This is a genomic window from Azospirillum canadense, assembly GCF_025961225.1.
In the GTDB taxonomy this organism is placed as follows: domain Bacteria; phylum Pseudomonadota; class Alphaproteobacteria; order Azospirillales; family Azospirillaceae; genus Azospirillum; species Azospirillum canadense.
In genome coordinates this window covers 264,428-320,487 of record NZ_JAOQNG010000004.1, presented here as the reverse complement: position 1 = coordinate 320,487, position 56,060 = coordinate 264,428, and the positions used below count along the sequence as shown (strand labels likewise).

Below are 56,060 nucleotides of genomic sequence, written 5' to 3'. Positions count from 1 at the left end.
TGCGCGTCGCCTGCGTGGACGTCGGCGGCTGGGACACGCACGAGCACCAGCCCGGCCGCTTCGCGAACGCCGTTGGTCAGCTGTCCCGCGCGCTGGCGGCCTTCCACGCCGACACGGTCCGATACCACGGCCGCGTGACCCTGGCGGTGATGAGCGAGTTCGGCCGCCGCCTGCGCACCAACCGGAGCCAGGGCACCGATCACGGCCACGGCGGCGCCATGCTGGTGCTGGGCGGCCGGGTCGCCGGCGGGCGGATGTTCGGCCGCTGGCCGGGCCTCGCCAGCCACCAGCTCGACCGCGGGGTGGATCTGGCGGTCACCACCGACTACCGCGCGGTGCTGGCCGAACTGGTCGGCCCAGCCGCCGCGGCGCGCGCCTTTCCCGGCTTCCGCACGCCACCGCCGCTGGGGCTGCAGACCGGCTGACCCTGCGCTTACAGGTATTTCTTGAGTTCGCCGTCGTCGAGCGTCCTCATGCGCTTCAGCGTGTCGTTGATGTTTTCCTTCACCTGGGTCTTGATGCTCTTCATCGCGGCATCCCAGTTGTCGGCGTTGATTCCGGCGAGAAGCGCGTTCCGGCTCTTGTCGGTGATGTTCAGCATGTTGGGCGCGTTCAGGTCGACATACTTGTCGTAGAGCGCCTGCACGGCGCCCGCGGACTTCGCCTTCGTGGCCTCCCAATAGAACTCGATGTTCTCGGCGCTCAGTTCTTTCTTTGCGTATTTGTGGAGCGCGGTCAGCAGCTTCTTGTCGCGGAACACGTCATCGACGTGAAGCTCGCGGAACGGGTTGTCCCCTTTTCCCTGGTGGCTCTTCAGGAATTCGGCGAACAGCTTCCGGTCTTCCTTCTCACCTTCCGTAAAGGCCTTGTGGACGGAGTAGCTCACCTTCGGAAGCCCGTCGAGGTAGACGATTTCCTTCTTCAGCGTCTTGGCCGCGTCCTTGTCCGCCTTGATGGTCTTGACCACGATCCGGGAATGGTCCGTTACCATGTCGAGCATGGTGACGGATTTTTTGACCGTCTCCATCTGCTCGTCGTAACTCTTCACAAAATCGACGTCGTGCTTTCCGCCGCGCTTGTAGGCGTCGGTCATCAGTGCGCTCCATTTCAGGGAGCCGATCGTCTTTTCGAGCTTCTCGATCAACTTCAGCAGAGGGTCCGCCTTCTTCGCCTTGTCGATGTTACCGATCAGCTTTTCGGCGTAGCGGGCCGTCAGCTCGTCGGGAATATTCACGATTTTCATGGCGGAGATCTTCCCTCTGTCAACATTGGATTGACCGAGACAAGCATTCATGCCGCCGACATTCAAACGCCGACCACACCAGATTGGATGCGACCTCCGCCCACAACCGGCGATTTTGATCCATTCCCTGCCGCCCGACTGCGGGAAAGTGTGCCCAGGGCTTGGCTTTTGCGCGGCGCGACGACACTTCATGCCATCGACGCCGCAGGCACCGCCCGGCGTGACCGACTTTGTCCTGAGGAGCATGGGCCTGACGAGCACTGGCCCGAGGAGCATTAATATGACCGATCTCTCCGCCTTCCCCATCACGGCGCGCTGGCCGGCCAAGCATCCGGACCGGCTGCAGCTCTATTCGGCGCCGACCCCGAACGGGGTGAAGGTGTCCATCATGCTGGAGGAAATCGGGCTGCCGTACGAGCCGCACTTCGTCGCCATCATGAAGAATGAGACCTGGACGCCGGACTTCCTGTCGCTCAACCCGAACGGCAAGATCCCGGCGATCATCGACCCGGACGGGCCGGGCGGCAAGCCGCTGGCGCTGTTCGAATCCGGCGCCATCCTGCTGTATCTGGCCGAGAAGACCGGCAAGCTTCTGCCCGCCGACCCGGCCCGCCGGTACGAGACGATCCAGTGGGTGTTCTTCCAGATGGGCGCCGTCGGGCCGATGTTCGGCCAGCTGGGCTTCTTCCACAAGTTCGCCGGCCGGGAGATCGAGGACAAGCGCCCGCTGGAGCGCTACCGCGCGGAATCGCAGCGCCTGCTCGGCGTGCTGGAACAGCGGCTGGACGGGCGCGACTGGATCATGGGCGACGACTACAGCATCGCCGACATCTCGATGCTGGGCTGGGTGCGCAACCTCGTCGGCTTCTACGGGGCCGGCGAGCTGGTCGCCTTCGACAGCCTGAAACGTGTGCCGCAATGGCTGGAACGGGGGCTGGCGCGGCCGGCGGTGCAGCGCGGCCTGACCATCCCCGCGTCCGGGGCGTAAGCGTACGGGCCTTTCGGCGCCGCCGTTACAGCAGGGCGGCGCCGCCGAGCGCCGCGGCGAGGACCAGGGCGCAGGCGAGCCAAGCCGAAACGACGTCCTGGGTGTCCGTGATGTGTTTGCGATAGGTCTGCATGGTGTCGTGTCCGTTCAGTTCGGGCGGGCAAACGGGCAGCGCGCGGCGCCGGCCGGCCCGGTCGGTTGGGTTGAAAAGTCAGGTGGTGCCCCGGAAATCCCGCGCTTCGCTCACCGGTCGCAGATCGACTGGGCGACGGTGGCCAAGCTGTCGCGGAACCACCGCTGGGCTTGGTCCTTGTCGCTGCGCGAATGCCAGATCGCCTGGATGGTCAGCGGCTGCACGGTGAAGGGCGGCTCATAGGTGACGAGGCCGTACCGCGCCGACAGCCGCCGGGCGAGCCGCCGCGGCATGGCCGCGATCATGTCGCTCTGGATCAGCACCATCGGCAGGGTCAGGAAATGCGGCAGCGTCACGGCGATGCGCCGTTGCAGCCCGCTTTCCGACAGAACCCGTTCGAGGTCGACCCGGTTCGACATGAAGGCCCGCCAGCCCAGCCCGCGGTCCACGAAATACTCGTCCTCCTGCCCCCCCTGGTACTGCACCACCGCCGCGTGCTGGTGGGCGGCCAGCCCCTCCAGCGTCAGCGGCCCGTCGCCCAGCGGGTGCCCGGCGCGGGCCACATACACCTCCGTCTCGTCCATGAGGTCGAGCGTGGAGTAGCGGCGCGGAATGGCCGAGAACACCGTGATGGCCACGTCGATGTGGCCCATGTCCAACTGCTCCGCCAAGTCGTGGCGGGCGGCCGGAACGATGTTCAGGTCCACGCCGGGCGCCGTTTCCTGCATCAGCCGCAAGAGCGGCGGCACCAGCGCCGCGGTGACGTAGTCGCTGGTCGCCAGCGTGAAGGTGCGCTTCGCCGCGGACGGATCGAAATCGTCCGGGATCAGCGCCGCCTCAAGCTGGGCGAGCGCGGTGCGGACCGGACCGACGATCTCCAGCGCCCGCGGCGTCGGCGTCATGCCCTCCGGCGTGCGGACGAACAGCTCGTCCTGGAGGGCATGGCGCAGGCGGTTCAGGGCGTGGCTCACCGCCGACTGGCTGAGCCCGATCCGCTGGCCGGCGCGCTGGACGCTGCGCTCTTCCATCACCGCGTCGAAGACGCGCAGCAGGTTGAGGTCGAAGGCGTTCAGCGACATGACCGGCATGGGATCCGAACCGCTCCGGGTGCAGGTTGGCAGCCATTCTTTACGGACGGCAATCCTCCTCCAACTGTGCATCCGGTGCGCGATGTAAAGGATATCAAGGCAGGGTTACGGTGGAAGCGGTCGGGGAAGGGCGCGGTGCGCGGGGGATGGAAGGCACCGCACCCTCCCCGGGACCGGCGACCGCGGGCGGGGGATCCGCGGCCGCGCGGGGCGGGTTTAGCGCGCCACCATCTGCGACGAAGACGCCACGGCACTGTCGGGGGCGCTGCGCAGGCCCAGCTCGCCGCGGGCGAAGTTCAGGTAGGCCTGCGCCTGGGTGGTCTGGCCCTGGCGGTGCAGGCTGTCGGCGACACTCAGATAGCGCTGGACGATCAGACGCTCCTCGCGGCCCAGGCCGGCCGGAGCGTTGTTCTGAACAGTCGCGTTGGCTTCGTTCAGCTGGGCGGCAAAGCCGGCATCGCCGACCTGCTGCGCAAAGGAAAGGGAAGCGGAAGAGGCAAGGGCAGCCGCCGCAACGACGACGGCGGACAGGGTACGCGTAATCATGACGATCCTCGTTTCTTCAGTTCGATACCGGTGTCCTTGCAGAGGATGCACCGAGATCGCCGCGGTCCGGTCGCGACCTCCCTAGCATTGTTGGGGGCGCGTTGTTGAAGGACGGTTGGGAGGACTTATGCCAGCCCGCCGTCCCGCCGCGGTGTCGAGGCTTGATTTAGATGACCGTCATCATTCCGGCCAATGAAACGTCGCCAACATCGAAATGCACGCCGTGCATAGTGCCGCTCAAGGGCCGCCAAGCCCGCGGTTCATAAGGCATCCCGCAGCCAGGATGGACCGGCACAGGGCAGCTATGCGGCCGCCGAACGGTCCGGATGGTTGATTTCCGGCGCTTGCTGCCCCGTTCCAACCAGCTTGGCGCGCAACCGTTCCAGCGCCTGCCGACAGTCTGCGACAGCTTTCTGCTTCACGGGGCCGAAGCCGCGGATTTCCATGGGCAGTGCCGCCATCTCCACGGCCACCGCGTGCCCGGCAGAATTCAGGCCGGCGGCGAGGTCGGCGACCAGCGCCTCATACTCGGCGACCAAGCCCCGCTCCATCCGGCGTTCCGCGCTGTGGCCGAAGGGGTCGAAGACGGTGCCGCGCAGCCGGCGCATCCGCGCGAGCGTCTTCAGCACGGGCAGGATCCAGGGCCCGAAGGCCAGCTTCTTCGGCTCCCCCCAGCCGTTCAGGCGCCGCGCCAGCAGCGGCGGGGCCATGTGGAAGACCGGTGTCCAATCGCCCTCGAACGTTTCCTCCAGCGTCTTGCGGAAGGCGCCATCCGTGTGCAGGCGCGCGACCTCGTATTCGTCCTTGTAGGCCATCAGCTTGAAGCCGGCCCGCGCCACCGCCTCCGCGAAAGCCGTGGAACCGGTGCCGAGCCGGGCCTCCGCCGCGCGGGCGCGGGCGACCAGCGCGCGGTAACGGGCGGCGTAGGCCTTGTCCTGGTAGTCGGTCAGGAAGGCGGCGCGCCGCTCCACGATCTCGTCGAGCGTTTGGGCCTTGGCCGGTTCCGGCGCCAGGAATGCCTGGACCGCGGCGGAATCGTGGGCGAGCAGCCGCCCGTAGGCGAAGGCCCGCTGGTTGGCCGCGACGGCGACGCCGTTCAGCTCGATCGCCCGCTCCAGCGCCGCGCGGCCGACGGGAAGCAGCCCCTTCTGCGCGGCGTAGCCGAGCAGGAGGATGTTGGTCAGGATCGCGTCTCCCATCAGCGCCGTCGCCACCCGGTCGGCGTCCACGGCCTCGACGAGGTCCGGCCCGACCGTGCGGCGCAGCCGGCCCAGCAGCCCGCCGCCGTCCGGCAGCGCGTCGCGGTTGCGCGTGAAGGCCCCGGTCGGCACCACATGGCTGTTGGCGACGACCCGCGTCCGCCCTGGCGCCATGGTGCGCAGCGCGTCCGGCGCCGCCGCCACCACCATGTCGCAGACCAGCACCAGCTGCGCCCGGCCCGGATCGACGCGCGCCTGGGTCAGCCGGTCCGCGTCGCCGGTCACCCGCAGGTGGCTGTAGACCGCACCGCCCTTCTGCGCGAAGCCCATGAAGTCCAGGACGGAGGCCGCCTTGCCCTCCAGATGCGCGGCCATGGCGAGCACGGCGCCGACCGTCACCACGCCGGTGCCGCCGACCCCGGTCACCAGGATTTCCGCCACATCGCTGGGCATGGCCACCGGCGGCTCCGGCAGGCGGGCCAGCGCGTCGGCGAAGCGCTCCTCCACCGCGGCGGCGTCGCGCTTGCGCAGCTGCCCGCCCATGACCGACACGAAGCTGGGGCAGAAGCCCTCCACGCAGGAGAAGTCCTTGTTGCAACTGGACTGGTCGATCCGGCGCTTGACGCCGAACTCCGTCTCCAGCGGCTGGACCGACAGGCAGTTCGACTTTTTGGAGCAGTCGCCGCAGCCCTCGCAGACCAGCTCGTTGATGACCACGCGGCGGGCCGGGTCGGGATAGGTGCCGCGCTTGCGCCGGCGGCGCTTCTCCGCAGCACAGGTCTGCTCGTAGATCAGCGCGGTGACGCCGGGCATCTCGCGCAACGCGCGCTGCACGGCGTCCAGTTCGTCGCGGTGGTGCACCGTGACCCCGGCGGCGAGCGTGCGGGCATCGGCGAACTTCTCCGGCGCGTCGCTGACCAGGGCGATGCGCTGCACGCCCTCGGCGCGGAGCTGGTGGGTGATGGCCTCGACGGAAATTGGGCCATCCACCGGCTGCCCGCCGGTCATCGCCACCGCGTCGTTGAACAGGATCTTGTAGGTGATGTTCACGCCGGCGGCGACCGCCTGCCGGATGGCGTGGGAGCCGGAGTGGAAATAGGTCCCCTCGCCCAGGTTCTGGAAGACGTGGCCGCGTTTGGAGAAGGGCGCCTGCCCGACCCAGTTCGCCCCCTCCCCGCCCATGGGGGTCAGGGATTCCGTCTTGCGGTCCATCCAGGAGGCCATGAAATGGCAGCCGATGCCGGCGAAGGCCTTGCTGCCGTCCGGCACGCGGGTGGAGGTGTTGTGCGGGCAGCCGGAGCAGAAATAAGGCGTGCGCACGTCCGGCCCCGCCTCCACCCGGGCCGCGGGCGCCAGTTGGTCGAGCAGGTGGGTGAAGTCCGTCCCCGGCACCCGGCGCTGGATGCGCCCGGCCAGCGCCAGCGCGACGATCCAGGGCCGCAGCTCCCCCGTTCCCGGCAGCAGCATCGCGCCGGTCTCGTCGGTCTTGCCGACGACGCGGGCGGGGCGGGTTGCGGCGTGGAACAGCAGCTCCTTCACCTGCCCCTCGACGATCGGCGCCTTTTCCTCGACGACCAGCACCTCCTCCGCACCGCGGAGCGCGTCGAGAAGGCCGGTGCGCTCCACCGGCCAGGACAGGCCGACCTTGTAGACGCCGAGGCCAAGGCGGGCGGCCTCCGCCTCCCCGATGCCGAGAACAGCCAGGGCTTCCATCAGGTCCAGATGGGCCTTGCCCGTGGTAACGATGCGCAGCCAGCCGTCCCGCGCGCCGAACACCCAGCGGTCCAGCGGGTTTGCGCGCGCGAAGGCGCGTACGGCCTCCACCTTCGCGGCCAGCCGCTGCTCGATCTGGAGGCTTGGGAAGTCCGGCCAGCGGTAATGCAAGCCGCCGGGGGGCGGGGTGAAGCCTTCGGGCACGCGGTAGGCGGCGCGCGGCGGCGGCAGGTCCACCGTGGCGGCGCTTTCCACCGTCTCCGAAATCGCCTTGAAGGCGACCCAGGCCCCGGAAAAGCGCGACAGCGCGTAGCCGTAGAGGCCGTAGTCGATGTACTCCCGCACGCTCGCCGGGTTCAGGATCGGCATGGACCAGGCGACCAGCGACCCGTCGCTCTGGTGCGGCATGGAGGAGGACACGCAGCCGTGGTCGTCGCCGACCACGACCAACACACCACCGTGCGGCGAGCTGCCGTAGGCGTTGCCGTGGCGCAGCGCGTCGCCGGACCGGTCCACGCCCGGCCCCTTGCCGTACCAGAGGCCGAACACGCCGTCGCCCCGCCCCTCCCCGCTCGACTCAACCTGCTGGCTGCCCAGCACGGCGGTGGCGCCCAGCTCCTCGTTGACGGCGGGCTGGAAGACGATGCCGCTGGCCTGCAGGTGATCGCTTGCCTGCCACAGGGCGAGGTCGAGCCCGGCGAGCGGCGACCCGCGATAGCCGCTGACGAAGCCGGCCGTGTCGAGGCCGGCCTGACGGTCCCGCTCCCGCTGCGCCAACAAAAGCCGCACCAGAGCCTGAGTCCCGGACAGGAAGACGCGCCCATCCGATCGGGTGTATCGGTCCCCGAGGTGGTAATCCAGATTCACCGGACCGAAGGATCCGTCCATGGCGTCTCTCCCATCTCTTGAACGTCGTGCGGCGCTTGGTGGGATGCGGCTTTTTTCGTCACGACACGCGGTCCAGAAGTCCGGACCGTATCAAGGATATTCCTTCGCTCCGGGAAAATTGTTTCTCAGTTTGCCGCAACCCGGCTAATCTGGGAAAATCTGTGAAGCAAACTGTCGATTCCGGAAAGGATTTATCCGGTGACCATCTCCCTCGACACGTATGAAAGGGCTATCCTCTCCGCCCTGCAGAAGAACGCCCGCCTGACCATGCAGGAACTGGCCGCCGCGGCCGGCCTGTCGGTCAGCCCCTGCTGGCGGCGGATGAAGTCGATGGAGGAGGTCGGCGTCATCCGCAGCTACACGGCGGTGGTGTCGCCGCAGAAGCTCGGCCTGACCGAATGCGTCTTCGCCAACGTTACGCTGGAGCGCCACGTGGACGGCGTGGTGGAGCGGTTCGAGGCCGCTGTCCGCGACTGGCCGGAGGTGCTGGACTGCTTCGCCGTCACCGGCGACGCCGACTACATCCTGCGCATCGTGGTGCCGAGCACGCAGGCCTATGGGGAGTTCCTGTCGCGCCGGCTCTTCAAGGTGCCGGGCGTCGCGCACGTCCGCTCCAACGTGTCCCTGCGCGAGGTGAAGTCGGACACGCCCGTGCCGCTCGACCATCTGCCGTAAGGCAGGCGCCGCGCACCGGTGGATGCGCGCGCCTCCCCTGTGCTATGCACGTGGCGGTCGCCGCCGGGGCCGGCCGGATGTCGTTTCCGAATACAAAGAGGTTGATGCGAGATGGAGCGGATCCCGTACGCCCTCGTGGTGCCGACCCTGTACGGTCCGATGATCGTCAACCGCCACGACATCAACCAGACCAACGCCCTCTTCAAGACCGGGCGGGCCGTCGACCACGCGGAGATCGACCTGCTGGCGCAGATCCTGCGGCGGTGGGGCACGGACATGACGGTGCTCGACGTAGGCGCCAACTTCGGCACCTATTCCCTGGCGCTGGTGGACGCGGTCGGCGCGCACGGGAAAATCCACGCCTTCGAGGCGCAGCGGATCGTCTTCAACATGCTGGCGGGCAGCGTCGCGCTGAACGGCCGCACTAACATTCACTGCCACAACATGGCGGTGGGCGACCGCGAGGGCACCATCCCGCTGCCCCAGTTCGACTATGACCAGCCGCTGAACTTCGGCAGCGTGGAGCTTGGCCCGGTGCAGGGCGAGCCCCTCAGCCAAGAGCGGCGGTACGACCCCGCGCGCGCCGAGGAGGTGCCGCTGACCACCATCGACCGCTTCGCCTTCGACCGGGTCGGGCTGATCAAGATCGACGTGGAGGGCATGGAGATGGCCGTGCTCGACGGCGCGGTGGACACGATCCGGCGCTGCCGCCCGGTGCTGTTCGTCGAATTCCTGAAGGGCGACCGCGAGGCGCTGCGGAGGCGGCTGGAGGGCCTGGATTACACCGTGCAGGTCATCGCCATGAACTACCTGTGCATCCCGCGGGAGGACGCCGGCCGCATCAAAATCCAGTTCATGCAGCCGGACCAGCCGCAGCCGCAGCCGCAGTGACGGCTTCCTACGGCGCGTCGAAGTCCACGACGACGCGGTCGGTCAGCGGGCGGGACTGGCAGGTGAGGATGTAGCCGGCCTCCACCTCCCACGCTTCCAGCGAATAGTTCTGCGCCATGTCCACCTTGCCCTCCACCAGCTTGGCCCGGCAGGTGCAGCAGACGCCGCTCTTGCAGGAATAGGGCAGGTCGGCGCCATGACGGTGGGCGGCGTCCAGGATGACGTCGCCGCCGAAGGGCACGGGAAAGCGCTTCCGCTTGCCGTCGAGCACCACCGTCACATCGCAGGCGTCCCCCGCCGCCGCCTCCACCGGCTTGGGGGCCGCACGGCGGACCGTGGTGGCGTCCGCTGCGATCCCCGTGGTGAACAGTTCCACATGGATGCGCGCAGGGTCCGTGCCGTGCGCGGCGAGCGCGGCGCGCACGGCCTCGATCATGCCCTGCGGGCCGCAGACGAAGACGGCGTCCACGTCCCTGGGGTCGACCAGCGTGCGGCAGACCTCCTCCACCAGCGCGGCGTCGATGCGGCCGGAGAGCAGGCCGGACTCGTCCGGCTCCCGGCTCAGCGCGTGGTGGACGGACAGGCGGCCGAGATGGCGGTTCTTCAGGTCTTCCAGCTCCTCCCGGAACAGGATGGAGGACACCGTGCGGTTGCCGTAGACCAGCACGAAGCGGCTCCTGGGCTCGCGCGCCAGGACTGATTTCAGGATCGACAGCACCGGCGTGATGCCGCTGCCGGCCGCGAAGGCCAGGTAGGTGCGCGCGGCGTTGGGGTCCAGCGGCGTGGTGAAGCGGCCCATCGGCGTCATCACGTCCAGCACCGCGCCGGGCCTCAGGTTCTCGTTGGCGTGGGTGGAGAACAGCCCGCCCGGCACCCGCTTGATCGCCACGCGCAGTTCCCCGTCGTCCAGGCCGGAGCAGATCGAATAGGACCGCCGCACCTCCTGCCCGCCGATGGTGGCGCGCAGGGTCAGGTGCTGGCCGTGGGCGAAGGCGAAGGCCGGCCGCACCGCCTCCGGCACCGCGAAGGCGACGGAGATCGTGTCCTCGGTCTCGCGCCGGACGTCGGTGATGGTCAGGGGGTGGAAGGTGGGCGTCATGGAGCCTCCCGGAACGCGCGTGGCCGTCAGATGCACTTGCCCATCAAATGCATTTAAAAGAGTCGAAGGGTTCCAGGCAGGAGCGGCAGCGGTGCAGCGCCTTGCAGGCGGTGGAGCCGAAGGCGCTGATCACCTCCGTGTCGGTGGAACCGCAGAGCGGGCAGGCGACACGCTCCTCCGGCGCGACCAGCGCCCGCTTCCCGGCCCCGCGCGGCGGCGGGGCGATGCCGCTCTCACGCAGCCGGTCCAGGCCGGCCGGGCTGATCCAGTCCGTCGTCCAGGGCGGGGCGACCTCCGTCACCACCTCCGCGTTGGGGAATCCCGCCGCGTCGAGCGCGCGGGCGACCTCCAGCGCGATGATGCCCGTCGCCGGGCAGCCGGAATAGGTGGGCGACAGCCGCACCCGTAGGCGCCCGCTCTCCCCCGCTTCAACGCCGCGGATCATGCCGAGATCGACGACGCTGAGCACGGGGATCTCCGGGTCCATGACGGTGCGCAGCGCCTCCCAGGCGGCGCCAAGCGTGGCGTCGTCGCCCGGTCCGGGTCCCCACACCCCATGGTCCGACTGCCGTTCCGCGATCATGGCGTCACCACGCGGCGTTCGGGTAGGCGCGCTGGAGGAATTGCATCTCCGCCAGCAGGTAGCCGAGATGCTCGCCGTGCCGGCCGATGCGACCGCCGCTGGTGCCGATAGTGGCCGGGCGGGCGGGCAGAGTCGCCTCCGCCAGCACCGCGTCCACCCGCGCCTCCCAGGCGGGGCGAAGGCTGGCCGGATCGGGGGCAACGCCGGCCGCCGCCAGCGCCTGTTCCACCGCGTCGGCCTCGAACATCTCAGCCGTGAAGCGCCACAGCCGGTTGAAGGCGTCCACCATGCGGGCGTGGCTCTCCTCCGTGCCGTCGCCCAGCCGCACCACCCATTCGGCGCTGTGCCGCAGGTGGTAGCGCTTCTCCTTCACCGCCTTGGCGGCGATGCCGGCGAGCCGTTCGTCGGCCGAGCCGGCCAGCGTCTCGAACAGCTCCAGCGCCCAGGCGTCGTGCAGGAACTGGCGGGCGATGGTGTGGCCGAAGTCGCGGTTAGGCTGCTCCGCCAGCAGGTGGTTGCGGTAGTCGTAGACGTCGCGCAGGAAGGCCAGCGCGTCCTCGTCGCGCCCCTTGCCCTCCACCTCCCCCGCGTAGGACAGCAGCAGGCGGGCGTGCCCGACGAGGTCGAGCGCGATGTTGGTCAGCGCCACGTCCTCCTCCAGCTCCGGCGCGTGGCCGCACCACTCCGACAGGCGGTGGCCGAGCACGAGGCTGGTGTCGCCGAGGCGCAGCAGGTAGTCGAACAGGGGGTTGTCGCTCATCACTGGCTCCCCGTCAGATGTTCTTCACCTCGGGCGGGATGTCGTAGAAGGTCGGATGCCGGTAGACCTTGTCGTCCGCAGGGTCGAAGAAGGTTTCCTTGTCCGCCGGCTCCGACGCGGTGATGGCGGCGGACGGGACGACCCACAGGCTCACCCCCTCGCCGCGGCGGGCGTAGACGTCGCGCGCGTTCTCCAGCGCCATGCGGGCGTCGGCGGCGTGCAGGCTGCCGGCGTGCTTGTGGCTCAGCCCGTTCTTGGGCCGAATGAACACCTCGAACAGCGGCCATTCGTTGCGGGCCATGCTTCCCCCCAGTGTCGCTTCAAGTGTCGCTGTTAGGCCGCCGCGGCCTGGGCGCGGGCGTCCTTTTTCTTCGCGTGGGCCAGTGCCGCCTCGCGCACCCAGGCGCCGTCGTCCCAGGCCTTGCGGCGGGCCTCCAGCCGTTCGCGGTTGCAGGGCCCGTCGCCTTTCAGCACCCGTTCGAACTCGCTCCAGTCGATGGCGCCGAAGCGGTAGTGGCCGGTGGCCTCGTCAAAGGCGAGGTCCGGGTCGGGCACGGTCAGGCCCAGGAACTCCGCCTGCGGCACGGTGGCGTCGACGAAGCGCTGGCGCAGCTCGTCGTTAGAGAAGCGCTTGATCTTCCAGCGCATGCTCTGGGCGGAGTGGGCGGATTGCCCGTCGGAGGGGCCGAACATCATCAGCGACGGCCACCACCAGCGGTCCAGCGCGTCCTGCGCCATGCGCTTCTGCGCGTCGCTGCCGCGGGACAGCGCCAGCATGATCTCGTAGCCCTGCCGCTGGTGGAAGCTTTCCTCCCGGCAGATGCGCACCATGGCCCGCGCGTAGGGCCCATAGGAGCAGCGGCACAGCGGCACCTGGTTCATGATCGCCGCCCCGTCCACCAGCCAGCCGATGGCGCCGATGTCGGCCCAGGTCAGGGTCGGGTAGTTGAAGATGCTGGAATACTTGGCCTTGCCGTTGAGCAGGTCGGCGACGAGGTCGCCGCGCGAGGCCCCCAGCGTCTCCGCCGCGCTGTAGAGATAGAGGCCGTGCCCGCCCTCGTCCTGCACCTTGGCCAGCAGGGCCACCTTGCGGCGCAGGGTCGGCGCGCGGGTGATCCAGTTGCCCTCCGGCAGCATGCCGACGATTTCCGAATGGGCGTGCTGCGAGATCTGGCGGATCAGCGTGCGGCGGTAACCGTCGGGCATCCAGTCCCGCGGCTCGATCTTCTCCTCCGCGTCGACCCGCGCCTGGAAACGCTCCTCCGGCCCGGTCGGCGCGGTCGTACGGTCGGAATCGGAACCCACGTCCAGCCCTTGCGTGTACACCGGCGCCTCCCTTCCGCGCGCCCGCCCCAATAGGCGGATTGTCGCCCCAGCGAACCGTCCGTTACACAATATGATACAGCGTTGGGATTTTCAAAGGTGCTTTTGTATCGCTTGGAGAGCCGCCTGCGGCCATTCCCCCTCTCCCCCCTGGGGAGAGGGGATTGAACGCGATACCCCCTCAGCCCGGCGTTCCGGGGCCGGGGCGTCGTGACCGCGTTGTTGCGCGCGGGGGTGGGGATGCGGAGCCGCTGTGCATCGCTTCGCCCAGCGCGCCCATCAGTTCCGACGGCTCGATGGGCTTGTGCAGCAGGCGGCAGCCGATGGACATGGCCTCGCGCAGGCGTTCGGGAGCGGTGTCGCCGGTGATGATGATCCCCGGCACGTCCCAACGGCTGCGCACCAGTTCCACCACCTTGCGGCCGGTGCCGCCGCCCGGCAGGCGGTAGTCGGTCAGCACCGCGTGCGGCCGGCGCCTGAGGCGCGGCAGCTTGGCGGCCAGCTCCTCCGCCGAGGACACGGCGTCCACGCGCACGCCCCAGCGCTTCAGCATCATGGTCAGGCCGCGGCGCACCTGCTCGTCGTCCTCAACCAGCAGGATGTTGCGCCCGCGCAGCCAGGACGCGATAGCCGTTTCGGCCGGCGCCGCCGCCGGGCGCGCCACGTCGGGGCCGGAGGCGTGCGGCACCAGGACGGAAAAGACCGAGCCGCGCCCGACCTGCGACCGCACAGTGACCTCCAGCTTCAACAGCCGCGCGATGCGGTTCACGATGGACAGGCCGAGCCCGAAGCCCTGGGTGGCGGCGCGCTCCGGGTTGTGGAGCTGGCGGAACTCCTCGAAAATAGCCTCGCGCGCGTCGTCGGGGATGCCGTAGCCGGTGTCCCAGACCTGGAATTCCACCCCTTTCCGGCGGCGGCGCACACCGACGAGCACCCGCCCGCCGTCGTCCCGGCGTCCGTGGGCGATGGCGTTGGCGATCAGGTTGCGCAGCACGCGCTCGAACAGGCGCGGGTCGGTGGCGATCGCGGCGGTCGAGGGCAGGAAGCGCAGCGTCACCCCGGACACCTCGGCCACCCCCGCGAATTCGGCCGCGAGGCGGTTCATCATCTCGTCGGGGCGGATGTTGACGATGGAGACATCCACCGCCCCGGCTTCCAGCCGCGACAGGTCGAGCAAGCCGCTCAGCATGGCGCTCAGGCTCTCGATGGACGCCCTCAGCAGGTCCAGGACCTCGGCGCCCTCGGTGTTGTGCTCCTGGATCGAGGATTGCAGCACGTAGGCGTAGAGCGAGGCGGCCTGGATCGGCTGGCGGAGATCGTGGCTGGCCGCGGCCAGAAAGCGCGTCTTCGCGCGGTCCGCGGCCTCCGCCACATCCTTGGCACGGCGCAGATCCTCCTCCAACGCCTTGCGTTCGGTCGTGTCGAAGGCAAGGCCGGTGATGCGGGTCGGCCGGCCCTTCAGGTCGCGCCAGACGACCCGGCCGATGTTCGCGATCCACCGCAGGCCGATGCCGGGGTGGCGGACGCGGAATTCCAGGCGGAATTCGTCGCTGGCCGCCGCGATGCTGGCCGCGATCGCGCCTTGCAGGACCGGCCGGTCTTCCGGCACCACGGCGGCGAGCAGCCGGTCCAGCGACGGGCGGTCGTTCCGCAGGTCGAGCCCCAACAGGTCGTAGCATTCGGGCGACCAGACCATGCGGTCGGCCGTCAGGTCCCAATCCCAGGACCCGGCCTTGGCGCATTGCTGGGCGAAGCGCAGCTGCTCCTCGCGGGCGCGCAACGCGGCGTTCGCCGCGGCGAGTTCGGCGGTCCGCTCGGTGACGCGCAGTTCCAGTTCGGTGTTGGCCTCCTCCAGCTGCTGGGCCAGCATCTGCAACTCCTCGTAGGAGGCCTGGAGTTCCTCCGTGAGGCTGTTCTCATCGGAACGCACCTTGCGCAGACGGAGGTCGCTGCGGTCCAGCGCGTCGGCCGTCACTCTGCGTTCCGCCTCCGACGCGGCCAAACGGTCGCAAAGCTCCGCGATCCGGGCGCGCTGGGCGGCCAGTTCCGCCTCCATCCCGCCGCGTTCCTCGATGAGGGCGTGAATTTGCTCCTGCCCGTCCTCGATGGTCACCAGCGCCTGTTCCAGGCCCTGGTCCAGCTCCGTGATGCGTCGGACCAGCGATGCACGGTCGGCGTCCCCATCCTCCAGGACCGAATTGGATCCCCCCACGTCTCCCCCACACTATCTTCGCGGGTGCACGATGCCATGTCCGGTCCAACAGGGCACGGGGGGAAAAGTTATATCCGGCGCGGACGGCATAGGACCTCTCCCGAGATTTCGGACCGGCGGGGATGTTGTAGGCTTACCTATGGAAACACGAAACATCCTGGCCCTGGGCGCGTCGGCCGGGGGCGTCACGGCCCTCCAGCGCTTGTTCTCCGCGATGCCTGCGGACACGACGGCAACCGTCTTCGTCGTCCAGCACATCGCACCGACCCGCAACAGCGTTCTGCCCCGGCTGCTGGAAAAGGCCGGCTGGCTGCCCGCCTTCCACCCGCAGGACGGGGAGGAGGTGCGGGAAGGCTGGATCCATGTGGCCCCGCCCGACCACCACCTGCTGGTCCGCGACGGCCGCCTGCTGGTGCGTCGCGGTGCCAAGGAGAACCGCACGCGCCCCGCCATCGACCCGCTGTTCCGGTCGCTGGCCGTGGAATACGGGCCGCGGGTGATCGGCGCGATCCTTTCCGGCACGCTCGACGACGGGGCGGCCGGGCTGCTGGCGGTGAAGCGCCGCGGCGGCATCGCCATCGTGCAGGACCCGACCAGCGCGGAATGGCCGGACATGCCGCGCAACGCCCGCGAGCACGTCGCCGTCGACCATTGCGTGACGCTGGAGGAGATGGCGCCGCTGCTGACGCGGCTTCTCGGGACGCCGGCCCCGCCCGCCCCCGCGGTGCCGGAGGAGATGGCGGTGGAGGCGCAAATCCCGGAGAAGGAGTTCAACACCGTCCCGGCGGACAGCGATCGGATCGGGACGCCGAGCGTGTTCAGCTGCCCGGACTGCGGCGGCAACCTGTACGAGGTGGAGGACGGGTCGCTGCTGCGCTACCGCTGCAAGGTCGGCCACGCCTATTCGCCCCAGGCCCTGGCGTCGGCCAACCACGACCTGTTGGAACGGGCGCTGTGGGTGGCGTTGCGCGCACACGAGGACCGGATGATCCTGTTCAAGCGGATGGCCGAAAAGGCGCGCAAGGGCGGCCACGACCTCGTGGCGGAGCGCTGGTCCGTTGCCGCGGCCGAGGTGCAGCGGAGCATCACGCTTCTGCGCGACGTGCTGTCCAGCCCGAACGCGGTGCTTGACGACGCGCCGCTCCCGCCCGCCGGAGAAAGCCTGCTTCCGGAGTGACCATAGCGGTTCCGCCGCTGTTGTAGCTCCATGAACTGTCGAGCGATCATCCCAGCGATCATCGTGGTCGGAGCGTCCGCCGGAGGGGTCGAGGCCCTGGAGGCGCTGGTCGCCCGGCTGCCGGCGGACCTTCCGGCCGCGGTGTGCGTCGTCATCCACATCGGGCGCCGGCGCAGCTTCGCCCCGCGAATCCTCGCCAAGGCCGGCTCGCTGCCGGCCGCGCACGCGGTGGACGGCGAAACGTTGCGCCCGGGCCGCATCTACGTGGCGCCGCCCGACCACCACCTGCTGGTGGAGCCCGACCGGCTGCGCCTGTCCCACGGCCCCCGGGAGAACTCCACCCGGCCGGCGATCGATCCGCTGTTCCGCTCGGCCGCGCAGGCCTATGGGCCGCAGGTGTTCGGGGTGATCCTGTCCGGCGCCATGAACGACGGGACCGCCGGTTTCAGCGCGATCAAGCGCCTGGGCGGCACCACCTTGGTGCAGGACCCCGCGGACGCCATGTTCCCCGGCATGCCGCGGAGCGCGCTGTCCAACACCACCGTCGACCATTGCGCCCCGGCCTCGGCGCTCGGCTCCCTGCTCACCCGGCTGGTGCGGGCGACGGATGAAACCCCGAACCCGTCCGAATCCTTCGACGATGAGGAAGCCACGATGGAGGGACATTACAGCCTGAATCCGCCGGTTTCGCTGACCTGCCCGGAATGCGGCGGGTCGTTGCGCGAAACCAGGGTGGACTCGATGCCCGTCTTCACCTGCCACATCGGCCACCGCTACGGCCCGGAGAACATGGACCAGGCGCAGGTGCGCGAGATCGAGCGCGCCTTCGAGATCGCCCTGCGCATGCTGAACGAACGGGCGACGCTGAGCCAACGCCTGGCGGAGACGGCGCGGCAAAAAGGACAGGCCCTGTCCGCTCAGCGCTGGGAAACCGCCAGCCGCGACGTGCTGGACCAGGCGGAACTGCTGATGAAGTTCCTCAGCCAGGGCTGGCGGGCGCCATCATCCGACGGCGGCGGCGGGAACGGCGAGGATGATGGGGGCGGCGGGAACGGCGCCGGGGCGTGAGGCGCGCCAAATCTCCCTCTCCCCTCTGCTCACGCGCAAACGGAGTTTGCGCTGACGCGACAGGCGGACCTTTGGTCCGCCGAAAGCGGGGAGAGGGAATGGGGGCCTCACTCCGCCATGTCCGCTTCGTCGCCGTTGGCGCCGACGCGCTGGCGTTCGGTGGTGTCGTGCACGATGGCCAGCAGAATGGGCGGCTCTTCGCTGTTGAACAGCTGGAGGCACACCTCCACCGGGTAGGTCCCCCGCTTGCGGCCCTCCATCCGGGATTCGAACACGATCTCCTGCTTCTCGCCGGACCGCAGCGGTGCGACCAACGCGTGGAACCGCTCCTCCGTGACCTCCGGCATCAGGTCGAACACGGTGAACTGCTTCAGCTGCTCCAGCGAATAGCCGAGTTTGGTCTCGGCGCCGCGGTTGACCAGCTGGAAGCGGAAGGTCGCGGCGTCCAGGAAATACACCTCGTTCAGCGATTCGCCGATCACGCGGCCCAGGTAGCCGGCAAAGGTCTCGGCCCGCGACTGTTCGGTGATGTCCTCAATGATGAGGACGGCGCCGCGCGTCTCCCGCGATTCGTACAGCAGCGGGGACAGCCGCACGCGGCAGGTGACCGTCCGGCCGCGGCGGTCCAGCGCGTCGAGCACCGCGGGCTGCTGCGGAATCTCCTTCTCCAGGATGCGCTCCAGGTCGGCGCGCAGCCGCTGCACGGGCAGGCCGATGTCGAGGCCGAGGAACTCCTCCCCCATCACCTCCTCGCTGCGCAGGCCCCACATGTTCTCGCTCCAGCGATTCCAGGAGCGCACGCGCAGTTCCTCGTCGAGGACGATGATCCCCACATCCATGCTGCGCAGGATGGATTCGGAATAGCGCCGGTATTCGCCGGACTCCTCGCCCTGGCGGCGCAGCTCCTCGTTGGCGACCTCCAACTCCTCGTTGGCGGAGCGCAGCTCCTCGTTCATCGTCTCCAGCTCCTCGTTGGTGGACTGGAGTTCCTCGTTGGTGGTCTCAAGCTCCTCGTTGGTGCTTTGCAGTTCCTCGTTGGTGGTTTCCAGCTCCTCGTTGGAGGACTGGAGTTCCTCGATGGTCGTCTCCAAGCTTTCCTGCGCCGCCTCCAGCTCCTTCTGGAGCATGTGGACGCGCGTGGTGTCGGCGAAGCTGAGCAGCGTGACCAGGGGCTTTCCGTCCGCGCCGTAGAGCAGGGAGACATCGATCGTCAGCCGGATCGGGTCACCCGGCGGGCGGGCGTATTCCTGGTGTTCGATGCGGACCGGGCGGCCGGTGGTCTGCACCTCCTCGATGCGGGAGCGCAGCTCCGCCGGGCGGTAGGAGATCGCCATGTCCTGGAACGGGCGGCCGATGTCCACCTCGGCCACGTCGAGCAGCCGGCGCGCCATGGCGTTGGCGAACACCAGCGTTCCGTCGCCGCTCACCGCCAGATAGGCGGACGGGCTGTTGTCGACGATGCTTTCCAGAAGGCGGGTCTGGAAGTTCTGCCGGTTGTTGGGAAGATCCGGCGAGATCGTCAGGCTGCCGCCCAGGCTGCGCCGCCATTCCTGCGGCACCATGCGGAAGATGCGGCTCTTCAGGTCGACCGGCTCGAACATCTTGGAGCGGGCGAGCTGCGTCTCCGCCTTGCCCAGGAACAGGACGCCGTTGTTGGCCAACGCGTAGTGCAGGCGCGGCAGGACGATGTTCTGCGTCTCGCTTTCCAGGTAGATCAGCAGGTTGCGGCAGACCAGCAGGTTGATGCGCGAGATCGGGACGTCGGTCACGATGTTGTGCCGCCCGAAGATCACGCATTTGCGCAGCTCGCGCTGGAACACATAGTGGTTGTTGGTGCGTTCGAAATACTTTTCCAGCAGGTGCGGCGGCACGCTTTCCACGTCGCGCGGCGTGTACATGGCGTGCCGGGCGATGTTCAGCGCGGCTTGGTCCAGGTCGGTGGCGTAGATCTTGACCCGGTTGCAGAAGGATTCGCCGCCCAGCGCTTCCGCGAACAGCATGGCGAGCGAATAGGGCTCCTCACCCGACGCGCAGCCGGCGCTCCAGATGCGGATGGGGCCGTGGTCGCCCAGGCTCGCGACAAGTTGCGGGACCACGTCGTTCTTCAGCACCTCCCACGCCTCGGCGTCGCGGAAGAAGGACGTGACGTTGATCAGGACCATGTTCAGCATTTCCACGAACTCCTGGGGGTGGGCTTCCAGGAGTTCGTGATAGGTCCCGTAGTCGTTGCAGCCGACGTCCTCCATCCGGCGGCGGATGCGGCGCTGCAGGCTGGTCCGCTTGTAGCCCCGGAAGTCGAACCCGCGGTTTTCCTGGATGTAGCGGATCAGGTCCTCGAACTCCGGGTCGGGCGGCTCTTTCTTCGCGGGCTCTTTGCTGGACATTCTCGGGCCGGTCAACCTAGGGAAGTGTCAGCATACCGGCACGGTCGCCGCACCCACAACCCGGCATCGGGCATACGTCCGGAGCGGCCTGCGGACCGGGCGGAGCAAGATTCGACAAAAGACTCAACCACGGGCAAGACCCGCCGTTGCGCACGTGAAACCATGCGCCCGACGCCGAAACGGCACCGTTTCGTTTGCAGCAGAAGGGGCGCACGGATGTGCGGAATGGCGGTCAGTGACCGGTTCGACGACGACGGGACGCCGATGGTCCTGGTCCTGGACGACGATGCGGCGGTGCGCGGCGCGCTCGACAGCCTGTTCCGCTCGGTCGGGTACGCCGCGGCCACCTTCGGCGCGCCGGACGAGCTGATGGCCTTCGACCTGCCGATGGTGCCCTGCTGCCTCGTCCTCGACATCCGGCTGAAGGAGGCCAACGGGCTCGACGTCCAGGCGCGGCTGGCCGATTCCGACGTCCCGATCCCGGTGGTCCTGATGACCGGACACGGGGACATCCCCATGGCCGTCTCCGGCATGAAGGCGGGGGCGATCGATTTCCTGGTCAAGCCCTTCCGCGAGCACGACATGCTGGCGGCCGTCAACGCCGCCGTCGCCGCCGACCGTCACCGCCGCCGCAAGGAGAATCAGCGGGAGCATCTGCGCTCCGCCTTCCGGACGCTGACCGCGCGGGAGCGGGAGGTGATGGGCTTCGTCACCGCCGGCCTGATGAACAAGCAGATCGCCGGCCACATGAACCTCAGCGAGATCACGGTGAAGATCCACCGCGGCAACATGATGCGGAAGATGGGCGCGCAGACCCTGCCCGACCTGGTCCGCATGGCGGAGGCGCTGTCCGTGCGTCCCGAGCCCGTCCTGCGGCAGGCCGCCTGCGCCTGACGGTCTCTTTTGCCAGACGGCCTTTTGTTCGAACGTCCTCTTTGGGGACGCCTTTCCGGCCGCATGCCACCCCGCCGCCCCGAAATGCGCAGAAACGGCAAAAATCGTTCCGAAGAAGCAATAGGCGCAGCACCCCCATCCCTACCATCGGCCGTCCGATCACAAGAACACGACCGAAGGAACGAACCCATGCTCCAGGGCAGCCACGTCACCACGGGGGACGGCGTCCAGATCTACGTCAAGCAATGGGGCCCGCAGACCGGCCAGCCGGTCGTCTTCAGCCACGGCTGGCCGCTCAGCGGCGACGCCTTCGAAGACCAGATGCTGTTCCTGGCCCAGCACGGCTACCGCGTGATCGCGCACGACCGCCGCGGCCACGGCCGGTCCTCGCAGCCGGGCTTCGGCAACGACATGGACCATTACGCCGACGACCTGGCGGCCGTCACCGCGGCGCTGGACCTGAAGGGTGCCGTCCATGTCGGCCATTCCACCGGCGGCGGCGAGGTCGCCCACTACATCGGCCGCCATGGCGTGTCGCGCGTGTCGAAGGCCGTGCTGATCAGCGCCGTCACGCCGATCATGGTGCGCACCGCCTGGAACCCGGAAGGTGTGCCGCCCGACGTGTTCGACGGCATCCGCGCCGGGGTGAAGACCGACCGCGCCCAGTATTTCAAGGACTTCGCCCCGGCCTTCTACGGCTACAACCGCCCCGGCGCCAAGGCCTCGCAGGGGGTGCTGGACGGCTTCTGGGCGCAGGGCATGCAGGGCGGCCTTCTGGCCCAGTACGAGTGCATCAAGGCCTTCTCCGAAACCGACCTGCGCGACGATCTGAAGAAGATGATCGTCCCGACGCTGGTGCTGCACGGCGACGACGACCAGATCGTCCCGCTGGCGACCACCGGCAAGGTGGCCGTGTCCCTGCTGCCCAAGGGCACGCTGACCATCGTTCCGGGCGCCCCGCACGGGCTGTGCACCACGCACAAGGACGTGGTGAACGAGGCGCTGCTCACCTTCCTGAAAGGCTAAGCCATGACCTACACCTCCCGTCTCGACCTCGGCGCCTCGGTCCGCAAGCAGGCCGCCACCCTCCTCCAGGCGCGCCTGTCCGACGCGCTCGACCTAGAGGCGCAGACCAAGCAGGCGCACTGGAACGTGAAGGGGCCGCACTTCATGCAGCTCCACGAGCTGTTCGACAGCGTCCATTCCGAGGTGGAGGGCTTCGTCGACCTGATCGCGGAGCGGATCACCGCGCTGGGGCACGTCGCAGACGGCCGGGCGCAGACCACCGCCGCCCGCTCCTCCCTCTATGAATACCCGCTCCAGGCGGTGGCCGGCACCGACCACTTGAAGGCGCTGTCGGGCGCGCTCGCCCAGTTCGGGGCGCTGGTGCGCAAGGACATCGACGCGGCCACGGCCGCGGGCGACGCGGACACCGCCGACCTCTTCACCCAGATCTCCCGCGAGACCGACAAGCAGCTGTGGTTCCTGGAGGCCCATCTGGTCACGAGCGACAGCGCCGGCTGATTCCTCCCGGCTCGGCGCGTTGCAAGGCCCGGTCCCCGGTTTTCGCCGGGGGCCGGGCCTTTTTGTATCGGAAACCGGGGCGCCGGGATCAGGCGACCGCCCGTTCGTCCGCCAAGCCAGGCGCCGGGTCGGGGAGCGGGCTGATCGCGCCGGCCACGTTGCGCTGCCGCCAGACGCCGGGCGGGACGCCGGCCAGGCGGGTGAAGGTGCGCGTGAAGTGGCTCTGGTCGGCGAAGCCGCAGGACAGTGCGATCTCGGCCAGCGTGCGCGCGCGGTCCTCCATCAGGGACTTGGCGTGCTCGACCCGGCGCTGCAGCAGCCACTGGTGCGGGGTGGTGTTGGTGGTCCGCCGGAAGGCGCGGACGAAATGGCCGATCGACAGCCGGCATTCGGCCGCCAAGTCGGCCAGCCGGATTTCCCCGTCCAGGCGGGCGGCGATCATCTCCTTGACCCGGCGTTCCTGCCAGGAGGCCAGGGTCCCGGCGGTCCTGGACGACACCAGCCGGCCATAGGTGGCGACGATGTGCGTCGCCAGCGCGCAGCTGACATGGTCGAGGAACAGCAGGCTGATGCGTTCCGGCGCGGCGAGCGCCGGCAGCATGGCCGCCGCCATGGCGGCGATGGTGCCATCGTCGACGCTGCCGCTCGGCTCGATGTCCAGATCCTCCAGCTGGTCCCGCCGGCTGTCCGGGAAGATCGTCTCCAGCACGACGCGCGGCAGGTGGAAGGTCATCGTGTCGAAGGCGGTGTGCATCTCGCAGTCGATGCGGCGGCGGTAGTCGTGGATGCTCGTCAGTCCGGCGATGTTCCGCGGCTTGCTCACCAGCTTCCCGTCCACTTGGATGTCGGAGCGGAAGTGCGTCAGGTGATGGCTGACCAGAAAGGCGTCCTCGATCTCCGGACGGTCGTACGGCCCGAGGCCGTCGGTGTCGCAGCGGACCCGGGCGATCCCCACCATGCCCCGCCCGATCTGGCGGACCAGGACCCTCGGCCGGTTGGCGACCGGGATGAAGCGAAGGTCGAGATTGCTGCGAGCGGCCGTGGCCATGGTTGTCCCCCGTTGCGTCGCCCTGAGATCAGCTTGGGATCAGGCTGTCCGAACTCCCCACGCGTCGCCGCCCTGGCCATGACGGCGGGCTGCGTTCTTTTGACGCAGGGTAATCGGGGCGCGGGGCGTTGCGCCATTGAGCGCAGATCGCTTTTCCCCCCGACTAGGTCGAGCGGACCTAGACCTTGGTATAATCGGGACTCTCGGCACAACCGGGCGTCCGGTTCCGGATCCGAACGGACAAGCCGGGCCGACATTGGACAAGACCGCCGGGACCCCCGCCGCCAGATTGCCCGTTTCCATCCGCAGCTTTTCCTGGAAACGGTCGTCCCGCATGTCGCCTTCCGGTCAGTTCGAACTCGTGCTTGGGTTGATGGCGGCGGTGGTGGTCCTGGAGTTGGCGGCGCACCGGCTGCGCCTGCCGCCGTCGGCGGTGCTGGTGGTCGGCGGCATCGCGCTGGCCCTGGTGCCGGGCCTGCCGGACATCACGCCCGACCCCGACCTGACGCTTCTGCTGTTCCTGCCGCCGCTGCTGTTCGCCAGCGCCTACTTCACGGTGTGGAGCGACTTCCGCGCCAACCTGCGCATCATCCTGCAACTGGCCGTGGGGGCGGTCGCCTTCACCACGCTCGCCGTCGGGCTGGTCGCCCATCTGGTGATGCCGTCGCTGCCCTGGGCGGCCTGCTTCGCGTTGGGCGCCATCCTGTCGCCGCCCGACGCGGTGGCGGCCAAGGCGGTGCTGAAGGGCCTGCCGCTGCCGTCCCGGCTGGTCACCCTGCTGGAAGGCGAAAGCCTGGTGAACGACGCGACCGGGATCGTCCTGTTCCGGCTCGCCGTCACCGCCGGGCTGACGGGCAGCTTCGAGGCCGGTCCGGCCGTGGCGGAGTTCCTGCGGCTGTCGATCGGCGGCGTGGTGGCCGGGGTCCTGTTCGGCCAGGGGGCCGCGATGCTGCTCGGCCGCCTGCGCGACGTGTCGCTCAGCATCGTCGGCACCTTCCTGGCCGCCTGGGGATCCTACATGGCGGGGGAGGCGCTGGGGGTGTCCGGGGTGCTCGCCACCGTCGGGGCCGGCATCGTGATGGGCTGGCGCCAGCACGCGCTGTTCTCCGCCCTGGTGCGGACCCACGCGCACGCGGTGTGGAACCTGGTGGTCTTCCTCCTGGAATCGCTGGTCTTCATCATCATCGGGCTGTCGCTGCGCGGCGTGCTGGCGCGGATGGCCGAGGGCGGGGTGTCCCTGACAAGCCTGCTGCCGGGGATCGCCGCGATCGCCGCGACGATGATCCTGGCGCGCTTCGCCTGGATTTTTCCGTCGACCTACATCCCTCGCTTCCTGCTGCCCAGCCTGCGGCGTCGGGACCCCTACCCGTCCGTCGCGGTGCCGGTGATCATGAGCTGGGCCGGCATGCGCGGCGTGGTCAGCCTGGCCGTGGCACTGTCGATCCCGGAGGCGTTCCCGGGGCGCGACGTCATCCTGGTGACCACCTGGGCGGTGATCCTCGTCTCCATCCTCGTGCAGGGGACGACGCTCGCCCCGTTGGTCCGGGCGATGCGGCTCGGCGGCTTCGCGCTGGAACGGCGCCCCACCCTGTCGGAGCCGGAGGCCCGCGTCCGCATGGCGCAAGCGGCGCTGGAGGCCATGCGCAAGCGCTCCCGCACGCCGGACGGCGGGGAGCGTCACCCGCGCCTGGTCGAGCAGTACGGTCGCCGGGCGGAGATGGCGGTGCGCTTCAAGGACAGCAACGGAAGCCTCGCGGACGACCGGCGCGAGCATTTCGCGGCCGTGCTGGCGGCCAACCGCGCCGCCCGCGCGGAGATCCTGAAGCTGCACCGCAGCGGCCGCATCCACGATTCCGTGCTCCACCAGTTGGAAGCGGAACTGGATTTGGAAGACCTGACCGCCGAGCGCGTCCTGTCGGAAACCGAAGACGGCGCCTGAAGGCGCTACGACCCCTCGGCCTGCGGGACCAGCGTGTCGACGATGCGGACGAGGTCCACGACCGACCGCGCCTCCATTTTGCGCATGGCCTGCCCGCGGTGCAGCTTCACCGTCGCCTCGCTGAGGCCGAGGTCGCCGGCGATCTGCTTGTTGCGCAGGCCGGACACAACCATCAGCGTGATCTCGCGCTCGCGCGCCGTCAGCGTGTCGAAGCGGGCGCGGTGCAGGACCAGAGTGCGTTCCTGGTCGCGCCGCGCGCGGTGCCGGGCGATGGCCGCCTGGATGGAATCCAGCAGCTCCTGGTGATGGACCGGCTTGGTCAGGAACTCGAAGGCGCCCAGCTTCATGGCGCGGACCGACATCGGCACATCGGCGTGGCCGCTGATGAAGATCACCGGCAGGCTGTTCCCGGACTTGGCGAGTTCAGCCTGGAAGTCCATGCCGCTGCGTCCGGGCAGGCGGACGTCCAGCACCATGCAGCCGACGTCGATGGACGGCCGGCCGTCCACATACTGCTGCACCGACGCGAAGCTCTCCACCCGGAGCCCCACGGAATCGAGCAGCCCTTCCAGCGCTTCCCGGACCGCCTCGTCGTCGTCGATGATCACGACGGTCGCGGCGGCGCTGGCGGTGCAATCGGCCTTCATCCCCATCAGTCCCCCCCGGCCCCTTGCGACGACACCGGCAGCACGACCTCGAACACGCTGCCGCAGGGCGTGCCGGGCGCCGCGGTCAGCTGCCCGCCGTGCAATTCGACGATCGACCGGCTGATCGACAGGCCCATGCCCAAACCGTCGGGCTTCGTGGTGTACAGCGCCTTGAACAGGACGTCGACGTCCGGTTCCGCAATCCCGACGCCGCTGTCCTCGACGCGCACGCGGATGCGGCCGCCCTCGGCGCTGGTGGTGATGCGCAGCCGGCGGACGGCCACCGCCGGCGCGTCCATCGCCTCGATGGCATTGGTCACCAGATTCAGCATCAGCTGCTGGAGCTGCACCCGGTCGCCGTGCACCCAGGGCGGCCCGCGCAGCAGGTCGGTTTCCACCGCGACCCGCGCGCGCCGCAGCTCCGCCCGCACCAGCGCCAGCGTGTCGGCGATCAGCGCGCTCATGTCCACCCAGCCGGGGTCGGCCGGGGTCCGGCGGGCCAGCGCGCGGATGCTGCGCACCACGTCGCCCGCCCGCTGGGCGTCGCGCACGATGCGCTCCACCACGGCGCGGGCCTTGGACAGGTCAGGATCCGCCTTCGACAGGTGCTGCAGGCAGGTGCCGGCGTTGGTGACGATGGCCATCAGCGGCTGGTTGACCTCGTGCGCGATCGCCGCGGCCAGTTCCCCCATCATGGTCAGGCGGCCGATCTGGGCGAGGTCGGCCTGCGCCTTGCGCAGTGCCTCGGCGATCTGCCGGCGCAGCGTCAGGTCGCTGAACACCAGGATGGCCCCGGCCACGGCGCCCCGGTCGTCGATGATGGCGGAGCAGCGCTCCTCCACCATGATGCCGGGCACCGGAACGTTGGCCGCCGCGCAGCGCGGCAGCAGCTTCGACAGCCGTTCCGGCGGCGCCAGGTCGCGGCTGCGCAGGACCAGCGCGGCGAAATCCTCCAGCGGCTCCTGCGTTTCCTCATCGACGACGGTGAAGACCGCGGACAGCGGGCGTCCCACCGCCTCCGCGGCGGTCCAGCCCGTCATGGTCTCGGCCACGCGGTTCATGAAGTCGACCCGGCCCCGGCCGTCGCACAGGATGACGCCGTCGCGGATGCTGGCCAGCGTGGCGGCGTAGCGCCGTTCGCCCAGGCGCAGCTTGGCGTCGCTGGCGTGCTTGTACAGCGCCATCTGGATGACGGTGCGCATCTGCGGCTCTTCGAACGGCTTCAGCAGATAGCCGAAGGGCTCCGTCATGCTGGCGCGCTGCACGGTTTCGTCGTTGGCGTAGGCGGTCAGGAAGACGACCGGGATCTGGTGGACGTCGCGGATGCGCCGCGCGGCCTCGATCCCGTCCATCTCCCCTTCCAGCCGGATGTCCATCAGCACGAGGTCGGGCTGGTGGCGGTTGGCGAGCTGGATCGCGTCCTCGCCGCTGGCCGAGGTGCCGACCACCACATGGCCCATGCGGGCGAGCTGTTCCCGAATATCACGCGCGACGACGCGGTCGTCTTCAACGATGAGGATGCGGGCCGCGATCATTCATGTCCCCGGTTGCGTCCCTTCAAAGGAAAGGTGACCATGAATTCGGTGCCTGTGCTGGAGCTGTATTGTAGGGTTCCGTGCAATTGGCTGGTCAAATCATCAACAAGTTGCAGTCCGATGGTGTCCAGACTATCGGGATCATGTTCATCCGGCAAGCCCACGCCGTCGTCCCGAACGGAGAGGCGGCCATTCTCCCCATCCGCGGCAAGGGAAACGTGCAAGACCCCGCTCCGGCCCGCCGGAAAGGCGTGCTTCAGCGCGTTGGAGACCAACTCGTTCACAATCAGGCCGCAGGGCACCGCGCGATCGAGGTCGAGCTTCAGGTCGTCCAGCGCGGTCTCCAGCCGGACGGCGCCGCCGTGGGAGGCGTAGGCGCGCAGCAGGTGGGCGCACACCGATTCCAGGTGGGCCCGCATCGGCACCCGCGCGAAGTTGCCGATCCGGTACAGGTTCTCGTGCACCAGCGCCATGGAGCGGACCCGGTCGCGGCTGTCGGCGAACAGGGCGGCCACCGCCTTGTCCTCGATCCGGTTGGCCTGGAGGTTGAGGAGGCTGGTCACCAGCTGGAGGTTGTTCTTGACCCGGTGGTGGACCTCCTTCAGCAGCGCCTCCTTCTCCTCCAGCGTCGCGTTCTCCAGCGAGGTCGCGGCCTGCGCGCCCAACAGGGTCAGCACGTTGACCCGCTTGGGCGTGAAGGCGTGCGTCGCCAGCGCGTTCTCCAGGTGCAGCAGCCCGACGACCCGCCCCTGGCGGACCAGCGGCATGCACAGGATGGACCGCGCCGCGGTGTCGAGGACGTAGGGATCGGCCGAGAAGGGGCCGGTCGCCCGGGTGTCGTCGACGATCACCGTTTCCTGGTCGCGGATGGCGCCGTGGATCATCGCGTGCGGCAGCGGGACGCGCTCCACATCCTCCTGGACGAGGCGGACGGACACGCCGTCGGGGCCGGTCGCCGCCTCCGCTTCCACCCGCAGCCGCTCGCCGCGCGCGAGGATCAGCAGCCCGCGGCTGGCCCCGGCATGCTCCAGCACCAGGGTTAGCAGCGTGGCGGTCAGCTGCTCGACGCTCGCCTGGTCGGAGACGGCCCGCAGGGTGTCCAGCAGAGTCGCCAGGTCCATGCCGTCGAAGCCGCTGGGCGGTCCCGCCGCGGCCGCGTCGCCCCGCTCGCCCAGCAAGGCCGGGTAGCGCTGGTCGAGTTGCCGGACCTTGGCCGTCGCCCCCCAACGGGCGTAGCAGGCCCGCGCTTCCCGGATGCAGGCGAGTTCCAGCGTCGGCACGCCCAACCGGCGGTAGAAGGCGGCGGCGCGTTCCTGGGCCAACGCTTCCACATGCGTCAGGGCGGTGCGCTGGGCGGCCTGCACCGCCCGGTCGTAGCCGCGCATCGCGTCCTCGGTCCGGCCCTCGACCCGCGCCGCCTCCGCCTCCACCAGCAGATGGCGGGCCTCGAAGCTGTCGGGGCTGTGGCCCGCCCAGGCGCGCAGCTGGTCCCGGTGCCGGGCGAGCGCCGCGGCGTGGCGGGCCCGCTCTGCGTCCTCCCCCTCTCCCTCTGCCTTTCCCGGTGGCCCGTCCATGACGCCCGCCCGCGCCAGCGCCGCGTGGAACTGGTATGAGGCCATCTCCAGATGGCCGGAGGTGGTCCACAGCAGCCCTTCGGCGCGCTCCGCCGCCTCGACCGCGCCAGCCATGTCGCCGGCGACGCAGCGGAGCTGGAGCGTGCGGATCCAGTGCCAGCAGGTGGCGATGTCCAGGCTGGGGTTGGCGAGCAGCCGCGCCTCGAACGCGGCGTTGTCGAAGCCCGGCCCGTCGAAGGTGCCCAGCCCGTCGGTCAGCCCGCGCAGCGCCCGCACCATTTGGAGCTGGGTGGTCAGGATGTCGGCGCACAGCCCGAACTTGACCTGCCGGACATAGGCCATCCGCGCCTCCGCCGTGCGCTGGACGGTGGCCAGCGGGTCGCCGGCCGCGATCATGCTGGTGACCAGCGTGACGCTGGTGAAGCCGCCGTACGTGACGTCGCCGGCCTCCCGCGCCTCCTCGAAGGCGCGCAGCAGCAGCGGCCGCTCGCTGCGCACGTCGCGCGTCCAGGGCACCACGTGGTAGGCGAAGGTCATCAGCACCCGCGCGCGGTAGCGGGTCCGGCCGTGGCGCTCCGCCAAGTCGTAGCCGAGCCGCCCGAAGTCGTAGCCGGCGGCGTAGTCGCCGAAATAGGGGCCGGCGACCATCCCGAGATAGGCGAAGCCGAGGGCGGAGGCGTCGCCGGCGCCGTGCTGCAGGGACAGGTTCGCCATGCGGCACAGGATCAGGCAGACCAGGTTGCGGTCGCTGAAGAAGGCCGGCGGCAGGGCGGCGGCCAGCACGTCCAGCGTCGCCCGGCGGTCCGGGTCCTCGATCCCGGGAAGCCCGGCCAGCGACGCGATGGGCCGGTCGCCGATGGCCGCCCGCAGCCGCGCGTATTCCCGGTGGGCGAGGTCCGCGGGCGGGTGGGCCGGCCAGTCGATCCCGCCATCCCGGAGATAGGAGAGGCAGCTGTCGATCGCCCGGTCGCTGCGGTCGATGGCGGTGTAGAGGGTCACCAGGAGTGCCGCGATGGCGGCGCGGTCCGGCGCCCCCTCCGCCCGCCCGACGAGGTCGAGCAGGCGCTGTTCGGCCGCCTGCAGGTCGCCGCCCAGGAATTCGCACTCCGCGCGCAGCAGCTCCAGCGCGAAGCTCAGGCGGTGCTGCCGCTCCCAGCGCTGTTCGTCGAGCAGGGACAGGCCACCCAGCACGTAGGCCAGGGCGGAGCCGTGGGCGCTGGCGGCCTTCGCCCGGCGGCCGGCGGCCAGATAGAGCGCCGCGACCTCCGCCCGCTCCCCGTCCTCCTGCACCAACGGGAGGCAGCGGTCGTACTGGCCGACCAGCTCGAACAGCCGTTCCCCGGAAAGGTCGTCGCCGAAGCCGCGGCTGAGCGCGCGCGCGATGTCGCGGTGCAGCGCGCCCCGCTCCTCCTCCGGGACCAGGGCGTAGGCGCCCTCCTGCACCCGGTCGTGGAGGAAGCGGTAGCCATCCTCCGTCCGCAGCAGCAGCCCTTCGGCCACGACCACGTCCAGGGACCGCTCGACCTCGGCCTCCGCCACGCCGCTGGCGGTGGCCAACGTCGACAGCCGGACCGCGGCGCCGAGCGCCGCGAAGCGGGCCAGCAGGGTCCGCGCCAACTCCGGAAAGCGGCCGAGCCGTTCGGTCATCAGCGTGGCGATGCTGTCGCCCGTCCGCGCCGCCTCGACCATCGCCATGTCCCAGCGCCAGCGCCGGTCGGCGCGGTCGAACCGCAGGCGGCCGGAGCGCTCCAGCGCGATCAGCAGCTGCACGGCGAAGAAGGCGTTGCCGCCCGTCCGGCCGTGCAGCAGGCCGGCCAGGTCCGCCACCTCCTCCGGCCGGCGATCCAGGCTGTCGGCGATCATCCGCCGCAGGTCGGCGGGGGAGAGCGGCGCCAGTGTGATCTCCTCGCGGTCGAGGTCCGGCCCGGCCGCCCGCACCCGGTCGATCAGCGTTTCCAGCGGGTGGCCGGGGCCGACCTCGTCGCTGCGGTAGGCGCCAACCAGCAGCAGATGGCCGAGCCCGCCGTCGACCAGCAGCCGGTCCAGCAGGTCGAGCGTGGCGCGGTCGAGCCATTGCAGGTCGTCCAGGAACAGCACGAGCGGGTGTTCGGGCCGGGCGAAGACCTGCAGGACGCGGCGGAACAGCCGGTCGAAGCGGTGCTGCGCCTCCTGCGGCGGCAGGTCGGCAACCGCCGGCTGGTCCCCGATCAGCAGCGCGAGGTTCGGGGCCAGCACCGTCATCAGCGCGCCGTTGCCGCCGACCGCCTCGCGCAGCGCACGGCGCCAGTGGTCGCGGTGCGGGGCCGGCTGTTCCAGGATGCGGTCGACCAGCGTCCGGAAGGCCTCGGACAGGCTGGCGTAGGGAAGGTCGCGCCGGCTCTGGTCGAATTTGCCGGCGACGAACAGCCCGCGCGGCGGCACGACCTGCCCGCGCAGGGCGTGGACGACGGAGGACTTCCCGATGCCCGACCGGCCAGCGATCAGGACGACGCCCATACGCCCCCGCTCGGCGACGCGGTCGAAGGCCGCCCGGAGCGTGGCGACCGGCTGCTCCCGCCCGTACAGGGTCGAAGGGGGGCAGAGGCCTTCCGGCAGGTCGCGCCGGCCGACCGGGAAGCGAGGGATCGTCCCGTGCGCCTCCCACGACCACAGCGCGCCGGTGAGGTCGCGGATGAGGCCTTCCGCGGTCTGGTAACGGTCCTCCGCCGTCTTGGCGAGCAGCCGCAGCAGAATGTCGGAGAGGAGCGGCGGCAGGTCGGGACGCTGGATTTCCGGCGGAATGGGGGGACGCGCAAGATGCGCGTGGATCCATTCCATCGGTTCGCGCGCGTTGAAGGGCAGCGCCCCGGTGAACAGCTCGTACAGCGTGACGCCGAGCGCGTAGAGGTCGCTGCGCCGGTCGACCGGCCGGTTCATCCGCCCGGTCTGCTCCGGCGCCATGTAGGCGATCTGGCCGGGGAATTCCGCCCCAGGACCGCCCGATGGCCCGGAACCGCCGGACGCTCCACTCGGCGGCACGGCGGAAAGCGCGCAGGCCCGGCCGAAGCCGGTCAGCCGCACGGTCCGGTCGTCCCCGACCATCAGGTTGAACGGCCGCAGGTCCCGGTGCAGCAGCCCGCGCCGGTGCAACTGCCCGACCGCCTCGGCGGCGCGCAGCGCGATGGTCAGCCTCTGGCCGAGCGGCATCGGCGCGGTCGCCAGCGCCGACAGCGGCTGCCCGCCCGGATCAGCCAGGGTGAGGGCTTCCACCATCCGGTGCGGCGCATCGCCGGGACGGCCGAGGTCGAGCGGCTTCACCGCCCAGGCGGGGTCGAGCGCGTCGGCGAGTGCGTGTTCCCTGCGCAGCCGCGACAGCGTGTCCGCCGCCCGGCCGTCCGGGTCCGCCATCCTGACCAGGAAGGGAAAGGGCTGGCCGGGCCTGGGCACCCGAACCAGCCAGGTCTCGCCATCACTCCCCAGAACCTCGTCACCGGGACCCACCATCCCCGGCCGATCCACGCTCACACCCATGCACCGGCCTTTCCCACGCACACCGCCTCGTTGCCCTGCTGTCCACGGATGCTCCGGCATCCCACGGACGGATATGGTAGCGCCATTCCGGACCGCGAGAGGGAATCTCCGCTGGGAAGCCACTCGTCCAATTTCCAAAAGCTCATGCCGGCGGCACCCGGGCGGGTTGAAGACGACGCGCACCAATGCCCCGCTCGACGTCAAAGCCAATGCAGAAAAACAAGGACGTCACGTCGCCCCACGACCAAGAGCATAGACAAATTTTGAATTCGTCGCCCGACGCCGACTGTCATCTGAAAGCGCATACAGTTCCGCGCGACCGGTACATCCTGCGACCAGGACTTGGTCGGTGGGACATTGTCATACGATGGCAACCTTTGACAAATAATACTGTCACCGAGCGTTGTTAGAACCCGGTCCAGACAGCGACTGGACCGAGGTGCGACATGAACGAGGCCGCGACCGCCGGCACGCCCGCCATCCGGGTGAACGCGCTCAGCAAGACCTTCAAGGGCTGCACGGCGCTGGACAGCGTCAGCATCGCCATCGCGCCCGGCGAGATGGTCGCCCTGATCGGCGCCTCCGGGTCCGGAAAGTCGACCCTGCTGCGCCATCTCACCGGGCTGGCGCTCGGCGACGACAGGATGGGCAGAGTGGAGGTGCTGGGCACGCCTGTGCAGGCCTGCGGGCGGCTGGCCGGCGACATCCGCCGCACCCGCAGCCGCGTCGGCTTCGTCTTCCAGCAGTTCAACCTTGTCGGCCGGCTGCCGGTGATGACCAACGTGCTGGCCGGGTCGCTCGGCCGGGTCCCGCTCTGGCGGTCGATGACCGGCCGCTTCACGGCGGAGGAGCGCCAACTCGCGCTGGACGCGCTGGACCGCGTCGGCATCGCCGACAAGGCCTGGGTGCGCGCGTCATCCCTGTCGGGCGGCCAGCAGCAGCGCGCCGCCATCGCCCGCACGCTGGTGCAGAAGGCGGAGGTCATCCTCGCCGACGAGCCCATCGCCTCGCTCGACCCCGTGTCGTCGCGCCGCGTCATGGAAACGCTGGCCCGCATCAACGCGGAGGACGGCGTGACGGTGGTGGTGTCGCTCCATCAGGTCGACTTCGCCATCCGCTATTGCCCACGCACCATCGCCCTGAAGAAGGGGGCGGTGATCTACGACGGCCCGTCGGCGGCCCTGACCCCGCGGCTGCTCCAGGACCTCTACGGCAGCCAAGCCGAGGAACTGGGGTCGGACCTGACCGGTGCCGCGTCCTTCGTCACGGGCCTGCGCCCCGGCTACGCCCTGGCCGCCAACGCCTGACATCCAAAGCCCACCCCCCTTCCATCGGGAGAACGCCCGCCATGAAGATCGCGACCCTCTTCGCCACCGCGACCGCCGCGCTCGGCGTCGCCGTCACCGTTCCCGCCGCCGCGCAGGACACGCTGAACTTCGGCATCATCTCCACCGAATCGATGCAGAACCTGAAGTCCCAGTGGGAGCCCTTCCTGGAGGCGATGGGCAAGCAGACCGGCCTGACGGTGAAGCCCTTCTTCGCCTCCGACTACGCCGGCATCATCGAGGGCATGCGCTTCAACAAGGTTCAGGTCGCTTGGTACGGCAACAAGTCGGCCATGGAGGCCGTCGACCGTTCCAACGGCGAGGTCTTCGTGCAGTCCACCGACCCGGAGGGCGGCGCCGGCTACTACTCCTACATCCTGGCGCAGAAGGGCAGCCCGATCAATTCGATCCAGGACATGCTGAAGAACGCCGGCAACTTGACCTTCAGCAACGGCGACCCGAACTCGACGTCCGGCTATCTGGTCCCGGGCTATTACGTCTTCGCCGTCAACGGCGTGGACGACCCGAAGAAGGTCTTCAAGCGTGTGGTCAGCGCCAACCACGAGACCAACGCCATGGCGGTGGCCAACAAGCAGGTCGACTTCGCCACCTGCAACTCCGAGGTGCTGCCGCGCATCAAGGAGCGCCAGCCGGAGAAGTTCGGGCAGATCAAGGTCATCTGGACCTCACCGCTGATTCCCTCCGACCCGATCGTGTGGCGCAAGGACCTGGCTCAGGCGACCAAGGACAAGGTGAAGTCCTTCTTCCTCACCTACGGCACCGCCACCCCCGGCAAGAGCGCGGAGCAGGTGAAGGAGGAGGGCGCGGTGCTCGCCACCCTGAAGTGGGGCGTGTTCCGCGAGTCCAACGACGACCAGCTCGTCCCCATCCGCCAGCTGGAACTGTTCAAGGCCAAGACGAAGCTGGAGGCCGACACGGCAATGCCGGCGGCCGAGAAGACCGCCAAGCTGGCCGAGATCAACGCCAAGCTGGACGAGCTGAAGACCAAGGTCGCCGCGAAGTGATTGGAAAGGGGGCGCTGCGTCCGTCGCGGCGCCCTTCCCGTATTCTTCCAGAACGCGAAGTCCCGACATGACGACAACCGACGCCGCCCGCCCCCTTCATCCGCCCCGGATGTCGCTCGCCAAGATGGCAGTCTACGCCCTGGCGCTGGCCCTGCTGGCCTGGGCGTGGCGGGGCGCGGAGATGCGCCCGGACGTCCTGTTCAAGGACTCCGGCAACATGGCGACCTTCCTGGCGGACTTCTTCCCGCCCAACTTCCGCGACTGGCGCTTCTACGCGCAGGAGATGCTGGTCACCGTGCAGATCGCCATCTGGGGCACGGTGCTGGCGGTGGTGTTCGCCGTCCCCTTCGGCCTGCTGGCGGCGGAGAACATCGCCCCGCTGTGGGTGCGCCAGCCGGTGCGCCGCTTGATGGACGCGCTACGCGCCATCAACGAGATGGTTTTCGCCATGCTGTTCGTCGTGGCGGTGGGCTTGGGCCCCTTCGCCGGCGTGCTGGCGCTGTTCGTCCACACCACCGGCGTGCTGGCCAAGCTGTTCTCCGAAGCGGTGGAGGCCATCGACCCCCGCCCGGTGGAGGGCATCCGCGCCACCGGCGCCAACGCGCTGGAGGAGATCGCCTACGGCGTGATCCCGCAGGTGCTGCCGCTGTGGATCAGCTATTCGCTCTACCGTTTCGAATCCAACGTCCGCTCGGCGTCGGTCGTCGGCATGGTCGGGGCCGGCGGCATCGGCGTCGTGCTGTGGGAGATCATCCGCGGCTTCTATTTCGCCGAGACCTGCGCGGTCATGATCATCATCGTCGCCACGGTATCGCTGATCGACGTGTTGTCGGCGCAGTCGCGCAAGCTTTTCATCTGAGGCCATCATGATCATCAATTGCGGCACCGCCTGGGATCCCTGGACCGCCGGCCGGACGCTGACCGAGATGCCGGAAATCGACCCCAGTGCGGTGGTGCGGAACTCCGACTTCGGCCGCTACACTTACCTCGGCCCGCGTTCGGTGGTCGCCGACAGCGTGATCGGCGATTACGGCTACGCCATGGGCGACAACCAGATCGCCCACGCCACCATCGGCAAGTTCGCCAACCTCGCCACCGGCGTGCGTATCAACCCCAGCAACCACCCGTGGTGGCGCGCGACGCTGCACCATTTCACCTACCGCTCGCGCTCGCACGGCTTCGACCTGCCCGACGATGCGGACTTCTTCGAGTGGCGCCGCCGCGACCCGGTGGTGATCGGTCCCGACGTGTGGATCGGCCACAACGCCATCGTCATGCCCGGCGTGACCATCGGGACCGGCGCCGCCGTCGGCTCCGGCGCGGTGGTGACCAAGGACGTGCCGCCCTTCGCCATCGTCGTCGGCGTGCCGGCCCGCGTGCTGCGCCCGCGCGTGGACGAACGCACGGCGGAAAAGCTGATGCGCATCGCCTGGTGGGACTGGCCGAAGGAGCGGATCAACGCCGCGCTCGCCGACTTCCGCGACCTCGACGCCGCGGCCTTCGCCGAGAAACACGACGAATGAGCGTCGCACCGCTGATCCTGGTGGTCGGCCCGAGCGGCGCCGGGAAGGACAGCCTGATGGAGGGCGCCCGGCACCGTTTGGCCGGTGATTCACGCATCCATTTCGCCCGCCGCGTCGTCACCCGCCCGGCGCTCGCCGGGGCGGAGGATCACGACACGCTGCCGCCGGACCTGTTCGACCGGCGGGAGGCGGCCGGCGGCTTCCTGCTGTCCTGGCGCGCACACGGCCTTTCCTACGGCATCCCCGCCACCGTCGAGGGCCTGCGCCGCCGCGGCACCGCCGTGGTCGCCAACGTATCCCGCGCCGTCGTCGAGGAGGCGCGGGTGCGCCTTCAGCCCGTGGGCGTGGTGGTCGTCACCGCTCCGCCCTCCGTCCTGGCCGACCGCCTGTGCGCCCGCGGGCGCGAGCCCGTGGAAGACATCCGGCAACGGCTGGACCGCGCCGCGGAGCGCATGCCGGCGGGCGACGACGTGCGCGTCGTCGTCAACGACGCCAGCTTGGAGGCCGGTGTGGAGGCTTTCCTGGCCGCCCTGCGCGATCTCGCCAGGGTGAAGCGCCAGAATCTAACGGCAACTTATTGAAAAAACGCGGTTTCTATGGAATAGCCGCTCTGCGGCTTTGTTCGTAGAAACCTCGATAAGGCGTTGAATTACGCCGTGGAGCAGGCCCACACCGTGGCCGCCATCGTGACGCAGCATCTGCCCAGTTCCCGTTCGAGCCGGAGCATCTGAAGTGCTTCCCGAAACCTGTTCTGGATTTCGCGTCGGAGGGCGACGACCCGTTCTTCAAGGCGTTCTGAACGGGTCGGCAACCTTCGCAGCGGGAACATGGGTCGCTGCTTGAACCAGCCTTAAAAAACCGGTTCCCCCGCGCGCCAGACCGCGCGGATCACCGGCATGTCGTCGGCGTCGTGCACGCGGACCATGTCGGCGCGCTTGCCCACGGCAAGGACTCCGCGGTCGTCCAACCCGGCCGCCGCAGCCGGGTTGCGGGTCACGGTGGCGATGGCCGCGGGCAGCGGGAAGCCGAGCGGCCCCTTGTGCAGCAGGAAGGCGGCAGCCATCAGGCTGACCGGGACATAGTCGGACGACAGCACGTCCAGGTCGCCCTCCGCCGCCAACTCGGCCGCAGCGATGTTGCCGGAGTGGGAGCCGCCGCGCACGAGGTTCGGGGCGCCCATCAGCACCGCCATGCCCGCCCGCCGCGATGCCCTGGCCGCTTCCCGCGTCGTTGGGAACTCGGCGAGATGGGTGCCGAGGTCCGCCGCCTCCGCCACGTGGGCCTCCGTCGCGTCGTCGTGGCTGGCGAGGCGGAAGCCGCGTTCCCGGCAGATGGCCGCGATGGCGCGGCGGTGCGTGTCGGAATAGCGGGCGGCGTTCTCCTCCTGCCGGCGGGTGAAGGCGGCCATCTCGGCCTCGGAGAAGCCGTACTTGCCCTTGAAATAGTCCCGGTACTTCTCCGGGTGCACGAACTGGCGCTGGCCGGGCGTGTGGTCCATCACGCTAACGATGCCGACCAAGGGGCCGACCAATGGATTGTCGATCAGCCCGCCGAACAGATCCAGGATGTTGGCCGAGGACACCTCGCAGCGCAGGTGCAGCCGGTGGTCGGCGCGCAGGTAGCCCTTCGCCTGGCCGTTGGTGACCGCCTCCACCATGGCCCGCAGGTTGGCCAGCCGGTCGGAGCCCTCCATGACGTCGCCGCAGGCGATGGCGTCGAACACGGTGGTGACGCCGGCCGCGACCATCTGCGCATCGTGGGCCAGTGCCGCGGAGCCCACGTGCCAGCGCACTTTGGGCCGCGGCACGACGTGCCGTTCCAGGTTGTCGGTGTGCAGTTCGACCAGACCCGGGACGACGACGTCGCCCTCGCAGTCGATGGTCCCGGCGACCTGGGCAGGCCCGCGGTCGATGGCGGCGATCCGGCCGTCCCGGACCAGCAGGCTGCCGAGGAAGTCCTCGTCGCCCGCGACGATGCGGGCGTTGCTGAGCGCGAACTCTCGTGTCATGGGTCAGCCCTGCAGGGTGTGGATGCGGGTGGAGACGGCCTCGCGCACCTCGTCGTCGTGGAAGACGCCAACCAGCGCGGTGCCCGTGGCCTTGGCCTCCCCGATCAGGTCGATGACCACGGCGCGGTTGCGCGCGTCGAGCGACGCCGTGGGTTCGTCCAGCAGCAGGATGGGGTGGCCAGCGGCGAAGCCGCGGGCGATGTTCACGCGCTGCTGCTCCCCGCCGGAGAAGGTCGCGGGGGCGAGGTGCCACAGCCGCTCCGGAATGCGCAGCCGGGCCAGCAGTTCGCCGGCACGGGTGCGCGCGGCCTCTTCCGCCACGCCGAGCGCCCGCAACGGCTCCGCCACCACGTCCAGCGCAGGCACGCGCGGGATAGCGCGCAGGAACTGGCTGACGTAGCCCAATGTGCGACGCCGCACCTCCAGCACCAGACGCGGGGCGGCGGTTGCGATGTCGACCTCCCCGCCGTCGTGCCGCACGCGGATCGATCCGGCGTCCGGCTTGCAGTTGCCGTAGAGGCAGCGCAGCAGCGTCGACTTGCCGGCGCCGGAGGGGCCGTGCAGAGTCACGCACTCGCCGGCCGCAACGCTGAGTTCGGCACCAGCGAAGACCGGAATTTCCACCCCGCCCTGGGTGTGCAGGACGTAGGTCTTGGACAGGGCGTCCACCCGGATCATGTCGGTCATGGTTGCAGCACCGAGGAAACCAGCAGTTGGGTGTAGGGGTGGTGCGGGTCGTCCAGCACCTGATCGGTCAGGCCGGTCTCCACCACCTCGCCCCGGCGCATCACCATCAGCCGGTGCGCCAGCAGGCGGGCGACCGCGAGGTCGTGGGTGACGACGATGGCGGCGAGGCCGAGGTCGGTGACCAGCCGGCGCAGCAGGTCGAGCAGGCGGGCCTGCACCGACACGTCCAGGCCGCCGGTCGGCTCGTCCATGAAGACCAGACGCGGGTGGGTGACGAGGTTGCGGGCGATCTGCAGGCGCTGGAGCATGCCGCCGGAGAAGGTCAGCGGCAGGTCGTCGATGCGGTCGCCGTCGATCTCCACCTTGCGCAGCCATTCGTCGGCCTGGGCGCGGATCTCCCCGTAATGGCGGGCGCCGACGGCCATCAGCCGTTCCCCCACGTTGGCCCCGGCCGACACGCCCATGCGCAAGCCATCGCGCGGGTTCTGGTGGACGATGCCCCAGTCCGTGCGCATCAGCAGGCGCCGCCGCGGCTCGCCCATGGCGTAGATGTCCTGCAAGCCTTCCGCACGCGTGTCATACTCGACGGTGCCCGCGGTCGGCTCCAGCCGCGCCGACAGGCAGCTCAGCAGGGTCGTCTTGCCGGAGCCGGACTCGCCGACGATGCCCATCACCTCGCCGGGCCACAACTCGAACGACACGTCGCGGCAGCCGACCCGGTTGCCGTACATCCGGGTGAGGCCGGTCACCTTCAGAAGCGGAGTCATTCCGCGGCCTCCTTCCGGGTTTGCTGGGAGGTGCAGTGGTCGGTGTCGGAGCAGACGTACATCCGCCCGCCGCGGTCGTCGGTCACCACCTCGTCGAGGAAGCTGTCGGCGGAGCCGCAGATGGCGCAGGCTTGGTCCCAGCGCTGCACCTCGAAGGGGTGGTCCTCGAAGTCCAGGCTCTTCACCGCCGTGTAGGGCGGCACGGCGTAGATGCGCTTCTCCCGCCCGGCGCCGAACAGCTGGAGCGCCGGATTCATGTGCATCTTCGGATTGTCGAACTTCGGGATCGGCGAGGGCCGCATCAGGTAGCGGCCGTTGACCAGCACCGGATAGTCGTAGGTGGTGGCGATGCGGCCGAAGCGGGCGATGTCCTCGTACAGCTTGACGTGCATGGCGCCGTAATCGGCCAGCGCGTGCATCTTGCGCGTCTCGGTCTCGCGCGGCTCCAGCCAGCGCAGCGGCTCCGGGATCGGCACTTGGTAGACGAGGATCTGGCCCTCGACCAGCGGCGTCTCGGGGATGCGGTGGCGGGTCTGGATCACCGTCGCCTCGGTGGTGCGCTCGGTGGTGGCGACGCCGGCGGTGCGGGCGAAGAAGCGGCGGATCGACACGGCGTTGGTGGTGTCGTCGGCGCCCTGGTCGATCACCTTCAGCCGGTCGTCGGGGCCGATCACCGCCGCCGTTACCTGGATGCCGCCGGTGCCCCAGCCGTAGGGCAGCGGCATCTCGCGGCTGCCGAAGGGCACCTGATAGCCGGGGATCGCCACCGCCTTCAGGATGGCGCGGCGGATCATCCGCTTGGTCTGTTCGTCGAGATAGGCGAAGTTGTAGCCCGTGGCCCCGGTCATTCGGCTGTCTCCCGGTCGGGGGTTGCGGCGCGCAGGCGCCGGATCAACTCCAGTTCGGACTGGAAGTCGACGTAGTGCGGCAGCTTCAGGTGCTGGACGAAGCCCGACGCCTCGACGTTGTCGGAATGGGCGAGCACGAACTCCTCATCCTGCGACGGGTTGGCGGCCTCCTCCCCCAATTCCCCGGCGCGCAGCGAGCGGTCGACCAGGGCCATCGCCATGGCCTTGCGCTCGCTTTGGCCGAAGGACAGGCCATAGCCGCGGGTGAACTGCGCCGGGACCTCCTTGGAGCCCTTGAACTGGTTGACCATTTGGCACTCGGTCACCGTGATCTCGCCGATCTCGATGGGGAAGCCCAGTTCCTCCGGCACGAACTCCACCGCGACCGCGCCTAAGCGGATTTCCCCCGCGAAGGGGTGGGTGTTGCCGTAGCCGCGCTGGGATGAGTAGGCGAGCGCCAGCAGGAACCCCTCGTCGCCGCGCGCCAGATTCTGCAATCGCAGGTCGCGGCCGGCCGGCAGGGACAGGGGCTGGCGGGTCAGGTCGCCCGGCGGCTCGTCATTGCCGGGCGGGTTGCGCTCGATCAGCCCTTCCTGCCCCAGCACGTCGGCGACGCGCGGCATGCGCTCCGCCAGCGGGTGGCCGGCGCGGACCGCCGCCTCCGGCTCAGCCCCCGCGGCCAGCGCGAAGTCGAGCAGGCGGTGGGTGTAGTCGTAGGTCGGCCCCAGCACCTGCCCGCCCGGCAGGTCCTTGAAGGCGGCGCTGATGCGGCGGCGGATCGCCATGGCCGCTGTGTCGATCGGCTCCGACCCGCCGAAGCGCGGCAGGGTGGTGCGGTAGGCGCGCAGCAGGAAAATCGCCTCGACCAGATCGCCCTGTGCCTGCTTGATCGCCAGCGCGGCCAGTTCCCGGTCGTGGATCGACCCTTCGGTCATCACCCGGTCCACCGCGAGCCCAAGCTGTTCCATGATCTGGTCCAGCCCCAACTCCGGCACCGCCGGGTCGCCGCGCCGCTCTTCCGCCATCAGGCGGTGGGCGTTGTCGATGGCGGTCTCGCCGCCCTTCACGGCCACATACATGGGATCAGCCCTCCAGACGCGCGCTGCGCGGCAGGGCCGCCAACCGGGTGCCGCTGGTGAAGATCAGGTCGACGCCGCGCGGGAAGCCCGCGTGGTTCTCCGCCACCCAGCCGCGGAAGGCCGGCGGCAGGCCGGCGACCGCCAGCCGCACGCGGTCGCGGATGCCCGGCCCCGTGAACGTCCACGGCTCCCCGCCGTCCAACGTTGGGACCTGCACGATCACGGTGGTGGAGCTGTCTGGGAACTCGTCGCTGCCCGCGTTGAAGGCGGCGAGCGGCGGCATCGCCTGCGGGTCGACGACAATGGCGAAGTCCGCCGCGGCGGGCCCCTCCGTCAAGGGGCAGCCGCAGTGGAAGCGCAGATACGCCCGCACCGCGTCGGCACCGACCGCCCCATCCAGCCACAGGCGGGTGTCGACGTCGGCCAGCGCCAGCGCGACCGCCGCCGTGGCGGGGTCGAGCGGCGCCGGGACCTTAAGCGACAGGGGAAGGTCCACCAGCGTGCCCGGGCGCGCCATGGCGTCCAGCACCACACGGAAGACCCGCTGGCTGTCGATCACCGGGTCGGGAAGGCCCGGCAGCAGGGTGTCGGCGGTCGTCATGGGTCAGTTCTCCCCGCGGACCATGGTGAAGAAGTCCACCCGCGTCGCGGCGGCCTTGCGGGCGTCCTCCGCGCGGTGGGCGGCCTGGCGGGACGCCATGCGCGCGATCGCCGGCTCCACCGCAGGCCGGCGGGCGGGGTCCTGCATCAGCGCATCCAGCACGGCGGCGCGCTCCGCATGGTCGTGCCGCCGCCCCGCCACCCAGGCGTGCCCGACCAAATCCCCGGCCAGACTGCCCGCCAGCCGGATGGAGCAGCGGGTCACCGTCATCTCACCCAGGTTGAAGGGCGCGCCATCGCCGCCGATCCGGCCGCGGACCATCACCAACCCAGTTTCCGGCCGGCGCAGCAGGTCGTAGGCGGGAACCGGGGACAGGCCGGACCAGACCGCGGCGATCTCCTCGGGCGCCGCTTTGGCAAGCACCCCCATCCAACGGCGCCGGTCTTCGGTCGGGGCTTCCCCGGTCGGTGTGTCGGGAGCGGGATTCTCAGACATGGACCAATCTCAAATTTGTCTAGACATCTATACCGTCTGCGGTCATAGGTATGAGCGTGAACGGTGGTCGGGGCAAGGCGGAAAGGGTGAAGTTTCCATGACAGGCCCGAATCCCTCCCGAGGCGATCTCTCCCGCGGCACCGGAACGTCGCTGTGGCGCCAAATCGCCGAGCGGCTGGAGCGCGACATCGTCACCGGCAACCGCCAGCCCGGCGAGCGCCTGCCGACCGAGATGCGGATGGCGGAGGAGTTCGGGGTCAACCGCCACACCATCCGGCGCGCGGTCGCCGCCCTGGCGGAGCAGGGGCTGGTCCGCATCGAGCAGGGGCGCGGCACCTTCGTGCAGGAAAGCGTCATCGACTACCGCGTGAAGAAGCGGACGCGCTTTTCCGAGAACATGCTGGGCCACCGGCGGGAGCCGTCCGGGACGCTGCTGGGCATCCGCGAGGAGGCGGCGGAGGAGGCGGTCGCCAAGGCGCTGGAGATCCGAAAAGGCACCACGGTCGTGGTGGTGGAGCGCGTCGGGGAGGCCGACGGCCGGCCGATCAGTGTCTCCTCCCACTATTTTCCAAAGGCGCGCTTTCCCGGCCTGTCCGACGTTCTAATCGAAGCCAACGGGTCGATCACCGCGGCGATGGAGCGGCTGGGCGCCGGCGATTACACGCGCAAGGTCACGCGCGTCACCGCCCGCACCGCCCGCGCTGCCGACGCCCGGCTGTTGCAGCAGTCCCCGACCAAGCCGATCCTGCTGACCGAGGGCATCAACGTGGACTCCACCGGCCGGCCGGTGGAATACAGCGTCGCGCGCTGGGCGTCGGAACGGGTGCAGATGGTGTTCGAGCCCGGCGCTTGAGGCCCGGGCGAAGCCGCCGACCAAGAAGCCAGCGACCAATCCGCCGGTCATCCGCCTCGGCGGCGCGGTTTCATCAAACTTTCATCCCGCAACGCCCCGTCCCGGCGTTAAGAGCGGTCCCGTGAACAAGACTGTGCATCGAGAGGAAAGCCGACTGGACACCCACATCCGCGGCGCACGCGTCCTGACGCCGGACGGCGTCTTCGTCGAGACCGGGGTCGCCATCGCCGACGGCCGCATCGTTGAGGTCGGCGACCACACGCCAGCCGGCCGCGTGATCGAGGCCGGCGGGCTGCTCCTGCTGCCGGGCATCGTTGACCTGCACGGCGACGCCTTCGAACGGCAGCTGATGCCACGCCCGCGCGTGCATTTCCCGACCGACGTCGCGCTGCTGGACACCGACCGCCAGCTGGTCGCCAACGGCATCACCACGGCGCTGCACGGCCTGACCTGGTCGTGGGAGCCCGGCCTGCGCGGGCGCGGGCGCGACGGTGCGCTTCCTCAACACGCTGGAACGGCTGCGCCCGACGCTGGGCTGCGACAGCCACGTCCACCTGCGGCACGAGGTCTACAACATCGACGCCGCCGAGGAGATCGAGCGCTGGCTGGCGGAGGGGCGCATCCGCCTGCTCGCCTTCAACGACCACCTGCCCATGTTCACCGCGCGGATCGAGCAGCCGGCCAAGCTGGCCCAGTACGCCGAGCGCGCGCACATGACGGTCCCAGCCTTCGTCGAACTGCTGCACGCGGTAGCGGAGCGGGCGCCGCAGGTCGACCCGACCAACCGGCGGCTGGCCGCGGCGGCGCGCCGGCACGGGGTGGCGCTCGCCTCCCACGACGACGGGACGCCGGAGGTGCGGCGGCATTTCCACAGCCTCGGCTGCGCGATCTGCGAATTCCCGCTGAACCGCGCCACCGCGGAGGAAAGCCGGCGGCTGGGCGGCGGCGTGATCCTCGGCGCGCCCAACGTGGTGCGCGGCGGCAGCCACATCGACTGCGGCATGCGCGCCGCCGACATGGCCGCGGCCGGGCTGGTCGACGTGCTGACCTCCGACTACTACTACCCGGCGCTGGCCCACGCCGCCTTCGCGCTGGCCCGCCAGGGCATCCTGCCCCTCGCGCAGGCCTGGGCGCTGGTGTCCACCAACCCGGCGCGCCTGGGCGGCTTCGCCGACCGCGGCCGCATCGCCGTCGGACAGCGCGCCGATCTGGTGTTGGTGGACGACCGCGTGCCGGAACTGCCGCGCGTGGTCGCCACGCTGGTGGCGGGCCGGCCGGTCTTTGCAAGCCGGGACCTCGCGTCATGAGCCAGCGCCGCTTCGCCCTCTATTTCGCGCCGGAGGATGGGTCGGCGCTGGCCGACTTCGGCTGGTGGTGGCTCGGCCGCCGGCCGGACACGACCGCGCTGCAACCTCTGCCAGACGTCGGGCTCGACCCTACGCTCCAGGCCGACCTGGTGGCCGACGCCCGCCGCTACGGCTTCCACGCCACGCTGAAGGCGCCCTTCCGCCTCGCCGAGGGGACCGGTGCGGAAGCTCTGCGGGACGCCGTCGCCGCCTTCGCCCGGCAACGCCAGCCCTTCGTGGAGCCGCCCTTCGCGCTGGCCGACTTGCACGGCTTCCTCGCCTTCCGCCCGCAGGCCCCCTCCCCCGCCATTCAGGCGCTGGCCGACGACAGCGTGCGCGCCTTCGATTGCTTCCGCGCCCCGCCCACCGACGCGGAACGGCAAAAGCGCCTCGGCGCCTCGCTGACCGACCAGCAGCGCGAGCACATCGAGACCTGGGGCTACCCCTACGTGTTCGAGGACTTCCGTCTTCACCTGACGCTGACCCGCCGCCTGCGCGACGCGGAGCGCGCGGAGGTTCGGGCGGTGCTCGACCGGCTGAGCGCCCCCGTCCTGCGCGATCCGGTGGCGTTCCGGTCCGTCTGCCTGTTCGAGCAGGCCGACGCGGACACGCCCTTCGTCCTGGCGGAGCGTTTTCCCTTCGGCGGGTGACGGTCGGCCCGTCACCCGCTCTCGCTGGTTGCCGATCAGCCCACGGAGTTGAAGTAGCTGATGGACACCACGCTGTCGTTGTAGTCGGTGCCGCCACCGTCTTCGGAAATGAAGGTGGTGACCGAGTAGTAGACCGTGCCGCCGTTGACCAGCGAGTCGCTGTCCCAGATCACTTGGTTCCACTGGGCGCCGTTGTTGATGCCGATGTAAATGGTGTAGTTGCCGGCGACCGCGGTAAAGTTGCCGGAGCCGATCTGGTTCGGCGTGCCGTTGGTGCCGCCGGAGCCGGTGGCGGTGAACACCACGTTGCCGCTGGGGTCGACCAGCTTGACGTACTGGTTGTAGGCGGCCTGGGTGTTGACCGTCCAGAAAGCCGACTTGCCAGCGCTCAGGGCAAAGCTGATGCCGTTGCCCGAAACGGGACCGATACTCATGACTTTCTCCTTAGCAATCTAAGAATAAATCCGTATGCAAGCGCGCTTATTCGGATGCGCTTTGAAGTTATTCAGAGCAACCAATCTTGTTCAATGAAAATAAACTCGTGCATATGAATGAAAATATATGAACTTGCACGTGCTCCATAACCTTGTATGTTTTGTACATCGACGATTTTTTGACGAAATCCATTTCAATGACCAACTGGAGGCTCCGTCATGATCAGGAAGCCCAGGGGCCGGGCCGGCGTCTGCGAAAAACCCCCGATCGCGCCGTGAGGAAAACGCCGCCCCGTCTCGCCCCCGCCTGGGTCCGTCCATTCCGGAGCAAGTCCCCGTCGCCCGTCTCCCCCGCCTGTGTCAGTGATGGTGGGCACATTTCCAATCAATGCTGCGGCGCCGCCAAGTCATGGCGGGCACCGCGCGGCGCCATGCGCGGCCTGTTCCGCCCGTGGCCTTACGACGACGGGGGGTTGCGCATGCCGGCCTTGAAGCTTGCCGAAATGGACTTTTCCGATGGCCTGAAGACGAAGCACCTGAAGGTGCCGGCCATGAAGGCCACCGTCGAGCTGAAGGACATCCCGAAGGACCTCCAGAAGGCCGTCGACAAGGACAAGCTGATCGTCCAGAACCTGATCGCGGTCGCCTACGAGCAGCTGAACATGTCCCGGAAGGACATCCACGGCGCGCTCAAGGACTTCGACGCCAACCTGGAGAAAAAGCCGCCGGCGAGCGAGAAGGAGCTGGCCGACCGCGAAAAGACGATCAACGTCCTGTGCAAGCAGATCGCCGACGCCCAGGGCGGCCTCGCCGTCAAGGCGGTGGAAAAGGCCTGGGCCAGCTACGTCAGCAAGAAGAAGGATCTGGCCAAGTTCAAGCTGCAGTTCGGCTGGAAGATGGTGCAGGGCTCCATCAGCATCATCGCCGGCACCGTCTCCGTCGCGGTGAACATCGCGGGTGCTGCGGCCAGCGCCGGCGGGGCGACGCCCGTCGCCATCCTCGGCATTTGCGCCACGGTCGGCAGCATGGCGAAGACCGCCGTGTCCATGGCGGCGGAGATCTATACCTACGCCCGCGACATCGAGAAGGCGGAAAAGGACCTGCGCGCCACCGACGACACGCTGGCCGACGCCTACAGCAGCGGCACGCTGACCGCCAAGTCGACCGCGCGCGAGCTGGCCGCGATCCTGGGCGTGCCCTTCGTCAAGTCCGTCGGCGGCATGGAGAAGCTGCTGGTCGAGTTCCACGCCAAGACGGCCAAGATCGAAGAGAAGTCCGACAAGCTCTATGAGTACGCCAACAAGCTCATGAAGCAGATCGAGAAGCTGGAGAAGGAAAAGCTGCCCAAGGAAGCCATGGCGATGGCGAAGATCCTGGGCGAGAAGGTCACCGTCACGCTCGACAAGATCCACGAGCTGCAAGCCAACGTGAAGACCAAGGACGCCTTCTACGAGCAGATGAGCCAGCACCACGAGGTCTACAAGGCGATGCGCGGGGCGCCGCTCCAGAAGATCGGCATCACGAAGGAAACGGCCGACACGCTGATCTTCATCGGCTCCACCCTGAAGACCATCGCCGACACCTCCATCAAGCTCGCCAAGCTGGCCGGCGGCTGAGCGCGACCCCGGCAGGGAGAAGGGCCGGGGAGAAGATAGGGTCGACGCCGCTCAGGTGCTGAACCGCGCGGCGTCGGCCCGCTTCAGCGCGATGCCCAAGCCGGGGCGGGAGCGGTCCGGGACCAGTTCCCCGTTCACCGGAGTGATCGCCCCGTCGAACAGCATCGTCTCGATGCGGGCGTGGTCGTGGAAGTATTCGATGTTCTTGAGCGTGCGGCAGGTGCAGCCGACCTGTGCGTGCAGCGTCGGGGCGGTGTGCGCCGACAGGGGCAAGCAGAAGGCTTCCGTCAGCGCCGCCGCCGCCAGGAATCCGGTGATGCCGCCGCAGCGGGTGGCGTCCGCCTGGAGCACGTCCACCGCCCCGGCCTCCAGCATGCGGCGGAAATAGACCGGGGTGTAGCCGTACTCCCCGGCAGCGATCATCATGCGGCCAGGACCGCGGTCGCGCAGCAGGCGAAGGCCTTCCAGGTCGTCGGAGGACACCGGCTCCTCGAACCACGCGACTCCCCGCTCGGCGAAGCGCTCCGCTTGGGCCAGCGCCAGCTTGCGGTCGTAGGCGCCGTTGGCGTCCACATAGAGGTCCGTGCCGGAGCCGAGCGCCCGGCGCGCCAGCGCCACGCGCTCCACGTCACGGGCAGCGTCGCGGCCGATCTTCATCTTGACCGCCGGCAGCCCGTCCCGTGCCCAGCCTGAGAGCTGTTCGATCAGGCGGTCATCCGAATAGGAGGTGAAGCCGCCGCTGCCATAGGCCGGCGTGCCGTCGCGCGCGCGGCCCAGCAGGTCGGCGACGGAGCGGCCGAGCAATTGCCCTTTTAGGTCCCACAAGGCCGTGTCCACGGCCGACACCGCCATGGCCGCGATGCCCGGCCGGCCCAGGTTGCGCACCGCCTGGGTCATCACGATCCAGGCGCGGTTGATGTCGAGCGCGTCGACGCCGCGCAGCCGTTCCGCCAGCGGGCCGGCGATCAGGCACGCCGTGGCGTCATCGGCGTAGCCGTAGCCGAGGCCGCTTTGCCCGCCGGCCTCCGCTGTGACGACGACGAGCGTCGTGTGGTCCCAGTCGAGCGTGCCGTCGGCCTCCGGCTGATCGGTCGGGATCCGGAACGTCTCGACCCCGATGCGGTCGATGCCGACGCTGTCGTTGGATGGCTTTCGGTGCATGATTCTCCCTTTCCAGGGTCCTGCCGCCGGTGATCGGCCAACTCACCGGCACCCGGCCGGTTCCCATGACCGGACCGCTGCCCAGGGCGATGGAAAACGCATGCGCTTTCCGGCGAACCGGCTTCGCCGATCACCGTTGAGGCAGCAAGGCAGCCGTCCCTGGCACCGTTTTGGGGGAACGATGGTGATGGATGACATGACGCGCGGAGCGGCATCGGTTCCCGCGCGCCTCGACCAACGCCCCACACGCCCGGCGCGCGGCGCCGCGTGGGCCGTGGCCGGCTTGGCGGCCCTGTCGGCCGGAGCGGCGCTGGCGCTGCGGCGGCGGGCGCGGCCCCAGCGGAGGCTGGAGGGGCCGCCCCCGGTGACTCTGCGCGTCGCCAAGGACTTGAACCGCAGCGCCGCGCTGCTCGGGCTGGCGGCGCTGGCCGACAGCGCGGTGGAGCATTACCGCGGGTCGTTCCACAACCCGGCCATGGTCACGCCGCTGGCCGTGTCCACGGCGGTCATCGGGGTCAGCCTGTTCGGGACGCTCGACGACCGCCCGCGGGCGCACGCCGTGCGCGACGCCGCCTATGGCGGCGCCATCCTGACCGGCGCGGTCGGCACCGGCTTCCACCTGTTCAACGTCACCAAGCGGCCGGGCGGGCTGTCGTGGCTGAACCTGTTCTACGGCGCCCCCATCGGCGCCCCGTCGGCCGTCGCGCTGGCCGGTCTGCTGGGCTTCTTCGCCGAACGGGTCCGTCATACCCGGCCGGGCGAGGCGCCGGCCAAGGCGCCAAAGGTGCTCGGCGTGCCGGCCGCCGACGCGCTGGCGGCCCTGGTCTCGCTCGGCATCCTGGGCACGGTTGCGGAAACGGCGCTGCTGCATTTCCGGGGCGCCTTCCACGATCCCGCCATGTACCTGCCGATGGTCGTCCCGCCGGTCGGCGCGGCGCTGCTGGCCGGCACGGTGCTGTCGGGGAACGGCCGGCCGGCCATGGCGTCGACCAGGGCGGCGCGCTGGGGGCTGCGCGCCACGGCGGCGCTCGGCTTTGTCGGCGTCGGCTTCCACGCCTTCGGCGTCCATCGGAACATGGGCGGCTGGCGGAACTGGTCGCAGAACATCCTGAACGGGCCGCCCCTGCCCGCGCCACCCAGCTACACCGCCCTGGCGCTCGCCGGGTTGGCGACGCTTTCGCTGGAGGAGGACCGGCGCCATGCCCGATGAGACCATGCCTGACAACACCTCCGGCCGCTACCCCGGCTACGACGTGCTCGCCAAGCGGAACGGGCCGTCCTGGAACGACAAGACCCGCGCCGTGATCGACCGGCGGCTGGCCATCGACCCCGAGGACCACCGCATCTTCGACGACGCGGCGTGGCGGACGCTGAAGGCGGTGTGCGACCGCATCGTGCCGCAGCCGCCGAAGCGCGCGGCCCCGATCCCAGTCGCCGCCCTGCTCGACCGCCGACTGCAGGAAGACCGCCGCGACGGCCACCGCGACGTCCGGCTGCCGCCGATCGCCGAGGCGTGGCGGCGCGGCCTCGCGGCGCTGGATGCGGAGTGCCGCCGCGCGCACGACCGCCCGTTCCACGATCTGGGTCCCGACCAACAGGACGCCCTGCTGCGGGCGATGCAGGAGGGACGCCTGGACGATCCGGCCTGGGAGGGCATGCCAAGCCGCCTCTTCTTCGCCTCACGGCTGCTCCCGGACATCCTTGAAGCCTATTACAGCCACCCCACCGCCTGGAACGAGATCGGCTTTGGCGGCCCGGCCAGCCCGCGCGGCTACGTCCGCATGGGCTTCGACCGGCGCGACCCTTGGGAAGCCAGCGAGGCGAAGCCGGGCCGCGAGGACGTGGCCTGGGAGGAGAACCGCCGTGTCCGGTGACCGGATGTTCGATGATCCGATGCCGGACGACCCGATGGAGGTCCCCCGCGCCACAAACGGCCGGGCGCCCGACGTCTTCCGCGAGGGCGGCTGGGTCCCGATGCGCGAGCATTCCGAGAACGAGGCGGTGGACTTCGCCATCGTCGGCACTGGGGCCGGCGGCGGGACACTGGCCTGCAAGCTGGCGGAGGCCGGTTTTTCCGTCGTCGCCTTCGACGCCGGGCCCTACTGGCGGCCGCTGGAGGATTTCGCGTCCGACGAGACGGAGCAGAGGAAGCTGTTCTGGACCGAGGACCGGCTGTGCGACGGCGACGATCCGCTGAAGCTCGGGGACAACAACAGCGGCCGTTCGGTCGGCGGCAGCACCGTGCATTACGCCATGGTGTCGCTGCGCTTCCGGCCGGAATGGTTCCAGTCGCGCAGCAAACTCGGCTACGGCGCCGACTGGCCCATCGACTGGCGGGAGATGTGGCGCTATTACCAGGAGGTCGAGCGCACACTGCAGATCTCCGGGCCCCTCTCCTACCCCTGGGGACCGAAGCGCCCCCGCTACCCGCGCCGGCCGCACGAGCTGAACGCCGCCGCCCTGGTCCTGGCGAAGGGGGCCGAGGCGCTCGGCATCGACTGGGCGCCGACGCCCATCGCCACGCTCTCCTCGCCGCACGGCAAGGCGCCGCCCTGCGTCTACCGGGGCTTCTGCACGTCGGGCTGCTCGACCAACGCCAAGCAGAGCGTGCTCAACACTTGGCTTCCCCGCGCCCTGGCTGCGGGCGCGGAGATCCGCGACTTGGCCATGGTCGGCCGCATCGAGACCGACCGGGCCGGCCTCGTCACCGGGGTGCATTACCATCGCGACGGGCAATGGCGGTTCCAGAGGGCGCGCAACGTGGTGGTGGCCGGCTACGCCATCGAGACGCCGCGCCTGCTGCTCAATTCGGCGACCGACCGCTTTCCGGACGGGCTCGCCAACAGCTCCGGCCTGGTCGGCAGCAACCTGATGGTGCAGCTGAACCAGGCGGTCTGGGGCAGCATGGCGGAGGAGGTCCGGTCCTACAAGGCGCCCCCGTCGCTCGCCCTGACCGAGCACTGGAACTACGCGGACGACGGAAAAGACTTCTTCGGCGGTTATTGCTACATGAGCCAGGGGCCGCTGCCCATCGTGTGGGCGCGCACACTGGCCGGTTCGCGCGGGCTGTGGGGCGAGGCGCTGATGCGGCAGATGGAGCGCTACAACCACCAAGTCGGGCTGAAGATGGTCGGGGAATGCCTGCCGCAGGAGCGCAACCGCGTGACCCTGGCCGACGAGACCGACCGCTACGGCCTGCCGGTCGCCCGCGTCACCTATTCCTACTGCGACAACGATAAGCGGATGATGCGCCACGCGCTCGGCTTCATGGGGCAGGCGCTGGAAGCCGCCGGGGCGACCGACCTCTGGGAGGAGCGGGACGACACCTGCCACCTCAATGGGACGGCCCGCATGGGCAGCGATCCGGCCACCAGCGTCGTCGACGCCGACTGCCGAAGCTGGGACATCCCCAACCTGTGGATCTGCGACGGCTCGGTCTTCCCGACGGTCGGCGGGGTCAATCCGTCCCTGACCATCCAGGCCATCGCCTGCCGCACGGCCGACCGCATCCAGGCCCTTGCCGGCCGTGGTGCGTTGTGAAGGAAGCGGTCCGTCCGGCTTGATCCTGTCCGGTGCGGCGGTAGGATCGGGGCCGCACCACGGGAGCCGCAGCTTGGACCAGCTTCTCGCCATCAGGGCCTTCGTCCGCATCGCCGAGGCGGGATCCTTCGCCAAGGCGGCCGACAGCCTCAACCTGCCGCGCTCGACGGTCAGCAAGCTGGTGCAGGACCTGGAGCATCACCTGGGCACGCGCTTGGTCCAGCGGACCACCCGCGCCGTCACGGTGACGCCGGAGGGCGCCGCCTACCACGAGCGGGCCGTGCGCCTGCTGGGCGAGTTGGAGGACATGGACGCGACGGCGGCGCACGCGCGCGCCCTGCCCCGGGGACGGCTGCGCGTCGACATCGGATCCTCGCTGGCCAACCTCGTCCTCATCCCCGCCCTGCCCGACTTCCGGGCGCGCTATCCCGAGGTGCAGCTGTTCCTGGGCGTCAACGACCGGCCGGTCGACCTGATCGGCGAGGGCGTGGACTGCGTCATCCGCGGCGGCGCCCTGGCCGACAGCGCGCTGGTCGCGCGGCGGCTGTGCGAACTGGATTACGTCACCTGCGCCGCCCCGTCCTACATCGAGGCGCACGGCCTGCCGACGCATCCGGCGGACATCGAGGCCGGGCACGCGGTGTGCAGCTATTGCTCCGCCCTCACCGGCAAGGTCTTTCCCCTGCACTTCCAACGGGGGGAGGAGCGGTACGAGATCGCCGGCCCGGCCGTCGTCTGCGTGAACGAAAGCACGGCGCACGTGACCGCCCTGCTGGCGGGGCTGGGCATCGGCCAGACCTTCGGCTTCGTCGCCCGCCCTTTCCTGGAGAATGGCCGGCTCGTCCGCATCCTTCCGGACTGGACGCAGAGCCCGCACCCGCTCCAGCTCGTCTACCCGGCCAACCGCCACCCCAGCGCCAAGCTCCGCGTCTTTTCCGATTGGGCCGCGGCGCTGTTCGGCCGGATCGACCACCGGGCGGGCTGACCCGTTCCCCCGGATTATCCATGGGCATGGATAATCATTCCACACGGCCTGCCTTTTCCGGATGGCCGCCGCGGCTTAGGTTTGTCGTCAGCAAGGGCAGCCGGGAACGACCCGACGGACGCCGCCCAACAAAGGCCGGCGTCCTTCCCTTCATCCGAAACACAACCGACCGCCGGCCGGCCGCGCGCCGAGACGCGCCACACCGCCGGCGGCCGCCCTTCTTGATAAGGAAACCGATCATGTCCAACCGTCTGAATGGCAAGGTCGCCGTCATCACCGGCGCCACCAGCGGCATCGGTCTCGCCACCGCCAAGCTGTTCGCCGCCGAAGGCGCGCACGTGTACATCACCGGCCGCCGCCAGGACGTGCTCGACCGCGCCGTCGCGGAGATCGGCGACCGCGCCACGGGCGTCCAGGCGGACTCCAGCCGTGGCGCCGACCTCGACCGGCTGTTCGCCCAGGTGAAGGCCAAGCATGGGCGTCTCGACGTGCTGTTCGCCAACGCTGGCGGCGGCTCCATGCTGCCGCTCGGCCAGATCACCGAGGAGCAGGTCGACGACACCTTCGGCCGCAACGTGAAGGCGGTGATCTTCACCGTGCAGAAGGCGCTGCCGCTGCTGAGCCGCGGCTCATCCGTGATCCTCACCGGCTCGACCACCGGCATCGAGGGCACGGCCGCCTTCAGCGTCTACTCCGCCTCCAAGGCCGCGGTGCGCAACCTGGCGCGCAGCTGGGCGCTCGACCTCAAGGACACGGGCATCCGCGTCAACGTGCTGAGCCCCGGCGCTACCCGCACGCCGGGCCTGGTCGACCTAGCCGGTGACGATCCGGCGCAGCGCCAGGGGCTGCTGGACTATCTCGCCTCCCGCATCCCGCTCGGCCGGGTCGGCGAGGCGGAGGAGATCGCCAAGGCCGCGCTGTTCCTCGCCTCCGACGATTCCAGCTTCGTGAACGGCGCCGAACTGTTCGCCGACGGCGGGCAGGCGCAGGTCTGACAAAGGTCGCAAGGGTGGCCGGGCGCTCCGACGAGCGCTCGGCCTTTTTTCTTGCCCACGTCTCGGTCTATGAAAGGGGCACTCGGAAGGGCTGGTGGGGTTGGTGCGGTGATTGAACTCCGGAACGTCCGGCATCGCTATGGCGAGCGGGAGGTGCTGCGCGGGATCGACCTGACGCTGGCCGAACGCCGCGTGGCGATCGTGGGCAGCAACGGATCGGGCAAGAGCACGCTGGCGCGCCTGCTCAACGGGCTGCTGCTGCCGGACGAGGGGCGCGTGCTGGTGGACGGGCTGGACACCCGCGGCGACGCGCGGGCGGTGCGCCGCAAGGTCGGCTTCGTCTTCCAGGACCCCGACGTGCAGATCGTCTACCCCACGGTGGCGGAGGACATCGCCTTCGGCTTGAAGAACCTGCGGCTGCCGCGCGACGAGATCGCCCGGCGCGTGGACGCCGTGATGGCGCGCTTCGGCCTGACGGAGCACCGCGACTGGCCCGCCCACCGGTTGAGCGGCGGGCAGAAGCAGCTGCTCGCCATCGCGTCGGTGCTGGTGCTGGACCCGGCCTATGTCGTGTTCGACGAGCCGACCACCCTGCTCGACCTGCGCAACCGTCGCCGCATCGCCGGCGTGATCCGCAACCTGCCGCAGACCGCCCTTCTGATCTCCCACGACCTGGACCTCGTCGCCGAGGCGGAGCGGGTGATCGTGCTGGACGAGGGGCGCGTGGTGGCCGACGATGCGCCCGCTGCCGCCATCGCCAACTACGTCGCGCGGATGGGCTGATGCTTGGCCTCTACCTTCATCGGGACTCGCCGGTCCACGCCTTTCCCGTGGGCTGGAAGCTGGCGGCGCTGGCGGTCGCGGCGACGGGCCTGTTCTTCGTCGCCAGCCCGGTCGCCATCGGCGCGGCGCTGGCCGGCACGCTTTTGCTGTTCGCGTTGGCACGCCTTCCCCTGGGCGCCATCCTCGGCCAGATCCGCCCTCTCCTTCCGGTGCTGGTGCTGCTGTTCGCCGTTCAGGCGGCCTTCGTCGGCTGGGAGACCGGGGCGGCGACGGCCGGCCGCCTGGCCCTGCTGGTCCTGCTGGCGTCGCTGGTGACGCTGACCACCCGCGCGTCCGACATGATCGACGCGCTGGAGCGGGGGCTGGGGTGGTTGAGGCCGCTGGGTGTGAACGCCGGCAAGGTCAGCCTGATGCTAGCCCTGACCATCCGGCTGATCCCCGTCCTGCTCGACCTCGTCCAGGAGATCCGCATGGCGCAGCGGGCGCGCGGGGTGGAGCGCTCCGCCCTGGCGCTGCTGGTACCCCTGCTGGTGAAGACCATGCGCATGGCCGATCATTTAAGCGACGCGCTGGAAGCCCGCGGCTATGATCCGCGGTGACGGATCGACACCGCATTTTGGAAACCGGAAAACAGTTGAGACCGGAACGATGAAACCACTGACCACGCGCGACCTCGTCCACTGCGCCCTGTTTGCCGC

52 protein-coding genes (2 of these 52 running past the window's edge) are annotated in these 56,060 nt (G+C 69.6%); 27 read left to right on the top strand and 25 right to left on the bottom strand.

Annotated features, from left to right (window positions below; translation table 11 throughout):
• Positions 1 to 425, top strand: the 3' portion of a protein-coding gene (locus tag M2351_RS23000; RefSeq protein ID WP_264658381.1) for a DUF1501 domain-containing protein. 820 nt of this gene lie to the left of the window's left edge; the window shows 425 of its 1,245 coding nt (coding positions 821-1,245); its start codon lies beyond the left edge, outside the window; its stop codon occupies positions 423 to 425.
• 8 nt (positions 426 to 433) lie between these two features.
• Here the strand turns inward: M2351_RS23000 and M2351_RS22995 are convergent, their stop codons facing one another.
• Complete coding sequence (locus M2351_RS22995; protein ID WP_264658380.1) at positions 434 to 1,243, bottom strand: regulator of G-protein signaling domain-containing protein; 810 nt, start codon at positions 1,241 to 1,243, stop codon at positions 434 to 436.
• 280 nt (positions 1,244 to 1,523) lie between these two features.
• Here M2351_RS22995 and M2351_RS22990 point away from each other — a divergent pair, with 280 nt between their 5' ends.
• The gene (locus M2351_RS22990) at positions 1,524 to 2,231 is read left to right on the top strand and encodes a glutathione S-transferase N-terminal domain-containing protein (RefSeq protein WP_264658379.1); all 708 of its coding nucleotides are present in this window, start codon (positions 1,524 to 1,526) and stop codon (positions 2,229 to 2,231) included.
• A gap of 243 nt (positions 2,232 to 2,474) precedes the next feature.
• Here the strand turns inward: M2351_RS22990 and M2351_RS22985 are convergent, their stop codons facing one another.
• From M2351_RS22985 to M2351_RS22975, 3 genes are all read right to left on the bottom strand, one after another.
• Complete coding sequence (locus tag M2351_RS22985; RefSeq protein ID WP_264658378.1) at positions 2,475 to 3,452, bottom strand: LysR family transcriptional regulator; 978 nt, start codon at positions 3,450 to 3,452, stop codon at positions 2,475 to 2,477.
• Between the two features lie 216 nt (positions 3,453 to 3,668).
• On the bottom strand, positions 3,669 to 3,998 hold the full coding sequence (locus M2351_RS22980; protein ID WP_264658377.1) for a hypothetical protein: 330 nt from the start codon (positions 3,996 to 3,998) through the stop codon (positions 3,669 to 3,671).
• 302 nt (positions 3,999 to 4,300) lie between these two features.
• Positions 4,301 to 7,798, bottom strand: a complete 3,498-nt coding sequence (locus M2351_RS22975; protein ID WP_264658376.1) for an indolepyruvate ferredoxin oxidoreductase family protein — start codon at positions 7,796 to 7,798, stop codon at positions 4,301 to 4,303.
• Positions 7,799 to 7,996: 198 nt separating this feature from the next.
• On the opposite strand from M2351_RS22975, the gene M2351_RS22970 reads away from it, so the two are divergent.
• On the top strand, positions 7,997 to 8,473 hold the full coding sequence (locus M2351_RS22970) for an Lrp/AsnC family transcriptional regulator (protein WP_406567429.1): 477 nt from the start codon (positions 7,997 to 7,999) through the stop codon (positions 8,471 to 8,473).
• Positions 8,474 to 8,584: 111 nt separating this feature from the next.
• On the top strand, positions 8,585 to 9,364 hold the full coding sequence (locus M2351_RS22965) for an FkbM family methyltransferase (protein ID WP_264658375.1): 780 nt from the start codon (positions 8,585 to 8,587) through the stop codon (positions 9,362 to 9,364).
• Between the two features lie 7 nt (positions 9,365 to 9,371).
• Here the strand turns inward: M2351_RS22965 and paaE are convergent, their stop codons facing one another.
• The 6 genes from paaE to M2351_RS22935 form a co-directional block, all read right to left on the bottom strand.
• On the bottom strand, positions 9,372 to 10,463 hold the full coding sequence (gene paaE, locus M2351_RS22960) for a 1,2-phenylacetyl-CoA epoxidase subunit PaaE (protein ID WP_264658374.1): 1,092 nt from the start codon (positions 10,461 to 10,463) through the stop codon (positions 9,372 to 9,374).
• A gap of 43 nt (positions 10,464 to 10,506) precedes the next feature.
• Positions 10,507 to 11,046, bottom strand: a complete 540-nt coding sequence (gene paaD, locus M2351_RS22955) for a 1,2-phenylacetyl-CoA epoxidase subunit PaaD (RefSeq protein WP_264658373.1) — start codon at positions 11,044 to 11,046, stop codon at positions 10,507 to 10,509.
• A gap of 4 nt (positions 11,047 to 11,050) precedes the next feature.
• On the bottom strand, positions 11,051 to 11,806 hold the full coding sequence (paaC, locus tag M2351_RS22950; protein WP_264658372.1) for a 1,2-phenylacetyl-CoA epoxidase subunit PaaC: 756 nt from the start codon (positions 11,804 to 11,806) through the stop codon (positions 11,051 to 11,053).
• Positions 11,807 to 11,819: 13 nt separating this feature from the next.
• Positions 11,820 to 12,107 (bottom strand): 1,2-phenylacetyl-CoA epoxidase subunit PaaB, encoded by a 288-nt coding sequence (gene paaB / locus M2351_RS22945; RefSeq protein ID WP_264658371.1) that lies wholly within the window; start codon positions 12,105 to 12,107, stop codon positions 11,820 to 11,822.
• Between the two features lie 32 nt (positions 12,108 to 12,139).
• Positions 12,140 to 13,132, bottom strand: a complete 993-nt coding sequence (paaA, locus tag M2351_RS22940; protein ID WP_406567428.1) for a 1,2-phenylacetyl-CoA epoxidase subunit PaaA — start codon at positions 13,130 to 13,132, stop codon at positions 12,140 to 12,142.
• A gap of 178 nt (positions 13,133 to 13,310) precedes the next feature.
• Positions 13,311 to 15,341 (bottom strand): ATP-binding response regulator, encoded by a 2,031-nt coding sequence (locus tag M2351_RS22935; RefSeq protein ID WP_264658370.1) that lies wholly within the window; start codon positions 15,339 to 15,341, stop codon positions 13,311 to 13,313.
• 139 nt (positions 15,342 to 15,480) lie between these two features.
• Here M2351_RS22935 and M2351_RS22930 point away from each other — a divergent pair, with 139 nt between their 5' ends.
• Both M2351_RS22930 and M2351_RS22925 read left to right on the top strand, forming a co-directional pair.
• The gene (locus M2351_RS22930; protein WP_264658369.1) at positions 15,481 to 16,518 is read left to right on the top strand and encodes a chemotaxis protein CheB; all 1,038 of its coding nucleotides are present in this window, start codon (positions 15,481 to 15,483) and stop codon (positions 16,516 to 16,518) included.
• Positions 16,519 to 16,548: 30 nt separating this feature from the next.
• Positions 16,549 to 17,586, top strand: a complete 1,038-nt coding sequence (locus M2351_RS22925) for a chemotaxis protein CheB (RefSeq protein WP_264658368.1) — start codon at positions 16,549 to 16,551, stop codon at positions 17,584 to 17,586.
• Positions 17,587 to 17,693: 107 nt separating this feature from the next.
• Here the strand turns inward: M2351_RS22925 and M2351_RS22920 are convergent, their stop codons facing one another.
• Positions 17,694 to 19,970, bottom strand: a complete 2,277-nt coding sequence (locus tag M2351_RS22920) for a CheR family methyltransferase (RefSeq protein ID WP_264658367.1) — start codon at positions 19,968 to 19,970, stop codon at positions 17,694 to 17,696.
• Positions 19,971 to 20,195: 225 nt separating this feature from the next.
• Here M2351_RS22920 and M2351_RS22915 point away from each other — a divergent pair, with 225 nt between their 5' ends.
• From M2351_RS22915 to dps, 3 genes are all read left to right on the top strand, one after another.
• Positions 20,196 to 20,864 carry a response regulator transcription factor gene (locus tag M2351_RS22915; RefSeq protein WP_264658366.1) on the top strand — a complete coding sequence of 223 codons (669 nt, stop codon included), beginning with the start codon at positions 20,196 to 20,198 and terminating at the stop codon, positions 20,862 to 20,864.
• Positions 20,865 to 21,053: 189 nt separating this feature from the next.
• Positions 21,054 to 21,890 (top strand): alpha/beta fold hydrolase, encoded by an 837-nt coding sequence (locus M2351_RS22910; protein ID WP_264658365.1) that lies wholly within the window; start codon positions 21,054 to 21,056, stop codon positions 21,888 to 21,890.
• 3 nt (positions 21,891 to 21,893) lie between these two features.
• Complete coding sequence (gene dps / locus M2351_RS22905) at positions 21,894 to 22,388, top strand: DNA starvation/stationary phase protection protein Dps (protein ID WP_264658364.1); 495 nt, start codon at positions 21,894 to 21,896, stop codon at positions 22,386 to 22,388.
• A gap of 88 nt (positions 22,389 to 22,476) precedes the next feature.
• On the opposite strand, the gene M2351_RS22900 is transcribed toward dps, so the two are convergent.
• Positions 22,477 to 23,436, bottom strand: a complete 960-nt coding sequence (locus M2351_RS22900) for a helix-turn-helix transcriptional regulator (RefSeq protein ID WP_264658363.1) — start codon at positions 23,434 to 23,436, stop codon at positions 22,477 to 22,479.
• 334 nt (positions 23,437 to 23,770) lie between these two features.
• Here M2351_RS22900 and M2351_RS22895 point away from each other — a divergent pair, with 334 nt between their 5' ends.
• Positions 23,771 to 25,375 carry a Na+/H+ antiporter gene (locus tag M2351_RS22895; RefSeq protein WP_264658362.1) on the top strand — a complete coding sequence of 535 codons (1,605 nt, stop codon included), beginning with the start codon at positions 23,771 to 23,773 and terminating at the stop codon, positions 25,373 to 25,375.
• A gap of 5 nt (positions 25,376 to 25,380) precedes the next feature.
• Here M2351_RS22895 and M2351_RS22890 read toward each other — a convergent pair whose 3' ends face one another.
• The 3 genes from M2351_RS22890 to M2351_RS22880 are packed head-to-tail and all read right to left on the bottom strand — an operon-like array spanning position 25,381 to position 32,614.
• Positions 25,381 to 26,022, bottom strand: coding sequence for a response regulator transcription factor (locus M2351_RS22890; RefSeq protein ID WP_319801915.1), 642 nt, complete (start codon positions 26,020 to 26,022; stop codon positions 25,381 to 25,383).
• A gap of 5 nt (positions 26,023 to 26,027) precedes the next feature.
• Positions 26,028 to 27,557 (bottom strand): response regulator, encoded by a 1,530-nt coding sequence (locus tag M2351_RS22885; RefSeq protein WP_264658360.1) that lies wholly within the window; start codon positions 27,555 to 27,557, stop codon positions 26,028 to 26,030.
• Positions 27,554 to 32,614, bottom strand: coding sequence for an AAA family ATPase (locus M2351_RS22880; protein WP_264658359.1), 5,061 nt, complete (start codon positions 32,612 to 32,614; stop codon positions 27,554 to 27,556). Before M2351_RS22880 ends, M2351_RS22885 begins: the two co-directional genes overlap by 4 nt.
• A gap of 473 nt (positions 32,615 to 33,087) precedes the next feature.
• Here M2351_RS22880 and phnC point away from each other — a divergent pair, with 473 nt between their 5' ends.
• From phnC to phnN, 5 genes are all read left to right on the top strand, one after another.
• Entirely contained in the window at positions 33,088 to 33,948 is an 861-nt protein-coding gene (gene phnC / locus M2351_RS22875) for a phosphonate ABC transporter ATP-binding protein (protein WP_264658358.1), read from the top strand.
• Between the two features lie 41 nt (positions 33,949 to 33,989).
• The gene (gene phnD / locus M2351_RS22870) at positions 33,990 to 34,991 is read left to right on the top strand and encodes a phosphonate ABC transporter substrate-binding protein (protein ID WP_264658357.1); all 1,002 of its coding nucleotides are present in this window, start codon (positions 33,990 to 33,992) and stop codon (positions 34,989 to 34,991) included.
• Positions 34,992 to 35,058: 67 nt separating this feature from the next.
• Positions 35,059 to 35,850 carry a phosphonate ABC transporter, permease protein PhnE gene (phnE, locus tag M2351_RS22865; RefSeq protein WP_264658356.1) on the top strand — a complete coding sequence of 264 codons (792 nt, stop codon included), beginning with the start codon at positions 35,059 to 35,061 and terminating at the stop codon, positions 35,848 to 35,850.
• 7 nt (positions 35,851 to 35,857) lie between these two features.
• A complete protein-coding gene (locus tag M2351_RS22860) occupies positions 35,858 to 36,514 on the top strand; it encodes a DapH/DapD/GlmU-related protein (protein ID WP_319801914.1) in 657 nt (218 codons plus the stop codon).
• Complete coding sequence (gene phnN, locus M2351_RS22855; protein ID WP_264658355.1) at positions 36,511 to 37,095, top strand: phosphonate metabolism protein/1,5-bisphosphokinase (PRPP-forming) PhnN; 585 nt, start codon at positions 36,511 to 36,513, stop codon at positions 37,093 to 37,095. Before M2351_RS22860 ends, phnN begins: the two co-directional genes overlap by 4 nt.
• 269 nt (positions 37,096 to 37,364) lie before the next feature.
• On the opposite strand, the gene M2351_RS22850 is transcribed toward phnN, so the two are convergent.
• The 7 genes from M2351_RS22850 to phnG are packed head-to-tail and all read right to left on the bottom strand — an operon-like array spanning position 37,365 to position 42,999.
• Positions 37,365 to 38,522, bottom strand: a complete 1,158-nt coding sequence (locus tag M2351_RS22850; RefSeq protein WP_264658354.1) for an alpha-D-ribose 1-methylphosphonate 5-triphosphate diphosphatase — start codon at positions 38,520 to 38,522, stop codon at positions 37,365 to 37,367.
• Positions 38,523 to 38,525: 3 nt separating this feature from the next.
• Positions 38,526 to 39,209 (bottom strand): phosphonate C-P lyase system protein PhnL, encoded by a 684-nt coding sequence (phnL, locus tag M2351_RS22845; RefSeq protein ID WP_264658353.1) that lies wholly within the window; start codon positions 39,207 to 39,209, stop codon positions 38,526 to 38,528.
• Complete coding sequence (phnK, locus tag M2351_RS22840) at positions 39,206 to 39,976, bottom strand: phosphonate C-P lyase system protein PhnK (RefSeq protein ID WP_264658352.1); 771 nt, start codon at positions 39,974 to 39,976, stop codon at positions 39,206 to 39,208. Before phnK ends, phnL begins: the two co-directional genes overlap by 4 nt.
• Positions 39,973 to 40,824, bottom strand: a complete 852-nt coding sequence (locus M2351_RS22835) for an alpha-D-ribose 1-methylphosphonate 5-phosphate C-P-lyase PhnJ (protein WP_264658351.1) — start codon at positions 40,822 to 40,824, stop codon at positions 39,973 to 39,975. Before M2351_RS22835 ends, phnK begins: the two co-directional genes overlap by 4 nt.
• Entirely contained in the window at positions 40,821 to 41,903 is a 1,083-nt protein-coding gene (locus M2351_RS22830; RefSeq protein ID WP_264658350.1) for a carbon-phosphorus lyase complex subunit PhnI, read from the bottom strand. The genes M2351_RS22835 and M2351_RS22830 overlap by 4 nt, the downstream gene beginning before the upstream one ends.
• A 4-nt stretch (positions 41,904 to 41,907) precedes the next feature.
• The gene (gene phnH, locus M2351_RS22825; RefSeq protein ID WP_264658349.1) at positions 41,908 to 42,504 is read right to left on the bottom strand and encodes a phosphonate C-P lyase system protein PhnH; all 597 of its coding nucleotides are present in this window, start codon (positions 42,502 to 42,504) and stop codon (positions 41,908 to 41,910) included.
• A 3-nt stretch (positions 42,505 to 42,507) separates the two neighbouring features.
• Complete coding sequence (gene phnG, locus M2351_RS22820; RefSeq protein ID WP_264658348.1) at positions 42,508 to 42,999, bottom strand: phosphonate C-P lyase system protein PhnG; 492 nt, start codon at positions 42,997 to 42,999, stop codon at positions 42,508 to 42,510.
• Positions 43,000 to 43,096: 97 nt separating this feature from the next.
• Between phnG and phnF the strand changes: the two genes are divergently transcribed.
• A complete protein-coding gene (gene phnF, locus M2351_RS22815) occupies positions 43,097 to 43,852 on the top strand; it encodes a phosphonate metabolism transcriptional regulator PhnF (protein WP_264658347.1) in 756 nt (251 codons plus the stop codon).
• Positions 43,853 to 43,925: 73 nt separating this feature from the next.
• Here the strand turns inward: phnF and M2351_RS22810 are convergent, their stop codons facing one another.
• On the bottom strand, positions 43,926 to 44,294 hold the full coding sequence (locus tag M2351_RS22810; protein WP_264658346.1) for a hypothetical protein: 369 nt from the start codon (positions 44,292 to 44,294) through the stop codon (positions 43,926 to 43,928).
• Between the two features lie 49 nt (positions 44,295 to 44,343).
• On the opposite strand from M2351_RS22810, the gene M2351_RS22805 reads away from it, so the two are divergent.
• Positions 44,344 to 45,159, top strand: a complete 816-nt coding sequence (locus M2351_RS22805) for an alpha-D-ribose 1-methylphosphonate 5-triphosphate diphosphatase (protein ID WP_264658345.1) — start codon at positions 44,344 to 44,346, stop codon at positions 45,157 to 45,159.
• A complete protein-coding gene (locus tag M2351_RS22800) occupies positions 45,156 to 45,848 on the top strand; it encodes a DUF1045 domain-containing protein (protein ID WP_264658344.1) in 693 nt (230 codons plus the stop codon). Before M2351_RS22805 ends, M2351_RS22800 begins: the two co-directional genes overlap by 4 nt.
• A gap of 35 nt (positions 45,849 to 45,883) precedes the next feature.
• Here the strand turns inward: M2351_RS22800 and M2351_RS22795 are convergent, their stop codons facing one another.
• Positions 45,884 to 46,282, bottom strand: coding sequence for a hypothetical protein (locus tag M2351_RS22795; protein ID WP_264658343.1), 399 nt, complete (start codon positions 46,280 to 46,282; stop codon positions 45,884 to 45,886).
• 479 nt (positions 46,283 to 46,761) lie between these two features.
• Between M2351_RS22795 and M2351_RS22790 the strand changes: the two genes are divergently transcribed.
• Positions 46,762 to 47,898 (top strand): hypothetical protein, encoded by a 1,137-nt coding sequence (locus M2351_RS22790; RefSeq protein WP_264658342.1) that lies wholly within the window; start codon positions 46,762 to 46,764, stop codon positions 47,896 to 47,898.
• A 51-nt stretch (positions 47,899 to 47,949) separates the two neighbouring features.
• Here the strand turns inward: M2351_RS22790 and M2351_RS22785 are convergent, their stop codons facing one another.
• Entirely contained in the window at positions 47,950 to 49,059 is a 1,110-nt protein-coding gene (locus M2351_RS22785; protein WP_264658341.1) for an enolase C-terminal domain-like protein, read from the bottom strand.
• A 187-nt stretch (positions 49,060 to 49,246) separates the two neighbouring features.
• On the opposite strand from M2351_RS22785, the gene M2351_RS22780 reads away from it, so the two are divergent.
• From M2351_RS22780 to M2351_RS22745, 8 genes are all read left to right on the top strand, one after another.
• A complete protein-coding gene (locus M2351_RS22780; RefSeq protein ID WP_264658340.1) occupies positions 49,247 to 50,269 on the top strand; it encodes a hypothetical protein in 1,023 nt (340 codons plus the stop codon).
• Positions 50,259 to 50,933: a gluconate 2-dehydrogenase subunit 3 family protein gene (locus M2351_RS22775; protein WP_264658339.1), complete on the top strand. Its 675-nt coding sequence runs from the start codon at positions 50,259 to 50,261 to the stop codon at positions 50,931 to 50,933. The genes M2351_RS22780 and M2351_RS22775 overlap by 11 nt, the downstream gene beginning before the upstream one ends.
• Complete coding sequence (locus tag M2351_RS45490) at positions 50,923 to 52,599, top strand: GMC family oxidoreductase (RefSeq protein ID WP_264658338.1); 1,677 nt, start codon at positions 50,923 to 50,925, stop codon at positions 52,597 to 52,599. Before M2351_RS22775 ends, M2351_RS45490 begins: the two co-directional genes overlap by 11 nt.
• 73 nt (positions 52,600 to 52,672) lie before the next feature.
• The gene (locus tag M2351_RS22765) at positions 52,673 to 53,584 is read left to right on the top strand and encodes a LysR family transcriptional regulator (RefSeq protein ID WP_264658337.1); all 912 of its coding nucleotides are present in this window, start codon (positions 52,673 to 52,675) and stop codon (positions 53,582 to 53,584) included.
• A 239-nt stretch (positions 53,585 to 53,823) separates the two neighbouring features.
• A complete protein-coding gene (locus M2351_RS22760; RefSeq protein WP_264658336.1) occupies positions 53,824 to 54,579 on the top strand; it encodes an SDR family NAD(P)-dependent oxidoreductase in 756 nt (251 codons plus the stop codon).
• Positions 54,580 to 54,687: 108 nt separating this feature from the next.
• A complete protein-coding gene (locus M2351_RS22755) occupies positions 54,688 to 55,362 on the top strand; it encodes an energy-coupling factor ABC transporter ATP-binding protein (protein ID WP_264658335.1) in 675 nt (224 codons plus the stop codon).
• On the top strand, positions 55,362 to 55,961 hold the full coding sequence (locus tag M2351_RS22750; protein ID WP_264658334.1) for an energy-coupling factor transporter transmembrane component T family protein: 600 nt from the start codon (positions 55,362 to 55,364) through the stop codon (positions 55,959 to 55,961). The genes M2351_RS22755 and M2351_RS22750 overlap by 1 nt, the downstream gene beginning before the upstream one ends.
• 49 nt (positions 55,962 to 56,010) lie before the next feature.
• Positions 56,011 to 56,060, top strand: the beginning of a protein-coding gene (locus tag M2351_RS22745; RefSeq protein WP_264658333.1) for a biotin transporter BioY. It continues 505 nt past the right edge of the window; the window shows 50 of its 555 coding nt (coding positions 1-50); the start codon lies at positions 56,011 to 56,013; the stop codon falls past the right edge of the window.

Coding starts and splice junctions, on each gene's coding strand:
- M2351_RS22995 (WP_264658380.1), bottom strand. CDS start 1,243: ATGAAAATCGTGAATATTCCCGACGAGCTGACGGCCCGCTACGCCGAA.
- M2351_RS22990 (WP_264658379.1), top strand. CDS start 1,524: ATGACCGATCTCTCCGCCTTCCCCATCACGGCGCGCTGGCCGGCCAAG.
- M2351_RS22985 (WP_264658378.1), bottom strand. CDS start 3,452: ATGCCGGTCATGTCGCTGAACGCCTTCGACCTCAACCTGCTGCGCGTC.
- M2351_RS22980 (WP_264658377.1), bottom strand. CDS start 3,998: ATGATTACGCGTACCCTGTCCGCCGTCGTCGTTGCGGCGGCTGCCCTT.
- M2351_RS22975 (WP_264658376.1), bottom strand. CDS start 7,798: ATGGACGGATCCTTCGGTCCGGTGAATCTGGATTACCACCTCGGGGAC.
- M2351_RS22965 (WP_264658375.1), top strand. CDS start 8,585: ATGGAGCGGATCCCGTACGCCCTCGTGGTGCCGACCCTGTACGGTCCG.
- paaE (WP_264658374.1), bottom strand. CDS start 10,463: ATGACGCCCACCTTCCACCCCCTGACCATCACCGACGTCCGGCGCGAG.
- paaD (WP_264658373.1), bottom strand. CDS start 11,046: ATGATCGCGGAACGGCAGTCGGACCATGGGGTGTGGGGACCCGGACCG.
- paaC (WP_264658372.1), bottom strand. CDS start 11,806: ATGAGCGACAACCCCCTGTTCGACTACCTGCTGCGCCTCGGCGACACC.
- paaB (WP_264658371.1), bottom strand. CDS start 12,107: ATGGCCCGCAACGAATGGCCGCTGTTCGAGGTGTTCATTCGGCCCAAG.
- M2351_RS22930 (WP_264658369.1), top strand. CDS start 15,481: ATGGAAACACGAAACATCCTGGCCCTGGGCGCGTCGGCCGGGGGCGTC.
- M2351_RS22925 (WP_264658368.1), top strand. CDS start 16,549: ATGAACTGTCGAGCGATCATCCCAGCGATCATCGTGGTCGGAGCGTCC.
- M2351_RS22920 (WP_264658367.1), bottom strand. CDS start 19,970: ATGTCCAGCAAAGAGCCCGCGAAGAAAGAGCCGCCCGACCCGGAGTTC.
- M2351_RS22915 (WP_264658366.1), top strand. CDS start 20,196: ATGGCGGTCAGTGACCGGTTCGACGACGACGGGACGCCGATGGTCCTG.
- M2351_RS22910 (WP_264658365.1), top strand. CDS start 21,054: ATGCTCCAGGGCAGCCACGTCACCACGGGGGACGGCGTCCAGATCTAC.
- dps (WP_264658364.1), top strand. CDS start 21,894: ATGACCTACACCTCCCGTCTCGACCTCGGCGCCTCGGTCCGCAAGCAG.
- M2351_RS22900 (WP_264658363.1), bottom strand. CDS start 23,436: ATGGCCACGGCCGCTCGCAGCAATCTCGACCTTCGCTTCATCCCGGTC.
- M2351_RS22895 (WP_264658362.1), top strand. CDS start 23,771: ATGTCGCCTTCCGGTCAGTTCGAACTCGTGCTTGGGTTGATGGCGGCG.
- M2351_RS22890 (WP_319801915.1), bottom strand. CDS start 26,022: ATGAAGGCCGATTGCACCGCCAGCGCCGCCGCGACCGTCGTGATCATC.
- M2351_RS22885 (WP_264658360.1), bottom strand. CDS start 27,557: ATGATCGCGGCCCGCATCCTCATCGTTGAAGACGACCGCGTCGTCGCG.
- M2351_RS22880 (WP_264658359.1), bottom strand. CDS start 32,614: ATGGTGGGTCCCGGTGACGAGGTTCTGGGGAGTGATGGCGAGACCTGG.
- phnC (WP_264658358.1), top strand. CDS start 33,088: ATGAACGAGGCCGCGACCGCCGGCACGCCCGCCATCCGGGTGAACGCG.
- phnD (WP_264658357.1), top strand. CDS start 33,990: ATGAAGATCGCGACCCTCTTCGCCACCGCGACCGCCGCGCTCGGCGTC.
- phnE (WP_264658356.1), top strand. CDS start 35,059: ATGACGACAACCGACGCCGCCCGCCCCCTTCATCCGCCCCGGATGTCG.
- M2351_RS22860 (WP_319801914.1), top strand. CDS start 35,858: ATGATCATCAATTGCGGCACCGCCTGGGATCCCTGGACCGCCGGCCGG.
- phnN (WP_264658355.1), top strand. CDS start 36,511: ATGAGCGTCGCACCGCTGATCCTGGTGGTCGGCCCGAGCGGCGCCGGG.
- M2351_RS22850 (WP_264658354.1), bottom strand. CDS start 38,522: ATGACACGAGAGTTCGCGCTCAGCAACGCCCGCATCGTCGCGGGCGAC.
- phnL (WP_264658353.1), bottom strand. CDS start 39,209: ATGACCGACATGATCCGGGTGGACGCCCTGTCCAAGACCTACGTCCTG.
- phnK (WP_264658352.1), bottom strand. CDS start 39,976: ATGACTCCGCTTCTGAAGGTGACCGGCCTCACCCGGATGTACGGCAAC.
- M2351_RS22835 (WP_264658351.1), bottom strand. CDS start 40,824: ATGACCGGGGCCACGGGCTACAACTTCGCCTATCTCGACGAACAGACC.
- M2351_RS22830 (WP_264658350.1), bottom strand. CDS start 41,903: ATGTATGTGGCCGTGAAGGGCGGCGAGACCGCCATCGACAACGCCCAC.
- phnH (WP_264658349.1), bottom strand. CDS start 42,504: ATGACGACCGCCGACACCCTGCTGCCGGGCCTTCCCGACCCGGTGATC.
- phnG (WP_264658348.1), bottom strand. CDS start 42,999: ATGTCTGAGAATCCCGCTCCCGACACACCGACCGGGGAAGCCCCGACC.
- phnF (WP_264658347.1), top strand. CDS start 43,097: ATGACAGGCCCGAATCCCTCCCGAGGCGATCTCTCCCGCGGCACCGGA.
- M2351_RS22800 (WP_264658344.1), top strand. CDS start 45,156: ATGAGCCAGCGCCGCTTCGCCCTCTATTTCGCGCCGGAGGATGGGTCG.
- M2351_RS22795 (WP_264658343.1), bottom strand. CDS start 46,282: ATGAGTATCGGTCCCGTTTCGGGCAACGGCATCAGCTTTGCCCTGAGC.
- M2351_RS22790 (WP_264658342.1), top strand. CDS start 46,762: ATGCCGGCCTTGAAGCTTGCCGAAATGGACTTTTCCGATGGCCTGAAG.
- M2351_RS22785 (WP_264658341.1), bottom strand. CDS start 49,059: ATGCACCGAAAGCCATCCAACGACAGCGTCGGCATCGACCGCATCGGG.
- M2351_RS22780 (WP_264658340.1), top strand. CDS start 49,247: ATGGATGACATGACGCGCGGAGCGGCATCGGTTCCCGCGCGCCTCGAC.
- M2351_RS22775 (WP_264658339.1), top strand. CDS start 50,259: ATGCCCGATGAGACCATGCCTGACAACACCTCCGGCCGCTACCCCGGC.
- M2351_RS22760 (WP_264658336.1), top strand. CDS start 53,824: ATGTCCAACCGTCTGAATGGCAAGGTCGCCGTCATCACCGGCGCCACC.
- M2351_RS22750 (WP_264658334.1), top strand. CDS start 55,362: ATGCTTGGCCTCTACCTTCATCGGGACTCGCCGGTCCACGCCTTTCCC.